At 34.5% G+C, this 57671-nt stretch carries 52 protein-coding genes and 1 tRNA gene (2 of these 53 cut by a window edge); 19 read left to right on the top strand and 34 right to left on the bottom strand.

Annotated features, from left to right (window positions below):
* Positions 1-1319: the final stretch of a T9SS sorting signal type C domain-containing protein gene (locus ACEN2K_RS00520; protein ID WP_441757354.1), read on the top strand. Its footprint begins 2539 nt before the window's first position; 1319 of the gene's 3858 nt are visible here — the last part of the coding sequence; its start codon lies off the left edge, out of view; it ends in the stop codon at positions 1317-1319.
* A gap of 68 nt (positions 1320-1387) precedes the next feature.
* On the opposite strand, the gene bioB is transcribed toward ACEN2K_RS00520, so the two are convergent.
* The 4 genes from bioB to ACEN2K_RS00500 form a co-directional block, all read right to left on the bottom strand.
* A complete protein-coding gene (gene bioB, locus ACEN2K_RS00515) occupies positions 1388-2473 on the bottom strand; it encodes a biotin synthase BioB (RefSeq protein ID WP_441757353.1) in 1086 nt (361 codons plus the stop codon).
* Between the two features lie 96 nt (positions 2474-2569).
* The gene (locus ACEN2K_RS00510; protein WP_441757352.1) at positions 2570-3007 is read right to left on the bottom strand and encodes a hypothetical protein; all 438 of its coding nucleotides are present in this window, start codon (positions 3005-3007) and stop codon (positions 2570-2572) included.
* A 167-nt stretch (positions 3008-3174) separates the two neighbouring features.
* The gene (locus ACEN2K_RS00505) at positions 3175-3612 is read right to left on the bottom strand and encodes a hypothetical protein (RefSeq protein WP_441757351.1); all 438 of its coding nucleotides are present in this window, start codon (positions 3610-3612) and stop codon (positions 3175-3177) included.
* A gap of 116 nt (positions 3613-3728) precedes the next feature.
* The gene (locus tag ACEN2K_RS00500; RefSeq protein ID WP_441757350.1) at positions 3729-4658 is read right to left on the bottom strand and encodes a bifunctional riboflavin kinase/FAD synthetase; all 930 of its coding nucleotides are present in this window, start codon (positions 4656-4658) and stop codon (positions 3729-3731) included.
* A 202-nt stretch (positions 4659-4860) separates the two neighbouring features.
* On the opposite strand from ACEN2K_RS00500, the gene ACEN2K_RS00495 reads away from it, so the two are divergent.
* Complete coding sequence (locus ACEN2K_RS00495) at positions 4861-7545, top strand: zinc-dependent metalloprotease (RefSeq protein ID WP_441757349.1); 2685 nt, start codon at positions 4861-4863, stop codon at positions 7543-7545.
* Positions 7546-7601: 56 nt separating this feature from the next.
* Here ACEN2K_RS00495 and pth read toward each other — a convergent pair whose 3' ends face one another.
* The 3 genes from pth to ACEN2K_RS00480 form a co-directional block, all read right to left on the bottom strand.
* The gene (gene pth / locus ACEN2K_RS00490; protein ID WP_441757348.1) at positions 7602-8276 is read right to left on the bottom strand and encodes an aminoacyl-tRNA hydrolase; all 675 of its coding nucleotides are present in this window, start codon (positions 8274-8276) and stop codon (positions 7602-7604) included.
* Between the two features lie 287 nt (positions 8277-8563).
* Entirely contained in the window at positions 8564-9178 is a 615-nt protein-coding gene (locus ACEN2K_RS00485) for a 50S ribosomal protein L25/general stress protein Ctc (protein ID WP_441757347.1), read from the bottom strand.
* Positions 9179-9220: 42 nt separating this feature from the next.
* Positions 9221-10162: a ribose-phosphate pyrophosphokinase gene (locus ACEN2K_RS00480; RefSeq protein ID WP_441757346.1), complete on the bottom strand. Its 942-nt coding sequence runs from the start codon at positions 10160-10162 to the stop codon at positions 9221-9223.
* Between the two features lie 287 nt (positions 10163-10449).
* Here ACEN2K_RS00480 and ACEN2K_RS00475 point away from each other — a divergent pair.
* The 4 genes from ACEN2K_RS00475 (at position 10450) to ACEN2K_RS00460 (ending at position 14067) form a co-directional block, all read left to right on the top strand.
* A tRNA-Leu gene (locus ACEN2K_RS00475) sits at positions 10450-10529 on the top strand.
* 234 nt (positions 10530-10763) lie between these two features.
* Positions 10764-11915 (top strand): hypothetical protein, encoded by a 1152-nt coding sequence (locus tag ACEN2K_RS00470; protein WP_441757345.1) that lies wholly within the window; start codon positions 10764-10766, stop codon positions 11913-11915.
* A 1-nt stretch (position 11916) separates the two neighbouring features.
* Positions 11917-12756: a hypothetical protein gene (locus ACEN2K_RS00465; protein ID WP_441757344.1), complete on the top strand. Its 840-nt coding sequence runs from the start codon at positions 11917-11919 to the stop codon at positions 12754-12756.
* A 6-nt stretch (positions 12757-12762) separates the two neighbouring features.
* Entirely contained in the window at positions 12763-14067 is a 1305-nt protein-coding gene (locus tag ACEN2K_RS00460) for a DNA cytosine methyltransferase (protein ID WP_441757343.1), read from the top strand.
* Positions 14068-14235: 168 nt separating this feature from the next.
* Here ACEN2K_RS00460 and ACEN2K_RS00455 read toward each other — a convergent pair whose 3' ends face one another.
* Positions 14236-15234 (bottom strand): GntR family transcriptional regulator, encoded by a 999-nt coding sequence (locus tag ACEN2K_RS00455; RefSeq protein WP_441757342.1) that lies wholly within the window; start codon positions 15232-15234, stop codon positions 14236-14238.
* 104 nt (positions 15235-15338) lie between these two features.
* Here ACEN2K_RS00455 and ACEN2K_RS00450 point away from each other — a divergent pair, with 104 nt between their 5' ends.
* The 7 genes from ACEN2K_RS00450 (at position 15339) to ACEN2K_RS00420 (ending at position 25025) form a co-directional block, all read left to right on the top strand.
* The gene (locus ACEN2K_RS00450) at positions 15339-16397 is read left to right on the top strand and encodes an aldose epimerase family protein (RefSeq protein ID WP_441757341.1); all 1059 of its coding nucleotides are present in this window, start codon (positions 15339-15341) and stop codon (positions 16395-16397) included.
* Positions 16394-17491, top strand: coding sequence for a glycoside hydrolase family 53 protein (locus ACEN2K_RS00445; RefSeq protein WP_441757340.1), 1098 nt, complete (start codon positions 16394-16396; stop codon positions 17489-17491). Before ACEN2K_RS00450 ends, ACEN2K_RS00445 begins: the two co-directional genes overlap by 4 nt.
* Positions 17492-17496: 5 nt before the next feature.
* The gene (locus ACEN2K_RS00440) at positions 17497-18546 is read left to right on the top strand and encodes a glycoside hydrolase family 53 protein (RefSeq protein ID WP_441757339.1); all 1050 of its coding nucleotides are present in this window, start codon (positions 17497-17499) and stop codon (positions 18544-18546) included.
* Between the two features lie 108 nt (positions 18547-18654).
* On the top strand, positions 18655-21081 hold the full coding sequence (locus ACEN2K_RS00435; RefSeq protein ID WP_441757338.1) for a DUF4982 domain-containing protein: 2427 nt from the start codon (positions 18655-18657) through the stop codon (positions 21079-21081).
* A gap of 55 nt (positions 21082-21136) precedes the next feature.
* Complete coding sequence (gene galK, locus ACEN2K_RS00430) at positions 21137-22303, top strand: galactokinase (protein ID WP_441757337.1); 1167 nt, start codon at positions 21137-21139, stop codon at positions 22301-22303.
* 5 nt (positions 22304-22308) lie between these two features.
* Positions 22309-23355, top strand: coding sequence for a UDP-glucose--hexose-1-phosphate uridylyltransferase (locus ACEN2K_RS00425; protein WP_441757336.1), 1047 nt, complete (start codon positions 22309-22311; stop codon positions 23353-23355).
* A 5-nt stretch (positions 23356-23360) separates the two neighbouring features.
* The gene (locus ACEN2K_RS00420) at positions 23361-25025 is read left to right on the top strand and encodes a sodium/sugar symporter (protein WP_441757335.1); all 1665 of its coding nucleotides are present in this window, start codon (positions 23361-23363) and stop codon (positions 25023-25025) included.
* A 157-nt stretch (positions 25026-25182) separates the two neighbouring features.
* Here ACEN2K_RS00420 and ACEN2K_RS00415 read toward each other — a convergent pair whose 3' ends face one another.
* Entirely contained in the window at positions 25183-26055 is an 873-nt protein-coding gene (locus ACEN2K_RS00415) for an AraC family transcriptional regulator (RefSeq protein WP_441757334.1), read from the bottom strand.
* 186 nt (positions 26056-26241) lie between these two features.
* Between ACEN2K_RS00415 and ACEN2K_RS00410 the strand changes: the two genes are divergently transcribed.
* Positions 26242-26835, top strand: coding sequence for a T9SS type A sorting domain-containing protein (locus ACEN2K_RS00410; RefSeq protein ID WP_441757333.1), 594 nt, complete (start codon positions 26242-26244; stop codon positions 26833-26835).
* A gap of 57 nt (positions 26836-26892) precedes the next feature.
* On the opposite strand, the gene ACEN2K_RS00405 is transcribed toward ACEN2K_RS00410, so the two are convergent.
* The 19 genes from ACEN2K_RS00405 to aspS all read right to left on the bottom strand — a co-directional run bounded on the left by ACEN2K_RS00405 (position 26893) and on the right by aspS (position 44721).
* On the bottom strand, positions 26893-27879 hold the full coding sequence (locus ACEN2K_RS00405) for a Gfo/Idh/MocA family protein (protein ID WP_441757332.1): 987 nt from the start codon (positions 27877-27879) through the stop codon (positions 26893-26895).
* Positions 27880-27891: 12 nt separating this feature from the next.
* The gene (locus tag ACEN2K_RS00400; RefSeq protein ID WP_441757331.1) at positions 27892-28608 is read right to left on the bottom strand and encodes a DsbA family oxidoreductase; all 717 of its coding nucleotides are present in this window, start codon (positions 28606-28608) and stop codon (positions 27892-27894) included.
* Positions 28609-28718: 110 nt separating this feature from the next.
* Positions 28719-29087, bottom strand: a complete 369-nt coding sequence (locus tag ACEN2K_RS00395; protein WP_441757330.1) for a hypothetical protein — start codon at positions 29085-29087, stop codon at positions 28719-28721.
* A gap of 212 nt (positions 29088-29299) precedes the next feature.
* Positions 29300-30670, bottom strand: coding sequence for an NADH-quinone oxidoreductase subunit N (locus tag ACEN2K_RS00390; protein ID WP_441757329.1), 1371 nt, complete (start codon positions 30668-30670; stop codon positions 29300-29302).
* A 13-nt stretch (positions 30671-30683) separates the two neighbouring features.
* A complete protein-coding gene (locus ACEN2K_RS00385; protein ID WP_441757328.1) occupies positions 30684-32126 on the bottom strand; it encodes a complex I subunit 4 family protein in 1443 nt (480 codons plus the stop codon).
* 9 nt (positions 32127-32135) lie between these two features.
* Positions 32136-34019 carry an NADH-quinone oxidoreductase subunit L gene (gene nuoL / locus ACEN2K_RS00380; RefSeq protein WP_441757327.1) on the bottom strand — a complete coding sequence of 628 codons (1884 nt, stop codon included), beginning with the start codon at positions 34017-34019 and terminating at the stop codon, positions 32136-32138.
* 6 nt (positions 34020-34025) lie between these two features.
* Positions 34026-34346, bottom strand: coding sequence for an NADH-quinone oxidoreductase subunit NuoK (gene nuoK / locus ACEN2K_RS00375; protein ID WP_441757326.1), 321 nt, complete (start codon positions 34344-34346; stop codon positions 34026-34028).
* A 1-nt stretch (position 34347) separates the two neighbouring features.
* Complete coding sequence (locus tag ACEN2K_RS00370) at positions 34348-34860, bottom strand: NADH-quinone oxidoreductase subunit J family protein (RefSeq protein WP_441757325.1); 513 nt, start codon at positions 34858-34860, stop codon at positions 34348-34350.
* Positions 34860-35405, bottom strand: a complete 546-nt coding sequence (locus tag ACEN2K_RS00365) for a NuoI/complex I 23 kDa subunit family protein (protein WP_441757324.1) — start codon at positions 35403-35405, stop codon at positions 34860-34862. Before ACEN2K_RS00365 ends, ACEN2K_RS00370 begins: the two co-directional genes overlap by 1 nt.
* 134 nt (positions 35406-35539) lie before the next feature.
* Positions 35540-36592, bottom strand: coding sequence for an NADH-quinone oxidoreductase subunit NuoH (gene nuoH / locus ACEN2K_RS00360; RefSeq protein WP_441757323.1), 1053 nt, complete (start codon positions 36590-36592; stop codon positions 35540-35542).
* A gap of 3 nt (positions 36593-36595) precedes the next feature.
* Complete coding sequence (locus ACEN2K_RS00355) at positions 36596-37645, bottom strand: 2Fe-2S iron-sulfur cluster-binding protein (RefSeq protein WP_441757322.1); 1050 nt, start codon at positions 37643-37645, stop codon at positions 36596-36598.
* Between the two features lie 91 nt (positions 37646-37736).
* Complete coding sequence (gene nuoF, locus ACEN2K_RS00350; protein WP_441757321.1) at positions 37737-39104, bottom strand: NADH-quinone oxidoreductase subunit NuoF; 1368 nt, start codon at positions 39102-39104, stop codon at positions 37737-37739.
* A 1-nt stretch (position 39105) separates the two neighbouring features.
* Positions 39106-39636 (bottom strand): NADH-quinone oxidoreductase subunit NuoE family protein, encoded by a 531-nt coding sequence (locus ACEN2K_RS00345; protein WP_441757320.1) that lies wholly within the window; start codon positions 39634-39636, stop codon positions 39106-39108.
* Positions 39637-39641: 5 nt separating this feature from the next.
* Complete coding sequence (locus ACEN2K_RS00340) at positions 39642-40880, bottom strand: NADH-quinone oxidoreductase subunit D (protein WP_441757319.1); 1239 nt, start codon at positions 40878-40880, stop codon at positions 39642-39644.
* Positions 40881-40912: 32 nt separating this feature from the next.
* Positions 40913-41434, bottom strand: a complete 522-nt coding sequence (locus ACEN2K_RS00335) for an NADH-quinone oxidoreductase subunit C (protein WP_441757318.1) — start codon at positions 41432-41434, stop codon at positions 40913-40915.
* A gap of 4 nt (positions 41435-41438) precedes the next feature.
* Complete coding sequence (locus ACEN2K_RS00330) at positions 41439-41987, bottom strand: NADH-quinone oxidoreductase subunit B (protein WP_066335808.1); 549 nt, start codon at positions 41985-41987, stop codon at positions 41439-41441.
* A gap of 72 nt (positions 41988-42059) precedes the next feature.
* Positions 42060-42425: an NADH-quinone oxidoreductase subunit A gene (locus ACEN2K_RS00325; protein ID WP_441757317.1), complete on the bottom strand. Its 366-nt coding sequence runs from the start codon at positions 42423-42425 to the stop codon at positions 42060-42062.
* A gap of 238 nt (positions 42426-42663) precedes the next feature.
* On the bottom strand, positions 42664-42858 hold the full coding sequence (locus ACEN2K_RS00320; protein WP_007137066.1) for a cold-shock protein: 195 nt from the start codon (positions 42856-42858) through the stop codon (positions 42664-42666).
* Positions 42859-42966: 108 nt separating this feature from the next.
* Positions 42967-44721, bottom strand: coding sequence for an aspartate--tRNA ligase (gene aspS / locus ACEN2K_RS00315; protein ID WP_441757316.1), 1755 nt, complete (start codon positions 44719-44721; stop codon positions 42967-42969).
* Positions 44722-44921: 200 nt separating this feature from the next.
* On the opposite strand from aspS, the gene ACEN2K_RS00310 reads away from it, so the two are divergent.
* The gene (locus ACEN2K_RS00310) at positions 44922-45269 is read left to right on the top strand and encodes a toxin-antitoxin system YwqK family antitoxin (protein WP_441757315.1); all 348 of its coding nucleotides are present in this window, start codon (positions 44922-44924) and stop codon (positions 45267-45269) included.
* A 215-nt stretch (positions 45270-45484) separates the two neighbouring features.
* Here the strand turns inward: ACEN2K_RS00310 and ACEN2K_RS00305 are convergent, their stop codons facing one another.
* From ACEN2K_RS00305 to ACEN2K_RS00285, 5 genes are all read right to left on the bottom strand, one after another.
* Positions 45485-48661 carry an efflux RND transporter permease subunit gene (locus ACEN2K_RS00305; protein ID WP_441757314.1) on the bottom strand — a complete coding sequence of 1059 codons (3177 nt, stop codon included), beginning with the start codon at positions 48659-48661 and terminating at the stop codon, positions 45485-45487.
* A 63-nt stretch (positions 48662-48724) separates the two neighbouring features.
* Entirely contained in the window at positions 48725-49789 is a 1065-nt protein-coding gene (locus tag ACEN2K_RS00300) for an efflux RND transporter periplasmic adaptor subunit (RefSeq protein ID WP_441757313.1), read from the bottom strand.
* 1 nt (position 49790) lies between these two features.
* Positions 49791-51134: a TolC family protein gene (locus tag ACEN2K_RS00295; RefSeq protein ID WP_441757312.1), complete on the bottom strand. Its 1344-nt coding sequence runs from the start codon at positions 51132-51134 to the stop codon at positions 49791-49793.
* Positions 51134-51730, bottom strand: a complete 597-nt coding sequence (locus ACEN2K_RS00290; RefSeq protein ID WP_441757311.1) for a TetR/AcrR family transcriptional regulator — start codon at positions 51728-51730, stop codon at positions 51134-51136. The genes ACEN2K_RS00295 and ACEN2K_RS00290 overlap by 1 nt, the downstream gene beginning before the upstream one ends.
* Before the next feature lie 200 nt (positions 51731-51930).
* Positions 51931-52473 carry a YceI family protein gene (locus tag ACEN2K_RS00285; protein WP_441757310.1) on the bottom strand — a complete coding sequence of 181 codons (543 nt, stop codon included), beginning with the start codon at positions 52471-52473 and terminating at the stop codon, positions 51931-51933.
* A 159-nt stretch (positions 52474-52632) separates the two neighbouring features.
* Between ACEN2K_RS00285 and ACEN2K_RS00280 the strand changes: the two genes are divergently transcribed.
* Both ACEN2K_RS00280 and ACEN2K_RS00275 read left to right on the top strand, forming a co-directional pair.
* Entirely contained in the window at positions 52633-53607 is a 975-nt protein-coding gene (locus ACEN2K_RS00280; RefSeq protein WP_441757309.1) for a polyprenyl synthetase family protein, read from the top strand.
* A gap of 87 nt (positions 53608-53694) precedes the next feature.
* Positions 53695-54048, top strand: a complete 354-nt coding sequence (locus ACEN2K_RS00275; protein ID WP_441757308.1) for a hypothetical protein — start codon at positions 53695-53697, stop codon at positions 54046-54048.
* 6 nt (positions 54049-54054) lie between these two features.
* Here ACEN2K_RS00275 and ACEN2K_RS00270 read toward each other — a convergent pair whose 3' ends face one another.
* Complete coding sequence (locus ACEN2K_RS00270) at positions 54055-54600, bottom strand: hypothetical protein (RefSeq protein ID WP_441757307.1); 546 nt, start codon at positions 54598-54600, stop codon at positions 54055-54057.
* Between the two features lie 117 nt (positions 54601-54717).
* Here ACEN2K_RS00270 and ACEN2K_RS00265 point away from each other — a divergent pair, with 117 nt between their 5' ends.
* Both ACEN2K_RS00265 and odhB read left to right on the top strand, forming a co-directional pair.
* Positions 54718-57492, top strand: a complete 2775-nt coding sequence (locus ACEN2K_RS00265) for a 2-oxoglutarate dehydrogenase E1 component (RefSeq protein WP_441757306.1) — start codon at positions 54718-54720, stop codon at positions 57490-57492.
* 82 nt (positions 57493-57574) lie between these two features.
* Positions 57575-57671, top strand: partial view of a 2-oxoglutarate dehydrogenase complex dihydrolipoyllysine-residue succinyltransferase gene (gene odhB / locus ACEN2K_RS00260; RefSeq protein WP_441757932.1) — the 5' portion only. It continues 1130 nt past the right edge of the window; 97 of the gene's 1227 nt are visible here — the first part of the coding sequence; its start codon is at positions 57575-57577; the stop codon falls past the right edge of the window.

The raw sequence follows: 57671 nt of genomic DNA, 5'->3' as shown, positions 1-57671 counted from the left end.
TATTGAAGTACGACTATACTTATTGGTCTTCTCCAGTTAGTAATCAGACGTTGTATAATACCTCGCCCGAAACTAGCTCGGATAAATTCTATTCGTTCAATCCAACATCCAATGCATGGCAGGGAGAAGCTCCAACAAAAACAATGGATTTAGCAAAAGGCTATATAATCCGTGGACCGCAAAGTTTTTCAAATGAAAGCAGGGCTACCTATGAGGCTAGCTTTAAAGGAGTGCCTAACAATGGAGAAAAAACTATAGGTTTGGGGCCTGCTTCAAGTTTTAACTTGATTGGAAATCCCTATCCTTCAGCAATCAATGCCGATGTTTTTTTAAAAGAAAATGCTAGCGTATTAAGAGGTACGGTTTATTTATGGTCACACAGTACTCCAATTACTAATAATATTTATACTTCAGATGATTATGCAGTTTACAACTTATTAGGAGGGGTAGGGACTAGTACTTCCAAGAATGCAACTATTATTTCCCGTCCTACTGGTAAAATTGCCTCAGGACAGTCCTTTTTTGTTCAAGCCGGATCAGCTACAGGAATGGTAAAATTTAGTGATAAAATGCGTGTCGTGGGTCAAAACAATAATTTTTTTAAATCAAATAGTACTAAAAAAACCAAAGAAGAAGTTGCTATTGATAAGCATAGACTGTGGTTGAATATGTATAACTCTAACGGCGCATTCAAACAAATGCTAGTGGGCTATATGGAAGGAGCGACGGATGGTTATGATACTTTTTTAGATGGAACAACTTTTAATGCAAATAAATATTTGGATTTTTACAGTATTTGCGAAGGTAAGAATTTAGTGATACAAGCCAAAGCCCTACCTTTTAACGATCGAGACGAAGTGGTTTTAGGTTATAAAGCCACCATGGAGGGCAGTTATTCTATTGAAATAGATGAGGTTGATGGAATTTTGACTAATCAAGAAGTTTATATATTCGATAAATTAAGCAATAAGGAACATAATTTAAAACAGTCGTCCTACAACTTTTCTACAGAGAAAGGTATCTTTAATGATCGATTTGTATTGCGTTATACAAATAAAACGTTACAAACAGCAACATACACACAACCTCAGCAAGCTGTTGCTGTATATGCTAAAAACAAACAGTTAAAAGTAAACTCTTCCCTAGATAACATTGAAAAGATTATTGTTTATGATCTTTCGGGTAAAATGCTTTATCAAAAAAATAAACTTAACAGCCCTCGTTTTACTATTGCTAATTTACAAGCTGCACATCAAGTGATAATAGTGAATGTATTTTTGGAAAAAGGTCAAATGCTAAGCCAAAAAGTAATTTATTAAATTTGTTTCAGGTTATAAAAAAAACCATCTTAAAATTATAAGATGGTTTTAATAAAAAATAGAATAGTTTACTTTCCTTTTGTAGACGCTTCAAGATTACGGTCTATTGTATGTCCTGGCCTAGACCATTTTGGTTTTTCACCTAAAGTAGTGAACTGTGAATCTTGTGCTTCTACAGTTGCAGGTTGTGATACTTTAGTAAATGGTTTTTGTGGATTTAATCCTAGCATCTCAAACATCTTCATGTCTTCGTTTACATCAGGATTAGGAGTTGTAAGTAATTTGTCTCCAGCAAAAATGGAATTCGCTCCAGCGAAGAAACACATTGCTTGACCTTCTCTACTCATGTTCATTCTTCCTGCAGATAAACGAACTTGTGTTTCAGGCATAATGATTCTAGTTGTTGCCACCATACGAATCATTTCCCAGATTTCCACCGGTTTTTCTTCTTCCATTGGTGTACCTTCTACAGCAACTAATGCATTAATAGGCACCGACTCTGGTTGAGGATTCAAAGTAGAAAGTGCGACAAGCATTCCTGCTCTATCTTCAATGCTTTCGCCCATTCCTATAATTCCACCGCTACATACGGTAACGTTAGTTTTACGGACGTTTTCAATAGTTTGCAAACGATCTTCAAATCCACGTGTTGAAATGACTTCTTTATAATATTCTTCTGATGTATCTAAATTGTGATTATAAGCATATAAACCAGCCTCGGCCAAACGTTGGGCTTGGTTTTCGGTAATCATCCCAAGGGTGCAACAAACCTCCATGTCTAGTTTGTTAATTGTACGAACCATTTCAAGTACCTGATCAAACTCAGGACCATCTTTAACGTTTCTCCACGCAGCTCCCATACATACTCTAGAGGATCCTCCAGATTTAGCACGTAATGCCTGAGCTTTCACTTGGCTAACAGTCATTAAATCATTTCCTTCTACAGAGGTATGGTATCTCGCAGCTTGTGGGCAATAGCCACAGTCTTCAGGACAGCCACCTGTTTTTATAGATAATAAAGTCGAGACTTGAACTACGTTTGGATCGTGGTGTTCTCTATGTGTTGAAGCTGCTTCAAAAAGCAAGTCCATCATAGGCTTATTATATATGGCAATAATTTCTTCTTTTGTCCAATTATGTTTTGTAATGCTCATTGATGCGGTTTTTTAAAGCACCAAAAGTAATCAAATTGTAATAAAGAATCAATGTAATAACTTTGAAAAAGCAACAGCTCAGTGTAAAATATAGTGTTAATCAGATGTTAGTCGGTTGTTCCAATAAAACAAAAGCAGCATGGTAATTATAACTACAGAAGATATTCCTTCGATAAGTAAAGAAATGGAGTATCTCATTAAAGTAGGGTCACCTCCTAAAGAAAATGTTTTTGGTAAGGAGTGTACATAATTGTCACCCCCATTTAGATAAGCAAATACGATAATACCGACGATAGATAATAGTACTCCTATCACTCCGGTTATAAGTGCAGAACCTGCATCTGTGGCTAAATTTTTCCTTCCTTCGGATAGATTCATTTTGATGGTTCTATTAATGCCGTAAAAAACAAACAACACACTTAAGAAGCGTAAGTAATATAAATCTGAAAACCCTAAAAGACCCATTAATAGATAGTAAATGCTGATACCAATAAATATTAAGATTCCGTTTATTAATTCTTTTGGAAATTTCATAGCGGTTTTTTTTAGGATTAGAAATAAAGTTTCAGTCTGTGTATTATTTGATTGATAAGTGGCTATAATTAGTAATTGATCTTTTGAACCTTATGTAGGCTAAATTCTAATAGTGCATGTTTTTAAGACATGCATTTTAAGATTGAAGGCAAAGAGGTGCTTTTTAATTAATCAGTAGGATATTGATTTTTCCAATAGAGCAGTAAAGAGAAAGTAACAATAACAGCAGATACGATACCTTCAAAAAGCAGTGATATGCTATAAGTAACAACTGTGGGTTGTCCGCCAAATAAAAATGACTCGGATAATGATTGAACGTATGGATCACCCCCTTTAGCGTAGCTATAAACAATTAGTCCAATTATACTTAGAAATACACCAATAAGGCAAGTAGTTAATGCAGAAACTGCATTGGAAGAAAAGATAGTTTTGCCCTGAGTGTAATTTGATTTTAAAGTTCTATTAGCCCCATAAAAAATAAATAGAATGTTTAACATCCTTAGATAATACAAATCGGCAAGATGTAAAGCCTCCATTAACAAAAAGTAGATGCCAATTCCAGTAACAATAATAAGACCGTTATATAATTCTTTTGGTAATTTCATGTGTTAATTTTTTAAAGTTAACTAATTACTTCCTTGAAATACAGGCTAGTACCTATCAAATTTACGTAAAATATGGGAATATTCTTGAAATGATTTAAGGTTTTTTTTACTAAATATTAAAGTTTTTTACAGTAGGTTAGCGCTACTGTTCTGTCTGCTTCTAATTGTTTAACTAATAGTTCGAGCGATTCAAATTTTTGTTCTGGTCGAATGTAGTGTAATAAAGAGACGGTGATGGTTTGGCCGTATAAATCGGCATTAAAGTCTAAAAAATGAACTTCTAATGATAGGCTATCAGCTGCTACAGTTGGGTTAAAACCGATATTCATTATGCCATAAACTACTTTGTTTGCGATGCTGCTTTTGACGATATAGGCACCATTTTTTGGTATTAGCTTATAGTCTTCTTTAATTTTTAAGTTTGCCGTTGGAAAACCAATAGTTCTTCCCAGCTGTTTTCCTTTGATGACCGTACCTGTTAACGGGTAATCATAGTCCAAGTATTTATTAGCTAGAGCCATATCACCATCAGATAAAGCAGATCTGATTTTAGTCGAGCTTACTGAGATAGCATCGATTTCTTGTGCAGAGATTTGTTCTACCTCAAAACCATAACGTTTTCCAAAATCAATCAGATCATTGATATCGGCAGTTCTATTTCTTCCAAACCTATGGTCGTAGCCAATAATTATTTTATGAATACGAAATTGATCTACAAGAACTGAGCTCACAAATTCTTCGGCGGTTAATCTTGAAAATGTCTCATCAAAGGGATGAATAACTAGGTTTTCAATTCCTATTTTTTCCAATAAATCTACTTTCTCAGAAATTGTGTTAAGAAGTTTAATTTCAGACTTTTCTTGTAAAACCATTCTAGGATGTGGAAAAAAGGTGAGAACTAAACTTTCGTACGTGTGATTTTGAGTGCCCTGTGTTACCTTTTCTAATATCTTTTTGTGACCAATATGAACACCATCAAAGGTACCTAACGTGAGAATAGTTTTTTTTGTAGAGCTAAAGTCTTTTATAGAATGAAAAATCTTCAATGGGATTGTTTTATGGTTATGCAAATTTATACTATCTATTTTAAATGCAACAATAACAAGAATTGATTTTATTGTTTTTTTAGTTGGAACTAGTTTTGGAAAGAGTCGATTTTCTAAAAAAATGAGTTTTTATTGAATTGTTAGCACTTGGGTGTTTATTTATCTTTAAATGTTTTAATTTTGTTTCATTATATTCTTACAGATGAAAAAGTACATAGTATTCTTATTTATAGTTAATTGGTGTTTGATGATGAACGCACAAAATCAGTCGCCTTGGAGAATTATGAAGGGTACTAATGTGTCAATTACGGGTAGAAATTTGAGCGCTACCGTTGCTGACAAAAACATCATCCTGCAGTTAGATCAAGCTATTATAGAAAAAAAATTAGAAACAATTACAAATAATAGCAATAAGTCAGCTACGGTGGAAATTACAATTCCCAACAGTCAAGGAGTTCTAGAGAAATTTTTAATCTGGGAGTCCTCTAACTTTGAACCTGAATTACAGGCAAGATTCCCTGAAATTAGAGCGTATGCCGGAGTTGGGATTACAGATAAAAAGGCTTCTTTAAATTTTAGTATGTCACCAAAAGGTATACAAACAATGGTTTTAAGAGCAAATAGTGGTTCGGAATTCATAGAATCTTATCCCGAGAATAAATCGTATTACACCATTCTTACGTCCAAAAACAGAGATAAGGCTATGCTTCCACTTAGTTGTAAGACAGAGGATGTCCTTGTCAATAAACAATTACTTAGTAAGACTAGTAAAACTGCGGCTAACGATCGTTCTTTTAGAACATTGCGACTGGCTTTATCTTGTACAGGGGAATATGCTGCTTATTTTGGAGGTACGGTTCCTGAGGCTTTAGTAGCTATGAATGCTACTATGTCAAGAGTAAATGGTGTGTTTAATAAAGACCTTGCGGTGAAGCTTAGTTTAATTGCTAATAATGACGTTTTAATTTATACGGATGCTACAACAGATCCTTATTCTGAGGCGTCTATAGGTGTTGGCGGAGCATGGAGCCAAGAATTGCAGCAAAATTTAACTAAAGTAATTACCAACTCTGGCTATGATATTGGTCATTTGTTTGGTGCTACTGGTGAAGGAGGGAATGCTGGCTGCATAGGCTGCATTTGTGTGCCTCCAACTGCTGACCTACCAGATGGGAAAGGAAGTGCGTATACTTCCCCTGGGGACGGAAGGCCAGAAGGGGATACCTTTGATATTGACTTTGTTGCTCATGAAATGGGACATCAACTGGGTGCAAATCATACTTTCTCTTATGAGTTAGAAGGCACAGGAGTCAATGTTGAACCGGGTAGTGGGTCAACCATCATGGGATATGCTGGTATTACTAATGATTATGATGTACAGGCGAATTCTGATGATTATTTTTCCTATGCTAGTATTCAACAGATTCAAAAAAACTTAGCCATAAAGACTTGTCCGGCAATTACCACTTTAACTAATAGCCCTCCAATAGTTAATGCAGGCTTAGATTATGTAATCCCTAAAGGAACTGCGTTTGTATTAAAAGGAGCGGGTTCTGATGTTAATGGGGATAATCTTACCTATACTTGGGAGCAAAATGATAGTGCCACAACTACTAGTGGTGATAATAGCATCGCTGTTTCTACAAAGCCAGATGGGCCGCTTTTTAGATCATTAGCTCCAATGGCCAGTCCAGTAAGGTATATGCCATCCTTTAATAATGTGCTTTCAAATAAGTTAACTAGTAAATGGGAGTCAGTAGCTACAGTTGCAAGAAGTTTGCATTTTGTACTTACAGCTCGTGATAATGCTGCGCAGGGTACCGCACAAACAAATTCAGACGAAACCATTATTACTGTAAGCGGAACAGCAGGTCCATTTGCAGTTACTTCCCAAAATACGGACAACATTAGTTGGTTTTCAGGACAGAGTAAAACAATCACTTGGGCTGTAAACAATAGCAATAGCCTAGCAGGTTCGGCTAATGTTAATATTAAATTATCTACTGATGATGGATTAACTTTTCCAACTATTTTAGCAGCGAACACACCTAATGATGGCAGCGAAACAATCACTGTTCCCAATGTGTCAGCAAAAAATTGTAGGATTTTAATTGAGCCAGTGGGAAATATATTTTATGCTGTGAATAGTAAAGCATTTGCTATTGGGTACACTGTAAGCTCATCTTGCGCAACGTATACTTTTTCTGCACCTATTTCTATCCCTGACGGCGTTTTATCGTACACAACTAGATCGATTGCTATACCAGAAACAACTTCGGTAGTGTCGAAAGTGAGTCTAAATGTCGATTTTAGACACGCCTATATGTCAGATGTTCAAATCGAACTGATGAGTCCTCAAAATACAGTTGTGAGATTATTTGATAGAAGTTGTACAAGTACAAATACTAATTTAATTTTAAATTATGATGATAATGGAGGTGCGCTTTCCTGCTCGTCTACTGCACTTCAGTTAGTTAATCCTATGGAATCTTTAAGTCGTTTTAATGGTGAAAACCCTCAAGGGAATTGGGTTTTTAGAGTTCGAGACGTTGATGCTACAAAATCAGGAACGGTTAATTCAGCATCAATTACTGTATGTACTCAAACATTTACATTGAGTACTGATGATTTTAAAATAGATGATTTTGTACTGTATCCAAATCCTAATAAAGGAGATTTCTCCATTGAATTTACAAGCGGTGCTGATAACGAAATCAAAGTAATGGTCCATGATCTACTAGGGAGAAAGTTATTTGAAAAAGAGTATGCACGACAGCTTAACTTTAATGAAAACATAAGTTTAAATAAAAGCTTACAGGCAGGGATCTACCTCTTAACAGTTATTGATGGGAATAGAAAAGAAGTTAAGAAATTAGTTATTCAGTAGCTATTGTAGTTATTATATTAAAAAAAGGGAAGTTCTAGATGCGAACTTCCCTTTTTTTATTTTCCATTGTAGCTTGTCATGGTGTTTTCTAAACCAGCGGTTCCAAATGATTTTATAACCTCTGATGCTATTTCTAGACGTTCAGGAAGTGCTGCTTTTTCCTCCTCATCCCATTCTCCAAGTACATAATCTATTTGTTTTCCTTTTTTGAATTCATCACTAATTCCAAAACGGAAACGTGTATATTGATTGGTGTTTAAGACAAGGTTGATGTTTTTGAGTCCGTTGTGTCCTCCATCGCTACCTTTTGGTTTAATGCGTATGGTTCCAAAAGAAAGATTTAAATCATCTGTAATTACAAATATGTTTTCTAGAGGAATATTTTCTTTGTCCATCCAGTATTTAACGGCTTTACCGCTAAGATTCATGTAGGTATTGGGTTTTAAAAGTAAAAAGGTTCTTCCTTTAAATTTGTATTGAGCCAGTGCGCCTAATTTTACGGTTTCAAAAGATAGACTTTCTTTTTTGGCTAGATGATCGAGTATTTTAAAACCGATGTTGTGTCTTGTGTTTACATACTCAGCACCAATGTTGCCAAGTCCTACAATTAAAAACTTATTACTCATGCTTTTTATATCGTTTTTGTGGTGTTCGTTGACCTCTGGTTTTGAATGATCTGTATTTTCTTCTGTTTTTGGTGATGTAAACAGGTTGTGTATCCATTTTATCATCTTGCAAAAGTAAACTTAATTAGAATATTTGTCAATTAGATATTTAGATAATTTGATAGGGTAAGTTGAAAGGATTTTCTAAGGATAGATAAAAGTGGTAAAATAGCCCCGATAGTAATGGAAATCCTTTTTGTTCGCCTTTTTTTGGCGGGTAAAAAGATTGAAATGAATAGCGGGTGAAATGTATATGAAAGTTGGTAGTTGTGCTTCTAAAAACAAAAAAAGTGAAGAACAAAAAAAAGCACCAGTTTTGAAACTGATGCTTTTGATATTTGTAGAGAAAAATATTATTTTTTCTTTCCTTTTGCAGGTCCTGCTTTTGCAGCTTTTGCAGCTTCTTGAGCCGCTTTCATAGCCGCACGAGAGATCTTCACTTGACAGATAACAGTGTTGTCTGGGTGCATGATTTTGAAATCTGGTGTAGGAACTTGAGTAACGTATAATTTGTTACCCATGTTTAATGGAGTAATGTCAGCTTCAACAAAATCAGGAAGATTTTTAGGTAAAGCTTTAACTTTAAGTTTACGGTTGTTTAAACGTAAATCTCCACCTGCCATAACTCCTTTAGAGTTACCAACGATCTTAACAGGTACTTCAATAGTGATTTCTTTCTCGTCAAAGATTTGAAAGAAGTCAAGGTGAAGGATTCTGTCAGATACTGGGTGAACTTGGATGTCTTGCATAATAGCGTTAAAAGACTTACCGTTACCCAATTCAATCACAACTGTGTGAGCGTTTGGAGTGTAAACCAAGTTTTTGAATGCTTTTTCTTCTGCTGAAAAATGTACTGGTTGATCTCCTCCGTATAACACGCAAGGAACCGCTCCAGCATTACGTAAGGCTTTAGTCGCAACTTTTCCCACGCTTTCTCTTTCTGATCCTTTAATTGTAATCGATTTCATTGTAAAAATTATATAGTTATTAAATATTCTACTTGTTTGTGGTTACATTATAAACTTTCCACTAATGGAATTGTTATGGTGAACCATGTGCATAACTTCGGCAAAAAGTGGGGCACAACTCAACACTCTTATTTTTTCAGATTCTTTCTTCAACGGAATAGAATCAGTAACAATTAATTCTAGTAATTTAGAATTTTCTATTTTTTCGTAGGCATCTCCTGAAAGAATGGCGTGTGTACAAATCGCTCTAACGCTTAATGCTCCTTTGTCCATCATTAAATCAGCGGCTTTCGCCAAAGTTCCTCCGGTATCAATCATGTCATCAACTAAGATCACATTTTTACCTCTTACCTCACCAATTAATTCCATGGTGTCGATAATGTTTGCTTCTTTTCTTTGCTTGTAGCAAATTACAACATCTGATTCTAAAAATTTAGAATAGGCATAAGCTCTTTTAGAACCTCCCATGTCAGGTGATGCAATAGTTAGATTGTCTAATCCTAAACTTTTTACATATGGTAAAAAGATAGTAGAAGCGAAAAGATGATCTACTGGCTTTTCAAAAAATCCTTGAATTTGATCTGCATGCAAATCCATGGTCATTACTCTTGTTGCTCCAGCAGTTTCTAACAATTTTGCAGTTAGTTTTGCTCCTATCGGCACTCTTGGCTTGTCTTTTCTATCTTGTCTAGCCCAACCAAAGTAAGGTATTACTGCAGTAATATGTCTTGCAGAGGCACGTTTTGCAGCATCAATCATTAGTAACAATTCCATCAGATTATCTGAATTTGGGAATGTAGAACAAACAATAAACACACGTAATCCTCTAATAGACTCCTCGTAAGAAGGTTGAAACTCTCCGTCACTATACTTTGACATAGTAACTTTACCTAATGGAATTCCGTATTCTGCGGAAATCTTTTCGGCAAGATAGACACTTTGTGAACAAGCAAAAATTTTAGCTTCTGGTTCTAGGTGTGACATTTAATTTGTTGTTTTATTCCGCTACGCTCCATACAATTTAGCTTTATAATTTGTGTTAGCTAAATCATTGTATGCGCCTCGGGTGTAGTTAGTTAGTGTGTCTCGTTTTAACGAGGTGCAAATTTATGAAATTTATTCAACTCTGAAAGGAAAAAATTAAGTATTTTTAGTAGAATTTTTAATATTATTTTTTACATTTGCACCGTGTTAAAGGAATCGATGGTTGATTTATAACAATCTCCTCTTTTATTGCGTTGAAATAGCTGTTGTTATTTCATGTCTGCTAAGCCCGGATGGCGGAATTGGTAGACGCGCTGGTCTCAAACACCTGTGGGAAACCGTGCCGGTTCGACTCCGGCTCCGGGTACATAAAAGCCTCTTAATCGATTGATTAAGAGGCTTTTGCATTTTAAAGGGTGGCTGTGTTTTTTTTTTTTTTTTTTCTCATTAATTTTATATTTCAGTTAATAACTTTTGGGCTATATATTGTGCAATATTTAATTGATTATAGCTTTTGGAATTTCTCTATATTTTATTAGGACTTAAGAAATTTTCAATTTGTATATACTATATTTGTCTTTTAATGATTAAGTTTTTAAAAATGGCTAACATTGCAGGTTTAGGGAGAAAGCGCCCATTATTAAATATTCCATATTCAAATTTAAAACTAGACCCTTTAAACCCTAGGCTTCCAGAGGATGTTCAAGGGAAAAAGGAGGAAGAAATTTGTTATGCATTATATAGATTTTTTGATACAGAGGAATTAGCTTATTCTATGTCAGAAAATGGCTATTTTGATGAAGAGCCATTAGTAGCGATTCCTGAGAATTTGCCAAGTGATTTTGAAAATTTTACTTATGAAGAGTATATTACAAGTCAAGCATATTTAAGTTTTATTAATGACCCCGCAACAAAATTCATTGTTGTAGAAGGTAATAGAAGGCTATCTACTATTAAATTATTACTTGATTCAGAATTCAGAAGTAATTTGAAAATTCGTAATTTTCCAGAAATCACGAAGGAAGTTGAAGATGATATATCTGTTTTACCTGTAATTATTTATCCAAATAGAAAAGAAGTTTTACCTTATCTAGGTGTAAGACATATTTCTGGAATAAAAAAATGGGAACCATATGCAAAAGCTAGATATGTTGCAAAAATGGTTGAACAAGGTTTTTCAATAGATGATATCCAAAAACAAGTTGGAGACAGAAGTAATTCGGCGAGAAAAATATATTTATGTTATCAATTAATTGAAGCTGCTAAATATGAATTTGATTTAAATACTGAGAAAGCAGAAAACCTTTTTTCTTATTTATTGCTTGCTTCTGGACAGGGCTCTATTAAGGAATACTTAGGTATTGAGAAAAGAATACAAGATGTTAATTTAGAGAAACCAGTACCAGCGAATAAACTAGAAAATTTAAAAAATTTATTTTCATGGCTATTTGGCGAGGGTAGAGAAATTATGCCTGTAATTAAAGAGTCAAGAGATATTACTTCTAAACTTTCTCCAGTTTTAAGAATCCCTGAAGCAACAGAATATTTAAAAATCACAAGAGATCTTAGCGAAGCATATGAAAGAAGCGATGGAGAGGATGAACTTTTAAAAAGAAATTTTGTGAAAGCAAATAGACTATTATCCCAATCATTAGGTTACATCAATGATAAAAATTCAGAAGAGATAAAGACTGAGGTTAATAAACTACAGGAAATTTTATCAAGCATACTATCAATTACAAAATATTCTTAATATGCCTACAATGTTAATTGATAATCCAAATTCAAAAACTTTTGTTGCTGATTGGGTAGAATTTTATGTCTGTGCTACAAAAAATAATTTATCAAAAGCTGAACTCTCAACTTATATTGAAGACTCATCTGGTTCAGAGCCTGATGCTACATTTATTGATGATATTTGGCAAGAATTAGAATTGAGATTAATGTTATATGGAGGAGAAAACCCGCCATATGAGGTAAATGCAAGAGAAATAATTTCATTGATAGATTGGAAAATTAGCCCTGAATATCTTGTTTGTGTTATTTTATCTATTGATGGAAATTCAATTGATTCTGTAAGTACAGGAAAATTATTTGAAAGACTTTCTTGTAAAGCTGTAAAAAAATATTTCAATGGGGAGGCTGTTATTTATGGATTTCCGCAGAAACAGACTCTTAAAGATATTTCTACTCTAATGAATGAAACTTTTGGTTTCAATCCGTCTTCAAATTTTAAAGACAGAGGTGTTGATATAATATGTTGGAAACCTTTTGGAGATAAAAGAAAGAGTCAAATATCTGCTATTATACAATGTGCTGCAGGATATAATTGGAAGGGAAAATTATTAGGAATTCCTATTGATGCATGGAGGCAATATATGTTATGGAGTGGGTCTTTACCAATCAAAGGATTTACAACTCCAACGATAATTAATGACGATATTTTTCATGATGTCGTGACTGATTCTGGATTAATGTTTGATAGACCTAGACTGTATAGAAATTTTCAACATCAAAATAATGATGATGTCAATTTGCAAAATGATTTAATAAACTGGTGCACTTCAAAAGTTTCGAGTTTAATAGCAAGCTAGTAAGTTATGAGATTTATAGATTTATTTGCAGGAATTGGAGGATTTCATCAGGCTTTAACAAGGTTGGGGCATGAATGTGTTTTTGCGAGCGAAAAAAAGGAGCATCTTGCAAAACTTTATGAGGTTAATTATGGTATTGTACCAAATAGAAATATTCGTGATATAAAACCAATTGAAATTCCTGACCATGATATTCTGTGTGCAGGATTCCCTTGTCAGCCTTTTTCTAAAGCAGGTAATCAGCAAGGTTTAGAAGACGAAAATAATGGAAGTTTTTTTGATATCTTAGTAGACATTCTTAGACATAAAACGCCTAAATATTTTATCCTGGAGAATGTAAGAAATATAGAGTCTCATGACGACTTTAAAACATGGAATTATATTTCAGAAAAATTAGGTGAACTTGGATACCATATTGATAAGAAAGTTTTGTCTCCACATCAATTCAATATTCCACAACATAGAGAAAGGCTTTTTATAATAGGTTCTTTGGATACACTCGAAAATTTTAATTGGCCTGAAAAAATTAAATTAACAAATACTATAAGACATTTTTTAGTAAATGGTAATGCAAAATTTGTTGAGCCTGAAAAGCAAAACGTTATAAATATCTGGCAAGAATTTGTTGACAAGTTGCCTGCTGATATTAAAATGCCAAGTTTTCCAATTTGGTCAATGGAATTTGGAGCAACATACCCTACACATATACCTATTAGTGAATTAAGTAATGAAGAACTTGAAAATTATAAAGGTAGTTTCGGAGTTCTTTTAAGAGGGCTTTCATATGAAGATAAAATCAAAAACTTACCAGGTTATGCTGTAAAAAATAAAGGCAGAAAAGTGTATCCAAATTGGAAAATAAGATGGATAAATGATAATCGAAAACTATATAACGATAATAAAAGAGTACTTCATCCTGTTGTAAAAAAAATAAAAAATTTACCAACTAAAAGTTGGCAAAAATTTGAATGGAATTGTGGTGATTCACCAAGAAATATTAAAGAGTACATAATCCAGTTCAGGGCTTCTGGAGTCAGAATAAAAAAAACAGATTTCTTTCCATCTTTAGTTACAGTGAGCACACAAATTCCAATTATTGGATGGGAAAATAGATATTTAACTCCAGAAGAAGGAGCTAAAATTCAATCATTTGAAAATATAACTTTCCCAGAAAACCTAGGGTCGTGCTTTGGAGCCCTAGGTAATGCAGTGAATGTAAAATTAGTTAGTCTCATTGCGTCAAATCTTTTACCTCATGAAAATCAACAATTAGCTCCAGATGATGAAACTGTAATGAGAAATGTAATATAGATTAAAGAGATTAAATAATAATAATATATAACACATCTGATTTTTAAATTAGAAAATTAATAACTCTAAGGCGGGTCAACTTCTTCAAATCTTCGATAAAAGATTCAACAACTCAACTGTAAAGGGTACAAAAACCGCTTCGAAAGAAGCGGTTTTTTTGGTTTTATACTATAAAGAACTTCGCAGTATCAAAGCACATTTGTTCTCAATTTGTTTACGCTCTCCTTTAGATATCATCTGAGCTAATATTTTTCCCATTGCTTCAAAATTGGTCGAAATTGTTGTGATTCCGTTCTCGACTACTTTTTTTAATGGCGTATCATTGTAGGAAATTATTCCGTAATCTACTCCTAATTGTAAGTTTTGACGTTTGGATGTTTCAATTACACTCACTAAATCGCGGTCGCTGGGGATGACATAGACTTCGCCAGCTTTAATCGTTCTATTGGAAAACTCTGTTATAACTTCATATTCAATGGAATTGTCAGTACAAAAGTTGATAAAGCCTTCTTTCATGCCTATTGGTTCTCTAAAGCCTGGGAAAATAATAATCATTTTTTTGTATTTGTTTAGTCTTGACTTACCTTTTACGAGTGCATCATAGATGTCCATCACAAAATGCTGATAGACGGCAGGGTAGCTTTTTAGTTCTGGGTTTGTTTGGTCTAAGATGTACACTTCATTTACTGGTAGGGTTTTTATAATCGACGCTGCTTCTACTAAATTTGTGGGCATAATGATGTATTTTGTATAATTACCATTACTATCATCAATAAGTTTTTTGAATACCTGAATATTAAAATGATGAAAAAAGATATCTACTTGAACTCCTTTTCCAATATTTTTTAGAAATGAATTATAAATGTCTTCTTTAAAAATATTTAATTCGTCAAACAGTAAAAATACCTTTTGCTTTATAGTGGTTTCAGTGCTTTTAACGTAGTAGCCTTTGCCTGGAATCGCAAAAATTATCCCCCTTTTCTTCAATTCATCGTAGGCCTGTAATACCGTATCTCTAGATAAGGATTGTGTCATACACACCTTATTTACTGACGGTAATTTTTCTCCTTTTTTTAAATTTTCCTCTTCTATAGCTTTTTCAACAGCGTGAATAATCTGCTTGTATTTAGGTATTCCTAGGTTATCCTGAATCGAAATTATTTTCATAATACGTGCTTAAATTTTGTGCAATATACAAAAACTGGTAGGTACTGGTATGTGATTAGCTTAAAAGATTCTTATTTTTGAAATTCATTTTTCATAAAAAAACAATGAAAATAAAACACATATCACATTTAGATAGTAATTCTACAGAGAAATTGTTTGGATTTATGCCAGACGAAGAGCAAATTTATTCTTATGAATTAATGAATAAGAAAGGGATGCGACTTAGCGTAATTAATTATGGAGCAACTTTAACTTCCTTAAAAGTTCCCTTAAAAAATGGAGAAGTGGTTGATGTAGTGTTAGGTTTTGATGATTTAGACTCATACATTAACTCTTTCCGTCTAGAAAGTGCTCCGTATTTAGGCGCAACGGTTGGCAGGTATGCCGGTCGTATCAATGCTGGTTCCTTTATCCTAAATGATAAAAAGATCGAGTTGTTTAAAAATAATAATGGAAACTCACTTCATGGTGGTAGCAAAGGATTTAGTCAAGTTGTTTGGAAAGTGCAAAAAGTGAGTAGCGGGAAAAATCCTTCCATTACCTTATCCTACCTAAGTCCAAATAAGGAAGAAAACTATCCTGGGGATTTAAATGTGGAATTAAAATACACTTTGTCAGAAGATAATGAGTTGATTGTTGAATATGTAGCGACTACTTCTGAAGATACAGTGGTTAATTTGACACATCACAGTTATTTTAATCTGGATGGTCATCAGTCAACTGTGACTAATCAAGAGATGATTGTGAATTCAGTCAAAACATTACATACTACTACTGATAATGTTCCAACTGGTTGGTTTTTAAATGTGGCTAATTGTCCCTTTGATTTTAGCAAACCAAGAAATTGCCCTGTTAAAATTGACAATACTTATGTTCTCGATAAAAAGGAGGAGTTTGCAGCGTCATTATTCAATAAAAAGAATAATCTCAGGATGTCCGTGTATACTAATCAACCTGCGGTTCATATTTATGTAGGAGGTAATTGCTTTAATACCATTAAAGGTAAAGAAAATGCTAATTACCATGCTACTAGTGGAATTTGTTTTGAAACACAAAATTTTCCTGATGCTCCTAATCATGAGCATTTTCCGAGCGCAGTTTTAAAGAAAGGTGAAATCTATCACCATAAAACTATTTATAAATTTCAATCGTTTAAAAAATGAAAAAGCAAATAACTATCTTAAGTCTTGTTACTTTGTTGACAGCTTTATTTTCTTGTTCCTCTAATGATAATAGTTCTGATCCTGCAGTGGACCCGCCTATTGTTGTAGCAGACAATTTTATTAGAGCTGCGGATGTTTCTTATTTACCAGAAATTGAAACTGCTGCTGTTGTTTTTTACAACGATGCCAAACCAGAAAGTATGCTTACGACATTGAAAAATGCGGGTTGCAATACAATAAGAATTCGTTTGTGGAAAAATCCTTCAAGCGGACATTCAGGATTAGCAGAAGTTAAAGCACTAGCGCAAAGAGTAAAACAAGCTGGAATGAAAGTTTGGCTTACGGTTCATTACTCAGATACTTGGGCAGACCCTGGGGTTCAGACTACTCCAGAAGAATGGAAAAGTTTGGCATTTTCAGATCTAAAAACGGCAGTTTCTAATTATACAGCGACAGTTTTAACCGAAATCAATCCGGATATTATACAAATTGGAAACGAAATTAATAGTGGGCTACTATGGCCGCAAGGGCATTTAATAAATAATGAAGCCCAATGTCTGGCTTTATTATCTGCTGCAAGTGCTACTATCCGCTCTAAAGCCCCTGCTACTAAAATCATGATTCATTATGCAGGAGTTAAAGCAGCTGATACCGACTGGTTTTTCAATAAAATGAAATCGGTTGATTATGATTATATTGGACTGTCTTATTATCCTGTTTGGCATGGAAAGGATATGCAGCTGGTTAAAAGTACTATAGATGCTCTTGGAAGCAAATTTAGTAAGAAAGTTGTCATTGCCGAGACTGCTTATCCATTTACACTGGGTTACAATGACTGGACAAATAATATTGTAGGCTTAGATTCTCAGTTGGTTCCTAATTATCCCGCAACGCCTGATGGTCAAAAAAGTTATATGATGGCGATAAAAGAACTTGTCAAAACGTCTCAATCGGGAATTGGTTTTGCTTATTGGGGCGGAGAATGGGTGTCTTTCAAAGGAAATGAGTCTAAAGAAGGCTCTACTTTTGAAAACCAAGCATTATATGACTTTAATAATAAATCGTTACCTGTTATCCAGGTATTCAATAAGTAAGAGATATGAAAAACATCAACGTGAAATTCAAAATAATGGCAATGTCAGTGATGGCATTGACTCTATTTTCTTGTGCCAATACTCAAAAAACAACATCAATTTCAAAACCAGGTAGTTTTGCAAAAGGAGCTGATGTGGGCTGGTTGCCACAAATGGAAGCAACAGGATATAAATTTTATGATACTGACGGGACAGAAAAAGACTGTCTTCAGCTTTTGAAAGACAGAGGGATGAACACCATAAGATTGCGTGTATTTGTAAACCCGAGCGATGATAGAGCAAGTGGACATTGCAGTAAGGAAGAAACTGTTGCTATGGCTTTGCGAGCTCAAAAAATGGGAATGAGAGTAATGATAGATTTTCATTATAGCGATTCATGGGCAGATCCTGCCAAACAATTTAAACCGGCAGCTTGGGCAAATCATTCTTTTCCTGAATTGCTAAATGATGTATATGCACATACTTTTGACGTAATCAATGCGCTTAAAGTGGCAGGAGTAAATCCAGAATGGGTTCAAGTAGGAAACGAAATCCCAGGCGGAATGATGTGGCCAGAAGGAAGCACTAAGAACTGGCCTCAGCTGGCACAGTTACTAAATAAAGGATACGAAGGAGTAAAGGCAGTGAATAAAAATATTAAAGTGATTGTTCATGTGGATGAAGGGAACAACAATGAGAAATTCAGAACTTTTTTTGATAATGCCACTGCTAATAATGTGAAGTATGACGTTATTGGTTTATCTTATTATCCTTTTTGGATTAAAAAAGATTATACAGAGACCATTGCCGACTTAGAATACAATTTAAAAGACATGGCTTCTCGATATAACAAAGAGGTAATGATAGTAGAGGTGGGTGGAATTGATGAACATGTAGAGAACACTTATCAACTCCTGGTTGCTACAATAAAAGCAGTAAAAGATGTACCTAATAATAAAGGATTAGGAGTACTATACTGGGAACCACAAGGAGCAAAAAGCTGGAGTGGTTATTCGTTAAGCGCTTGGGGAGCTGACGGTAAACCGACTGCAGCCCTTGATGCATTTAAAGAGTAATGCTGGACAACACAATTAGTGCAAAACGCCTCAAAGCGTTGCGCGTACACTAATTGATTTCAATACTATAGCGATTCATAGATGTTAAATAATTATATAGCTTTATACATGAAAAAATTAATAACCATTCTTGTCCTGTTTCTAACTTTTGTACAAGTGACTTTGTCTCAATCACGACAGATTAAAGTGTTAGACAGCAACTGGAAATTTCAAAAAGGCAATTTTGAAGATGCGTTTAAAGTAAATTTTAACGATTCAAAATGGGAAAGCGTAAGCGTTCCACATGACTGGGCAATTTACGGACCATTTGATAAAAATGTAGATAAGCAGAGTGTTGCAATAGTTCAAAATGGAGAAAATGTAGCTACCGAAAAAACAGGTAGAACAGGGGCTCTGCCTCATGTTGGAACAGCTTGGTATCGAAACAAATTCATGTTGCCTAAAGATTCAAAAGGGAAAAAAATAATTTTAATTTTTGAAGGGGCAATGAGCGAGCCTCAAGTGTATCTAAATGGTAAAAAAGTGGGTGAATGGGCGTATGGTTATAGTTACTTTTATTTTGACGTTTCCCAATTTATACAAGAAGGCGAGAACACTTTGTCAGTAAAACTATCGAATAAAGAATTTGCTTCTCGCTGGTATCCTGGTGCCGGTTTGTATCGAAAAGTGAGTGTTATTATCAAAAATAAGGAAAGCATTGACCAATGGGGACAATTTGTAACCACACCTATTATCAGTGAAGAAAGCGCTAAAGTTAACATTAAGACAAAAACTTCTGGTGAAAATACGCGTTTAGTGACCACTATATTTGATGCCGAAGGACATCAATTAAATTCAGAGGAAGCAACTATACAATTCGGAAATCAGTTTGATCAAAATATAAAAGTAGAAAAACCAAAATTGTGGAGTCCAGAAACGCCTTATTTGTACAAAGCGATTTCTAGACTGTATGTAGGAAACGAACTGAAAGATGAAATTTCAACTCCTTTTGGAATTCGAGAAATAAAATACGAAGCAAATAAAGGTTTTAGTCTTAATGGAAAGATAACTAAATTTAAAGGAGTTTGTCTTCATCATGACCTTGGTCCGCTAGGGACTGCCGTTAATAAGTCGGCATTGCGCAGACAAATGAAGATATTAAAAGACATGGGTTGTAATGCGATACGCAGTTCACACAACATGCCTTCTTTTGAGCAATTGGAATTGGCTGATGAAATGGGATTTCTTTTTTTGGCAGAGAGTTTTGACGAATGGGCAAAACCAAAAGTGGAGAATGGCTACCATCGTTTTTTTGAGGATTATGCTGAAAGAGACATTGTGAATTTAGTACAGGCAACAAGAAATCACCCTTCAATTGTGATGTGGAGTTCTGGAAATGAAGTGCCTGATCAATGGGGAGAAGCCGGTGTAAAACGAGCAAAATGGTTGCAAGACATATTTCATAGAGAAGACCCAACGCGTCCTGTAACGGTGGGTATGGATCAAGTAAAAGCGACTATGGAATCTGGTTTTGGAGCGGTGCTAGATGTTCCAGGATTGAATTATCGTGTGCATTTGTATGAGGAAGCTTTTTCAAAATTTCCGCAAGGGTTTATTTTAGGTTCAGAAACAGCTTCTACAGTAAGCTCAAGAGGGATTTACAAATTCCCCGTGGTTCAAGAAAAAATGAAGCAGTATCCTGACTTTCAGTCTTCATCGTATGATTTAGAAGCCTGCAGCTGGTCTAATGTTCCTGATGAAGATTTTGTTTTACAAGACGATAAACCTTGGGTAATTGGCGAGTTTGTATGGACCGGTTTTGATTATTTAGGCGAACCTACGCCTTATGATGAAAGTTGGCCGTCTCGAAGTTCTTATTTTGGAATTAACGACTTAGCGGGTTTACCTAAGGATCGCTATTATTTATACAAAAGCCGTTGGAATACAAAGGAATCAACGCTTCATATCTTACCGCATTGGAACTGGGAAGGTCGTGAAGGAGAGGTTACTCCCGTTTTTGTATATACGAACTACAACAGCGCTGAACTTTTTATAAATGGCAAAAGCATGGGTGTTCAGAAAAAAAACAATAGTTCCCCACAAAACCGCTACCGTTTAATGTGGATGGATGTGAAATATGAACCAGGTACGGTAAAAGTGGTGGCTTTTGATGATAATGGAAAAGCGGTTGCCGAAGAAGAAGTACATACTGCTGGCAAACCATACCAAATAGTTTTAGATGCTGACAGAAAAACAATCACTGCTAATGGCGATGATATTTCTTTTGTCACTGTATCTGTAGTGGATAAAAATGGTATTCCTTGCCCTACGGCCACGAACCAGTTAAAATTTAAGGTTTCGGGAGCGGGTACTTACAGGGCAGCTTGCAATGGAGATGCCACTTCACTTGAAATGTTTCATAAAAACACCATGAAACTTTTTAGCGGAAAGTTAGTAGTGCTTGTGAAATCTACAACTACTGCGGGTGATGTAAAACTGGAAGTAAATGGTGCTGGCCTTAAGAGTGGTAAGCTGAATTTAGTATCTACAAAATAAAAATCAAGCTTCGAAAGTGAGTACTTTGAAAATTTAAAAAAACAACTTCAAGATAATGAACGATTTATTAATAAAAAAAACAACCGCTTCTTTTCAAGAACTTTTTGGATCAACTCCCAGCAAGATAGTTCTTTCTCCAGGAAGAATAAACATCATAGGAGAACATATAGATTACAACGATGGTTATGTATTGCCAGCGGCAATTGATAAAATCATTTGCTTTGCTTTCGAAAAAAATAATACGAATACTTCTAAAATAGTGGCATTAGATCTCGATGAAAAATTTGAAATTGATGTTACAGCTGAGGTTCAATTGACAGATACTGTTTGGACCAATTACATCAGAGGGGTAATTCGCCAATTAAAAAGCAATGGTTTTACTTTAGAAGGGGTGAACTGTGTTTTTAGCAGTAACATTCCCGTAGGTTCAGGCTTGTCTTCGTCAGCAGCTTTAGAATGTGGTTTCTTATTTGGAATGAACGAATTGTTTAATTTGAATATTAAGCCTGTTGATATTGCTTTGATGGGACAAAAAGCAGAACATTGGGTCGGAATCAATTGCGGCATCATGGATCAGTTTTCAAGTGTTATGGGAAAAGAAGACAAAGTGATTAAAATAGACTGCAAAACATTAGAATATGAATATCACGAGGCTAACTTCAACGATTATGCTTTAATTTTATTTGATTCGAATGTGAAACATTCTTTAATGACCTCGGCTTATAATGAGAGAAGGCAACAATGTGAAGAAGGCATCGCTATTGTAAAAAGTCACTTTCCTGAGATAAGCAGTTTTAGAGATTGTGAAGAGAAACACGTTTTAGAACTGAAAGATAAAATGACTGAAGACGTTTTTAAGCGTTGTTATTTTGTGGTAAAAGAAATAAAACGCGTAAGTTTAGCTTGTGAAGCATTAGATGCAGGAGAAATAGAAAAAGTAGGGCAATTAATGTTTGAAACTCACGAAGGACTTTCTAAAGAGTACGAAGTGAGTTGTGACGAACTGGACTTTTTAGTTGATAGTGTTAAAAACAATCCAGCCGTAGTAGGTGCTCGTGTTATGGGCGGCGGTTTTGGAGGATGCACAATCAATTTAATTAAAAAAGGTACCGAAACAGCTATTAAAAGTAATCTTTCAAAAGCTTATTTTGAAAAATTTGGAATAGAATTAAAAATTTATGATGTTAAAATAGGAAACGGAACATCACTTCATACTCTATAATTACAATGAAAAATTTTGATATTAACGAAGATCCACACAGACGTTACAATCCTTTGATAAACGAATGGGTTTTAGTCTCTCCACACCGATCAAAACGTCCTTGGCAGGGACAAAAAGAAGCAGTAACAGCTACTTTTTTACCTGAATATGATCCAACTTGTTATTTGTGTCCAGGGAATGTGCGCGCTAATGGAGAGGTAAACCCTTCTTATGAAAACGCATTTGTCTTTGAAAATGATTTTGCTGCTTTAAAGCAGGAAGAAATTGTTTTTGAAACGACTAATGACGATTCTTTTTTCAAAGCACAGCCAGAAAGAGGAATTTCTCGAGTGGTTTGTTTCTCCCCAAAGCACAACTTAACGTTACCCGAAATGCCAGTGGAGTCAATTGAAAATATTATTCACACTTGGCAAAAAGAATACACCAATTTAGGAAATGTTGACTACATCAATCACGTTCAAATTTTTGAGAATAAAGGAAGTGTCATGGGTTGCAGTAATCCACATCCACACGGACAAATATGGGCGCAGTCTTCTTTACCTACTGAGGTGGAGAAAACACAAAATAACCTCAAAGCTTATCTTGACAAAAACGGAAGCAACCTTTTACAAGATTATTTACAGCAAGAGTTAAAACGTAACGAACGTATTGTAATTGAAAATGACCATTTCGTTGCCTTAGTACCTTTTTGGGCAATTTGGCCTTATGAAACGATGATTATCAGTAAACGTCATTTGACTAAAATAACTGATTTTACCGAAGATGAGGTAAGTGCTTTTGCTATTATTTTAAAACAACTGACGACAAAATACGATAACCTTTTTGAAACCTCATTTCCTTATTCATCAGGAATTCATCAAGCACCTACTGATGGAGAGGAACATCAAGAATGGCAATTTCACATGCATTTTTATCCACCATTGTTACGTTCTGCAACTGTAAAAAAATTCATGGTAGGCTACGAAATGATGGGAGAATCGCAAAGAGATATCACCGCAGAGAAAAGCGCAGCAGTTTTAAAAAATTTATCAGATAAACATTATAAACAATAAATAGTATGGTAACTAAATTTGGATTTATAGACTATGTAGTCTTTGCTGCCTACGCAGTTCTTATCTTAGGTGTGGGATTATGGGTTTCTCGTGAAAAAGACGGTCATCAAAAAAATGCTGAGGATTACTTTCTTGCCAGTAAATCATTGCCTTGGTGGGCTATTGGTTCTTCCTTGATTGCAGCTAATATATCGGCTGAACAATTCATCGGAATGTCTGGTTCTGGATTTGCTTTAGGATTAGCCATCGCATCTTATGAATGGATGGCTGCTTTTACATTAATCATTGTTGGGAAATATTTCTTACCCATTTTTATTGAAAAAGGGATTTATACTATTCCTGAGTTTGTAGAGAAGCGATTTTCAACTAATCTTAAAACGATTTTGGCTGTTTTTTGGATTGCTCTCTATGTTTTTGTGAACTTAACTACCGTATTATATTTAGGAGGTTTAGCTATCGAAACAATCTTAGGAGTAGATATGATGTATGCCATTATAGGATTAGCGCTTTTTGCGGCCGCTTATTCTTTATATGGAGGACTTTCTGCAGTGGCTTGGACTGATGTCATTCAAGTTATTTTCTTAGTTTTAGGAGGGTTAGTTACTACCTATTTAGCGTTAAACACAGTTTCAGATGGAGCAGGAGTGTGGGAAGGAATTAAGACGGTTTATAATGCTGCACCTGATCGTTTTGTCATGATTCTTGACAAATCGAATCCAGAATATATGAACTTGCCAGGTATAGGGGTTTTGGTTGGGGGTCTTTGGGTAGCTAATATCTACTACTGGGGATTCAATCAATATATAATTCAAAGAACTTTAGCTGCTAAATCGTTAGGAGAAGCACAAAAAGGAATCTTATTAGCCGCTTTTTTAAAGATGCTTATTCCTTTTATTGTTGTAATTCCTGGAATTGCTGCCTACGTTATGGTTAATGATCCAGCTATTATGGCAAGACTGGGTGTTTCTGCTATGGAAAATTTGCCAGGTTTGGGAACTGCTGATAGAGCATATCCTTGGTTGTTACATTTCTTACCTGCTGGTTTGAAAGGATTAGCTTTTGCTGCTTTAGCTGCAGCTATCGTATCTTCTTTAGCGTCAATGCTGAACTCGACTTCGACAATCTTTACAATGGATATTTACAAACAATATATTAATACCAATGCTAGTGATAAAACTACAGTAAATGTAGGGCGTATTTCGGGTGCTGTGGCCTTGCTTATTGCTGTAATTATGGCACCTCTTTTGGGAGGAATTGATCAAGCCTTTCAGTTTATTCAAGAATACACTGGAGTGGTGAGTCCTGGTATTTTAGCGGTATTTATTTTAGGGTTGTTTTGGAAAAAAACAACAAACAAAGCGGCTATTTGGGGAGCATTAGTTTCTATTCCTATCGCAATGTTTTTCAAAGTAGGACCAAAATCTTGGGCTGCAGGAACTGGTGTGGAATCTTTCTTTCCTACTTTGCCATGGATGGATCAAATGGGATACACCGCAATTTTGACCATGTTATTAATTATTGCTATTAGCTTGCTTCAAAACAAAGGGAATAATGATGCAAAAGGAATTCCATTGACCAAGGCCCTGTTTAAAACAAGTCCGCTATTTAATATTTGCTCTTTTGCAATCATGATTATTTTAGTGGTTGTTTATGCGGTATTCTGGAAATAACGAATATCTTTTAAAAGCTAAAAAAGTGCAATTGAAATATTTCAATTGCACTTTTTTTATGCTAAAATTAATGATATTTAATGCTTTGCAAAAAATATTTTTAAGAACTTAATCCAACTACCATCGGTACAAGATAGAGCGCTGGCTTTGCAATTGGTTATTTTAAATAAGAACGCAATTCCTGCCTGTACTGCGAGGCACTCTTTCCTGTGAATTCCTTAAAAGATTTATTAAAATGGCTGAAATTGTTAAATCCGCTTTCATAACATATTTCTGTTATGCTAATTGGTTTTTCTGCTAGTAATTTACAAGCATGAACTAAGCGATAGTCATTGACAAATTTAGTAAAGGTTTTATGAGTCAGCTTTTTGAAGTAGCGACAAAAAGACGGGATGGTCATGCTTATTAGCTTTGCAATTTCTTCTAGAGTAATAGTTTCCTGAAAATGATCTTTCACATAATTAAATACATTGTTGATTCGTTCATTATCCTGCATTTGCATTTCTATTGAAAATCCTTCGGCATTTAGAATTTTATAGTCCGTACTTAATTCTAACTCATTTAGCACCTGCAATAAAGTGAGCAGTCTTTCAAAAGGCTGTTGTTTTTCCATCACTTCAATTTTACTTCCTATTCTTTTCTTAGCCTCACCCTCAAAAGCTATTCCCGTTTTAGCTCTGTTAAACAAAGACTGTATGGTATTCATTTCTGGATTGTTCAAAAAAGCGGTTCCAAGAAATTCTGGTTTCATTTGAATAACGGTTTCATTTTTATTACCCGTTTGTTCATTTGTAAATCCGCAGTGGGGAAGGTTACTGCCTATGAGTATTAAGTCACCATCCGTATAATAAGAAATATGGCTGCCCACTTGTCGCTTACCTGCACCTCCATTCACATAAACCAGTTCAATTTCGGGATGATAATGCCATAGATGTGCTTTGTTATTCGCTTTTTCAATATACTTTGAATAACTAAAGGAACATCCGTACGAAGGCTCGATGATTTGTAGTGTGGGCGCATTTGTTTTCATAACTAGATAGTATACTGCATTAATGCAAAATTACCCAAATTAGATACAATATTGTCTTTTTTAACCTATAACGTTATCGCAAAAGGTAATTTAGCATATAAAATGGAAAATGTAGCATTGCTGTGCGTCAACCTCTTGCGATAACTTTGTACTTGTAAAAGGATTATAAACCTAAATACTACGATTATGAAAAAGATTTTAAAAATTAGTTTGATGTTGGCTGTGTTTTTTACCGCCATACAAATGCATGCTGGAGATGTAGATTTTTCATTAAAAGTGAAGAGTGCTGCTGGAAAAACGATCAGTTTTACCTTAAATGAGGTTAAGAATGTTAATCTATCAATTTATGATGTTAACGATATTTTAGTTAATAAGGAGACCATTACAGCTAATGGAAATGTTTTAAGAACATACAATTTAGACGCTTTGCCTAACGGTACTTACTTTTTAGAAGCAGAAACGGCTTTTAAAATTTCACGATATAAAATAGTTGTTGATAAGAATACAGCCATTTTAGCTAAAGAAGTGGTGTCAGAGTTTTATAAGCCAGTCTTAGTTAATAAAAACGGAATGGTAACCCTTAATATATTAAACCTTAATGAAGTTCCTGTTAATGTAAAAATAGTAAACTCTGAAGGGGCTGAAGTTTTTGAAGGGAATTTGCCGGCTAACATAACTGTTGCAAAAATATATGACCTTACTAAAAGTAAAGTGGATACCTATACTTTTGTAATCAATTACAATAATAAAACTTTTGTAGAGACTGTTACTTCGAAATAATAATTAACTACATGTTTTAATGAAAACAGCTCAAGAGATTGAGCTGTTTTTTTATTGCTATAGTTTTGTTATTTGATCCATAACCCAACTTGTATGTGTTGCCGTTTGGCCATTTGATGGATGTTTTTTGTTTTCCAAGAGTTGTTCTTTCATTGCTTGCACGTGATAAAGTTGTACGTTTTCAGGATGAGCAATAGATAATTCTATTATTCCATCTGCGTTCATAAGAATAATGGGTTCTTCATCAAATACAGAAAACTCAATTTTCCCACCACTGCCATAAATGCTCACCTTATCTTCTCTAACAAAGCAGCCAAAATTCCAACTAGCACTAGCTGTAATATTATTTTCATGAACCCAGCAAGCTGTAGTAGCATCGTTTGCTGTGTATAAACCTTGCTGGTTAAGACTACTTCCAGAAACTTGCTTTATGTCTCCTAAAAAGTAAATAAATAGGTCTAAACCATGACTTGCTAGATCATCGAAATATCCTGCAGCTGCAATCTTTGCATCAGTACGCCAATTGTAATTACCTGAGAGATCTAAAGCTGATGTAGGTTTGCTTAGATGCCAGCTCAGATGTCTAATTTCGCCTATACTATTTGATTCTATCCATTCTTTTATTTGTTGAAAACGAGGAAGTGTCCTTCGGTAGTAAGCGACAAATAATGGTGTTTTTGATAAAGTAAAAGCCTCAAGTATAGCAGCGCTGTCTTCGTAATTTGGTGCTAAAGGTTTTTCTATACAGCATATTTTGCCGGCTTGTGCTACTTTGATGCCATATAATTTATGTGTATCAGGTGGAGTAGCGATATAAACAGCATCAACTTCGGGATCATTAATTAATTGGTCAGCATCAATATAGTGCTTACTTATACCATGTCTTAACGCATAATCTGCGGCTTTTTCAGCATCTCTTCGCATAACAGCAACGATTTCAAAACCTGCTGTTTTTTGATAGGCGGGCCCACTTTTTTTTTCGGTAACATCGCCACAACCTATTATGCCCCATCTTATGGTCTTCTCTTTTCTAGTACCGGCCATTTAATTCTTTATTTAATTACAACCATCAATATCACAACTGTTGTCAGTTGACGAATTTAAGATAGTAATTTTTGAATTATAATCCCCTTCTTCCCAAACTTTTTCAAGCGTTTTTACAAAAGTTTCTACATGTTGTGCTCCAGAAATTGCATATTTGTTATCAAAAACAAAGAAGGGAACTCCTTGTACTCCTATCTGCTGTGCTGTCTCGATGTCTTTTTTGACATCAGCTGCATAAAGATCTGATTGTAGTACGTTTTCAATCTCAGTCTCAGCTAAGCCAACTTCTTTCGCTAAATCAGTAAGAGTTTGACTGTCGTTTACATTCTTTCCATCTGTTAAATACGCTTTAAACAATAGTTCTTCCAGCTCATTAGCTTTATGATATTTTTTTGCTAAGTGTAGTAAGCGATGCGCATTAAAAGAATTAGCCATAACCGCTTTTTCAAAATGGAAATCTAATCCTGAATTCTTAGCGTTCTGTGTCATACTATCCATCATTTCTTGTGCCCATTGCTCATCTTTACCGTATTTTTCAGCTAAGTGCACGGCCATGTTGTCGTCTTTTGATGCTACGAAACTGGCATCTAACTGGAAACTTTTCCATTCTATTTCGACACTATTTCTATGTGGGAATTCAGCTAAAGCATTTTCAATTCTTCTTTTTCCTATATAACAATATGGACACATAATATCTGACCAAATTTGTACTTTTAATTTATCTTCCATCTTCTTTTATTATTATTTGTATATACAAATGTAATCAAATGCTTTTGTAAGGTAAAATCTTTAAGTATTTATTGGCAATTTTGGATACAGCAAAGAGTGTTCATTCCTGATTAATTTGTACTAAAATAATCTGTAATGAATATATGCTGTTCCTGAGCAGTCATTCTATCCGTACTTTTTATTTCAATTTTTACTTTTAAAAATCGTTCATCTTCGCTTAAAACATCAAACAGTTCCATCTTAGCACTAGATGGGCCATAAAGAATAATTTTGCTATAGTCTTTAAGTTCATTTGCAATTTTGTTATAGTATGCAAGTAACAGCTGATTTCTGATCTTCATCATGGCTTCAAGTGTGTTAGCACTATTGATTGTTCCAATAGAATCAGATTCGACAGTTTTTATTTCAAATGGATTAGCTGTGAATTCCATTAAATAAGCGATAGAGTGGTCCATCCATACTCCTAATTTTTTTGACATTCTCATGATGTTTTTTTAATAATGCTAGATAAAGTTCGCGCTATTTTGAACGTGAGATTGATTAATCGGGTGATTGTAATTTTTGTGCAGTCGAATGGTAGAAATGTGTCGACAAACGGATTTGGGTATAGAAACCTTCTATTGTAAATAGGGTCAAAAAAAAACCATCAAAAGTAACTTTGATGGTTTTTCAATTTTATGTCATCTTGTTATTATGCTAACAAGTCCAGAACAAACGAAGGAAAAAGTCCTAATGCGATGTTCATAACAATTGCTATTACAGCTACTGCATATATTACAACAGGAGTTCCAGTTCTAAGCTCATTTGACTCTTTATTGTACATCGCTAGAATCAATTTAAAGTAGTATCCAACGCTTATAATCGAGTTGATAACAGCAACGATTACAAGGGCAATATAACCAGCTTGTATCGTTTGATTGAACAAGAATAGTTTAGCAAAGAATCCTGCAAATATTGGTATACCGGCCATTGATAATAAAGATGCCGTAAGTATTGCAGCAAGTAGTGGATTTGTTTTTCCTAAACCATGAAAATTAGTAATGTCTTCATTCTCATTGTTTTTACAAACGTATAAAATAACGCTAAAGGCGGCAATACCAGCTAACGCATACGCTGAGGTATAATACAATAAAGTTCCGGCTGCATTAGTAGTGCTTAGTAATGTCATTAACATGAAACCAGCATGAGAAACTCCAGAGAAAGCTAACATACGTTTTACATTCACCTGGCGCAGTGCCATGATATTTCCTACCGTCATAGAAGCCATAGAAATAATCACAATAACTAGTTTAAAGCTTTCTGATACATCAGCATTCATTATAGTAACTAATTTGTATAGTGTAGCAATGGCAACTACTTTCGCCAAGGTACTCATTAACGCAGTTGTCAATGCAGGTGAACCTTCATAAACATCAGGGGCCCAAAAATGAAATGGTACTGCTGCTATTTTGAAAAGCATTCCTATGAAAATTAAAACAATACCTATTGGGAACCAAACTGGTAATTCAGCAGAGCGTGATAACTCGCTAATTTCAACTACATCAAAGCTTCCCATAGCACCATAAATTAAACAGATGCCAAATAAGATAATTCCAGAAGCAAAAGATCCCATTAAGAAATATTTCAGTCCTGCTTCATTACTCTTGATACTTGATCGATCGCTAGAAGCCAAAATATATAAGGCTATTGACAACACTTCAATACCAAGGAAAAACATGGCTAAGTTTCCAAAAGAAACCATGGCTACCGCTCCCGCTAATAAAAATATTTTTATGGCAATAAAATCAGAAAGCTTCCCTTGTTGATGCTCATAAAATTTATGACCTAAGGTTATTAAGAAAATAGTCAGTATGATAAATAAAGCAGAGAATGCTGTAGAAAATTTACTAACAACAATCATGTGATTATAATACGCCTCGGGAGCACTGAACTCCGAGATGTTTAAACCAAGTATGGCTAGTAAACCAATTATACTAATTGGAATAATCGCTTTTCTTAGTTCGATAATTTCAAATAAAAGGCATAAAACACCTAATCCTATTATAGCTATTAATGTATTCATTTTTTTTATTTGACTAGTTAATTCTATTAATATGAGTTAAAATATTTTCCAAACTTGGTGTAATTAAGTCGGTAATCGGTTTTGGATACATCCCGAAGAAGAACAAAACAGCAATAATACTTACTAAAGTAATGCCTTCTTTTAGAGTTACCTCTGCGAAGATTTTTGTATTGGTTTCTCCTAGCATAACCTGTTGGTACATTTTCAACATATAGTAAGCACCTAAAATAATTGTAGTACCTCCTAATAGGGCAAACCAAACATTTATCTGCGCCAAGCTGTATAATACTGTAAATTCTCCAACAAAGTTAAAGGTAGTAGGTAAGGCAACAGATGCTAAAACTAGTATTAAGAACATAGAAGCAAACTTGGGTGATTGCGTTCGTATGCCTCCCATTTCAGCAATAGCTCTTGTTTGGTATCTTCTAAATATAATTTCAGAGATAAAAAAGAGACCCACGACAACTAAACCGTGTGCAATCATTTGTAAAACAGCTCCTCTAAAACCATCAATGGTTAAAGTATACGTTCCAGCGGCAATTAATCCAACATGTGCTAGTGAAGAATAGGCTAATAATTTTTTCAAGTCTTTTTGTCTCAAAGCAACTATTGAACCATATATTACCCCTGCAATACCTAAACCGATAAAGATATACATGTATTCTTTGGCAGCAAGGGGAGCAATAGGCAATTGCCAACGGATGATACTGTATAATCCCATTTTTAGCATAATTCCTGAAAGAAGCATCGTTCCTACTGCAGGTGCTTTTTGGTATACGATTGCTTGCCAAGTGTGGAAAGGAATTATTGGAATTTTAATAGCATATGCTAAGAAAAAGGCTAAGAATATCCACAATTGTTCAGTTGCAGAGAGGTCTAACTTGTATAAATCTTCTAGTAAGAAGCTTCCTGCTTGTTGGTACAAATAAACAAAGGCAATCAGCATAAATAAAGATCCAGCTAGGGTGTAAATAAAGAATTTTACAACCGCTTTTTTACGCTCTTCTGCATCTCCATTCCCCCAGATTAATGCAATAAAATAAATTGGAATTAATGCTAATTCCCAAAAGATATAATACAATAGTCCATCAGCAGCTAAGAAGGTTCCCACCATTGCAAATGCCATAAATAAGATAAGGGAATAAAATGCTTTTGCATTTTTATATTCGTTATCCAATGATGAAAATATAATAATAGGAGTTAGCCCTGTAGTTAGTAATAGCATAGCTAAGGACAAACCATCGGCTTGCAAAGCAAAGGATACATTAGGCTGATTAATCCATTGGTTGATAAAACTAATGTTTTCACCCAGGTTAAAGTGACTTAGCAACACAAGGGAACATCCTAATGAGGCGAGACCAAAGAACAACGCTACTTTTGAAGCTAGTTTGTCACCTACTAAATAAGTTGCAAATGCGCCAACTAAAAGTATAATTAATATAAGAGATACATTCATGGTATAATATTATTGAGCTAAAAATAAATAGGTTACTATGGCACAAAGTCCTAAAACAAAAGCGAAAAGATAAAAACCGATACTTCCGCTTTGTAATTTTTTTCCTTGATAACCTATTTCATTGGTTACTTTTCCTAATCCAAAAACTAATGAAGACAATGTCGTTTCTACGTGGTCTCTAAAGAATTTTGATAATGAATTAATTGAATTTACAAATACAACATTATACACTTCATCTACATAATACTTGTTGTAAAGAACCTTTGAAAATCCTGTAATAGCAGCGTCTTCTGCTGGAACTTGATTCTGTTTGATGTATTTGGCATAAGCAACTCCTATTCCTACAAAACCTGCAATAACAGCAATAGCCATTAAAGTATATTCTGTAGTTCCAAAGTGGTGCGCTTCATGTGATGCTTTTGTAAATAATGGAGCTAGGTAACCATTTAACCAGCTATTTGTAGGTAAACTAATTAATCCCCCTACGGTCGCTAATAATGCTAAAACGATTAATGGAAAAGTAATTAATGAAGGACTTTCATGTAAATGACTTTTTTGTTCAGCTGTACCTCTAAAATCTTTAAAGAATGTCAGGTATAACAAACGGAACATATAAAAAGCAGTCAGTAGCGATGCAAGTGACGCTATAAACCACAATACTTTGTTGTGTTCAAATGCTACCATTAAAATTTCGTCTTTCGAGAAAAATCCTGAAAAAGGTGGTATACCTGATATCGCTAATGATGAAAGTAAGAAAGTGATGAAAGTGATTCCCATAACTTTTTTCAATCCACCCATTTTGCGCATGTCTTGTTCGCCGTGTAGCGCATGTATCACTGAACCTGATCCTAAGAACAAACAAGCTTTAAAGAATGCGTGTGTGATTACATGAAATACGGCTACTTCATAAGCACCTAAACCTAATGCAAGAAACATTAATCCTAACTGGGAAACAGTAGAGTAGGCCAGTACTTTTTTGATATCTGTTTGTACTAATGCAATTGTTGCTGCTACAAGTGAAGTAACTGCTCCAACGATTGCAATAATATTTTGTACTTCTGGAGCTAAATCAAAGACATAATTTAATCTAGTGATCATAAAGATACCTGCAGTTACCATTGTCGCTGCGTGTATCAATGCTGATACAGGCGTTGGTCCGGCCATTGCATCTGGCAACCAAGTATACAAAGGAATTTGTGCTGATTTACCACATGCTCCAATGAATAAAGCAAATGCAGCTATAGATATCCAGTACAAATCTAAGTTGGTTGCACCAGTAATTGCCGTCTTTAGAGTAGCATAATCAAGCGTAGAGAATAAAGATCCAATGATGAAGATACCAATCAATAAGCCTAAATCACCAATACGGTTCATGATAAATGCTTTTTTAGCAGCATCATTAAAATCTTGGTTTTTATGCCAAAATCCAATAAGTAGATATGAGCAAAGTCCTACACCTTCCCAACCGATAAATAAAACTAATAAGTTGCTACCTATTACTAATGTTATCATGAAAAAGATAAACAAGTTCAAGTAAGCAAAAAACTTGTGCATATTCTCATCATCGTGCATGTAGCTGATAGAGTACATATGTATCAAGGAACCAATTCCAGTTACAAATAGTAACCATAATACTGACAATTGATCTAATAAGAAACCAAAGTCAACTTTGAAATTACTAATTTGAATCCAATCAAATAAGCGAATGCTAATTGGTTCTTGTGTTTGATTGATTTGCATGAAAAAAATAACAGAAAGGGCAAAAGATAATGCAACAGTTACTGTTCCAATAACTCCTGAAGCTGTTCTTCCGATACTTTTTCCGAAGAAGATATTAAATAAAAACCCTATAAAAGGAGCTAATAATAAGAGTAAAGCTAAATTTGTATTCATTATAGTTTATCCTTTTAAGTTTTTTAAATTATTAATGTCAATTGAGCCTAAATTTCTAAATATCGAAACTAGAATGGCTAAACCTACAGCCACTTCTGCGGCAGCTACAGCCATAGAGAAAAATACAAATACTTGCCCCTGTGCATCTTGATGATAAGTTGAAAAAGCTACAAAAAGTAAGTTTACTGCATTCAACATAATTTCGATCGACATAAATACGATGATGGCATTTCGTCTGTATAAAACTCCAAAAACGCCAATACAGAAAAGTATTGTTGAGAGAAAAATATAATTTTCAATACCTATTTCATTTAAAATATTGTTCATGTTATTTCTGTGTTTTTTCTTTTTTAGACAATAGTACAGTACCAATCATCGCTACTAATAATAGTATCGAAGCAAATTCAAAAGGAACCATGTATTCATTCAATAATACTTTTCCTAAAACTTTAATGGATTGGTAGTCTTCTCCTGTGCTAATGTATTCTCCAATAATAGGTTTTGAATTAATGAAGACCATTATTAAAACAATACATATTAAACAAAAAGAGACAATAGCTCCTAAACGGGTAATTCTAGGTTTGTGAACTTCATTTTCTTTATTCAAGTTCATCAACATGATGGTGAATAAAAACAAAATCATAATAGCTCCAGAATATACAATGATGTGTACAATTGCTAGAAATTGAGAGTTCAATAATAAATAATGACCTGCAATTGAGAAAAAACAAATTACAAGATATAAGGCACTGTGAATTGGGTTTCGGCTAAAGATGGCCAAGAAGGCAGTTGCCAATGTGATGGCAGCTAAAACACAAAATATAATAAGTATCGTTGACATTAATTAGCGTTTTTAAGTTGTGCATTTTCCATTGCGATATCTAAAGGCATAACCAATCTATCTTTTCCAAAAATAAAATCTTCTCTATCATAGCTAGAAGGAACTAATACCTTTGAAGTAGTCAAGTAAATTGCGTCTTTAGGGCAAGCCTCTTCACACAATCCGCAAAAAATGCAACGCAACATATTGATTTCATATATAGAAGCATATTTCTCTTCTCTGTACAGATGTTTCTCATCAGGTTTGCGTTCTTCTGCTTTCATAGTGATAGCCTCAGCAGGACATGATAAAGCACATAATCCACAAGCAGTACAGTTTTCTCTACCTAGCTCATCACGTTTCAATTGATGTTGCCCACGATAAACAGGACTCATTTCACGAACTTGTTCTGGGTATTGAATCGTTACTTTTCTTGTAAATAAATGTTTAATCGTAATCATCAAACCCTTGATAATTGCAATAAGATACATTCGCTCCCAAAAAGTCATCTCTTTATTAGAGACTAATTTTTTTCTTCCCGATAAGGATATGGTTTCTATTGACATTTTTTTATTTTTATTTGAAGCTTATTCCTGCTATTCGTTTCAATCTTTTATCCTGAACTTGTTTCAGGATCCTGAAACAAGTTCAGGATAAAAGGATTTCCACTGCTATCAGGGCTACATATTTTCTTTGCTAATTAAAATCCTAAATAAACTGCTATTTCAGCTCTCAAAATTACAATTCCAGTAATGATAATATTAATGATCGATAAAGGAATTAAAATTCTCCAACCTAAATGCATCAATTGATCGTATCTGAATCTTGGAATAGTCCATCTTACCCACATATAAAAGAAGATAAACCCGATTATTTTTCCAAATAAAACAGCTATTCCAATTACGTTAGCAAGATTCACTCCCCAGTTTTCAACAGCCCAAGCCATTCCAGGATAGTTATACCCACCAAAGAATAAAACAGCTAAAATGGTTGATGAAATAAACATATTTGCATATTCAGCAAATAAGTAGAATCCCATTTTCATCGAAGAATACTCTGTATGGTATCCACCAATAAGTTCAGTTTCACATTCTGCTAAATCAAATGGTGTTCTGTTAGTTTCTGCAAATGCACAAATCAAGAATATCAAAAACGAAAGCGGTTGGTAAAAGACATTCCATTGCATTCCTGATTGCTGAGCTGAAATCTCTCTCAAACTCAATGTTCCTGTCATCATCAATAAAGCGATTATTGATAGTCCCATAGCAACTTCATAGGAAACCATTTGTGAGGCTGCACGAATCGCTCCTATTAAAGAGAACTTATTGTTTGAAGCCCAACCACCAATCATGATTCCGTAAACTCCTACTGATATCACACCAAAAACATATAATAAAGCAACATCAATATCTGTAGCTTGTAATATAATATCTCTTCCAAATAGGTGAAAACGATCTCCCCAAGGAATCACAGCGCTTGTCATCAAAGCAGTACTCATAGCTACAGCTGGTCCTACAAAAAACAAGAATCGGTTAGGTGTGTCTGGTTCAAATTCTTCTTTAGAGAATAATTTTAAACCATCAGCAAGTGGCTGTAAGATTCCACCTTTACCTGCTCTATTAGGACCTATACGGTCTTGTAACCAAGCGGCAACTTTACGTTCTGCAAGCGTAGAGTACATCGCCATTAACATCGTAATTGCAAAAACAACTAAGATGATGATACTTTTTTCTATTATAATTGTACTATCCATTTTCTAAAGATTACCTTTTTTAAAAATTTCTTCCTGCTCTTTATCCAATGGGATAGCTGGCATACTTATTTTTTTACGGTCTTGATCTCTACCTTTTAGAATTCCTTCTTCGGTCGCGATATGAACAGTTTCTAATTTCTGTGTGTAGTTGTTTTGATTGATAACCGAATCTTTATCAAATTCTCTTGGTCCTTCAATAACCCAGTCAGCTGGATCTTTATGGTCAAAACGACATTCGTTACAAATGAATTCTTCTACTTCATGGTACACATCTTTACGACCTGTAACTCTTTGTATTTCGTCACCAAACATCCATACAGTTGTTTTACCACAACATCCAGGAGTAGTACATTCTCTGTGTGCATTGTATGGTTTGTTGAACCAAACTCTCGATTTGAAGCGGAATGTTTTATCAGTTAATGCTCCTACTGGACATACATCTATCATGTTTCCAGAGAATTCATTATCTATAGCTTTAGAGATGCAAGTAGAGATATTAGAGTGATCTCCTCTATCCATAACTCCGTGTACACGCTCATCAGTCAATTGATCTGCTACCATTACACAACGGTAACAAAGAATACAACGATTCATGTGCAATTGAATATTCGGACCAATATCTTCTGGTTCAAATGTTCTTTTCTCTTCAATGAAACGAGTTTTAGATTTCCCGTGTTCAAAACTTAAGTCTTGCAAATCACATTCTCCCGCTTGGTCACAAACCGGACAATCTAATGGGTGATTGATCAATAAAAATTCAGTTACAGATTGTCTAGCTTCTCTTACTCTTTCAGAAGATTTACTATTCACTTCCATTCCGTCCATACAACCTGTTACACAAGAAGCCATTAATTTTGGCATTGGTCTTGGATCTGCTTCACTACCTTTAGCTACTTCAACAAGACAACAACGACATTTACCCCCACTACCTTTTAATTTAGAGTAATAACACATTGCTGGGGGAACAGATTCACCACCAATCATACGTGCTGCTTGCAGGATAGTTGTTCCTGGTTCTACTTCTATGCTTTGACCGTCTATCGTTACTTTCATTTCTTACTTTTGTTTTTTTAGTTTAAAGTTTAAAGTTGCAGTCCCGATAACTATCGGTATTGAAACTAAAAACTAAAAACTTGAAACTATTTTATACTATTACTTTAGAAACTAGATGCTTTACTTTTTCAAAAGGTTCTGCAACGAAATGGTTTCTGTTTTTAATTTTTTCTGGGAAACGAACATGGTATTCAAACTCATCTCTAAAATGACGAATAGCTGCTGCTACCGGCCATGAAGCGGCATCTCCAAGTGGGCAAATCGTGTTTCCTTCTATTTTACTTTGAATACTCCATAGTAAATCAATATCTTCTTCACGTCCTTGTCCATTCTCAATACGCCACAATACTTTTTCTAACCATCCTGTTCCTTCACGACAAGGAGAACATTGTCCACAACTTTCGTGGTGGTAAAAACGTGCAAAGTTCCAGGTATTACGTACAATACAAGCAGTATCATCGTAAACGATAAAACCTCCTGAACCTAACATAGATCCTGTTGCAAATCCGCCATCACTTAAAGACTCATAGGTCATTAAACGATCTTCACCGTTTGCTGTTTTGTAAATCAAATCAGCCGGTAAAATCGGTACAGAGGAACCTCCAGGTACTAATGCTTTTAAAGGTCGGTCAGAACTCATTCCGCCAAGATATTCGTCAGAATTCATGAATTCATAAACTGATAATCCCAATTCGATTTCGTAAACACCAGGATTTTTAACATGTCCTGAAGCCGAAATTAATTTGGTTCCAGTGGATCTTCCAATTCCTATTTGTGCATAATCATCACCAGAATTATTTACAATCCATGGCACTGAAGCGATTGTTTCTACATTATTTACTACAGTAGGATTTGCCCATAATCCAGAAACTGCTGGAAATGGTGGTTTGATACGAGGATTTCCTCTTTTACCTTCTAAAGATTCAATTAATGCAGTCTCTTCACCACAGATGTAAGCACCGGCACCACAGTGAACATAAAGTTCTAAGTCGTAACCTGTACCTAATATATTTTTCCCTAACCAACCTGCAGCTTTCGCTTCGGCAATGGCTCTTTCTAATATTTTATAAACCCACATATATTCTCCGCGAATGTAGATATACGATAGGTTAGCACCCAATGCAAAACTCGAAGTAATCATTCCTTCAATCAGTAAATGAGGAATAAATTCCATCAAATAACGGTCTTTAAAAGTCCCTGGTTCAGATTCATCTGCATTACAAACTAAATGTCTTGGTTTACCTGATTTTTTATCAATAAAACTCCATTTCATTCCAGCAGGGAATCCAGCTCCACCACGACCACGAAGTCCTGATTTTTTAACTTCTTCAACAACTTCATCAGGAGTCATTGCTTTCATTGCTTTCTCTACTGAGGCATAACCACCTTCTTTGCGGTATACTTCGTAGGTCTTGATTCCGGGTACGTTTATTTTATCTAATAATATTTTTTTTGACATCTTATTTATCGTGTAATATTATTTTATTTTCTCTACAATCAGTAATTAACTGATCAATCTTGTCTTCTGTAAGATGCTCTTTGTAAAAATCACCTAGCTGCATCATGGGTGCATACCCACAAGCTCCTAAACATTCTACTCCGCGAACTTCAAATAGTCCATCAGCAGTTGTTTCACCTACTTTTACGCCTAATTTTTCACAAGTGTAGTCCATTAAATCTTCCGTGCCTTTTAGACAACATGGAGAAGTTTGACAAAACTCAAACATGTATTTCCCTATAGGTCTTTGGTTGTACATTGTATAAAAAGAAACTACTTCATATACCTCTATAGGTTGAATATGAAGAATTTCAGCCACCTTATCCATTAGTTCATAGCTTAACCAATTTTCATGGGCATCTTGAACTTCATGTAATACAGGTAATAGTGCTGATTTTCTTTTGTCTTCTGGATAATGACTGATTAATTCATTGATGCGAGTCATCAATGCTTCAGTCATATTTATTTCTTGTTTGTAATGTGTACGTTCCATAATATTTATGCGTCTAATTCTCCAGCAATTACATTTAAGCTTGATAAAATTACTATGGCATCAGATAATAATGCTCCTTTTATCATTTCTGGATATGCTTGGTAATAAATAAAGCAAGGTCTTCTAAAATGTAGTCTGTACGGTGTACGACTTCCATCAGTTACTAAGTAGAAACCTATTTCTCCATTTCCTCCTTCAACAGGATGGTAAATTTCTGCCACTGGAACAGGAACTTCTCCCATTACAATTTTAAAATGATAGATTAATGATTCCATATTAGTATAGACATCCTCTTTTGGAGGTAAGTAGTAATCTGGAACATCGGCATGATATTCATTACCAGCAGGCATTTTGTCTAATGCTTGACGAATGATACTTAAACTTTCCCAAACTTCAGCGTTACGAACGCAAAAACGATCGTAAGTATCACCTGATTTTCCAACAGGAACGATAAAGTCAAAATCCTCATAAGAGCTATATGGCTGTGCAACACGCACATCATAATCTACACCAGCTGCACGTAAGTTAGGTCCAGTGAAACCGTATGAAACCGCTTTTTCGGCAGAAATTGCTCCTACATTTACTGTTCTGTCAATAAAAATTCTATTTCTTTCAAATAAGTTTTCAAATTCTTTCCAGGCTGCAGGAAATTCTTCTAAAAACACATCTAATTTTCTAAAAGCTTCTGCTGACCAGTCTCTTTCGAAACCACCAATTCTACCCATATTTGTAGTCAAACGAGCACCACAAATTTCTTCGTAGATTTCATATACTTTTTCTCTAAATTGGAATACATATAAGAAACCAGTATAAGCACCTGTATCTACACCTAAAATAGAGTTACAAATTATATGATCAGTAATTCGAGCTAGCTCCATTACAATAACTCTTAAATATTGAGCACGTTTTGGTACTTCGATATTTAGTAATTTCTCTAATGTCATCCACCATCCCATATTGTTAATAGGTGAGGAGCAGTAGTTCATACGGTCTGTAAGAGGAGTAATCTGGTAGAATGGACGATTTTCAGCGATTTTTTCAAAAGCACGATGAATGTAACCAATGGTTGGCTCAGCTTCTAAAATTCGTTCCCCATCCATTAGTAAGATATTTTGAAAAATACCATGTGTAGCTGGGTGAGTAGGACCTAAATTTAGGATAGAAAGCTCGCTTCCATCTTCATTTAGCTTCTCTTTCATTATTTTAGCATATCGATGCTCTGGTGGTAATAATAGTTCTGACATTTATAGAATGTGAAAAATTATATATTCTGTTTTTAGCAATTGTCTATTGTTCTTCCGAAGAAACGGTCGTCCTTGTCAGTACGTCCACCATCTTCTAAAGGGAATTCTTTACGCATTGGAAAAGAAATCATTTCATCCATATTCAAAATACGTTTTAACTGTGGATGACCAATGAAGTCTACACCGTAAAAATCATAAGTTTCTCTTTCCATCCAGTTTGAACTTAAGAAAATTTTGGATACCGTCTTGATCTCTGGCTTATCACCATTAATGAAGGCTTTTATTTTTATGCGTTTGTTTTCATACCAATTGTGTAAATGATATACAATTGCAAATTGCTTGTCTACCTCGTTATCAGGATAATGTACCCCACATAAGTCAGTTAAGAAATGAAAACGCAATGCTGGGTCGTTTTTTAAAAATAAAATCACCGCAGTGTTTTTATCTGCTTCAATTTCAAGAGAGAAAATGTCTCTGTCTTGATGGAAGTTAAAAACAGCATCTCCAAATGTTTCGACCAATTTATCTTGAATGTCTATATTTTCTAAAGCCATTTCGTTATTTGATATTATAAGAAGCCAATAATTCTTGGTACTCTGGTGAACTTCTTCTTCTTACTGATTCGGTTTTTACTAATTCTTGTAATTTCATAACACCGTCAACAATTTGTTCTGGTCTTGGAGGGCATCCAGGAACATAAACATCTACTGGGATGACTTTGTCAATTCCTTGTAGTACAGAGTATGTGTCGAATATTCCTCCTGAAGAAGCGCAAGCTCCTACTGCAATAACCCAACGAGGTTCAGACATTTGTTCGTAAACTTGACGTAAAATAGGAGCCATTTTTTTAGAAATTGTTCCCATTACCATTAACATATCTGCCTGACGAGGAGAAAAACTCACACGTTCAGAACCAAATCGAGCTAGGTCATAATGAGAAGCCATAGTGGCCATAAATTCAATTCCACAGCAAGAAGTAGCAAATGGCAAAGGCCATAAGGAATTTGCTCTTGCTAATCCCACTACATCATTTAGCTTTGTCGCGAAGAAACCTTCTCCAACAACGCCTTCCGGTGGGGCAACCATATTTATATTAGAATCACTCATTTTTTATTGTTTTGAATTATAAATTTTGAATTATAAATTATCTAGAATTTAAATTCAATCTTTAAGTAGTTTTTATTCCCACTCTAAAGCTTTCTTCTTGATGATATAGAAAAAACCAACTAAAAGCAAAAGCATGAATATGACCATTTTAACCATTCCTTCTATTCCTAACTCCTTAAAGTTGATAGCCCAAGGGTAAAGAAAGATAACCTCAACATCAAAAAGAACAAATAAGATAGCGACAAGGAAATATTTTACTGAAAAAGGAATACGTGCATTACCTACAGATTCTATTCCACATTCGAAGTTTTTATCTTTAATTTCTGATTTCCTTTTCGGACCTAATTTCCCAGATACTAAGATGGTTCCTATAACAAATCCTACAGCTAATAAACACTGCATCAAAATTGGGATGTAACTTAATTGATCAGATTGCATAATTATTATTTTTTCGTACTAAAATAAGCAACAAAGATAGGTTTCAAGGATTTAAAACACAAGTCTAAAGTTTAATTTCGTTGCTGCGTATTTCCGTTTCCGTGTTAATTTTTAATGATTATAAATAAGCAGTTTCGATTTTCTTTTTATGTCCGAAAATTTTAACATAAACCAAAAAAAAACGTCTCGAAATTAATCGAAACGTTTTTAAACATTCTTAGGCAAAAATATATTTTGCTTAGATAACTGCTACTTTCGCAGCAACTTTTCCTTTTCTTCCTTCTTCTTCTTCATAGCTAACTCTGTCACCTTCGCGTAATTCTTCCGCGTTGATTCCTGAAGCGTGAACAAAAATGTCTTTTCCTGTTTCCTCGTCTGTAATGAATCCGTAACCTTTTGATTCATTGAAAAATTTAACTGTACCTGTACGCATTGTAATAGTAATAATAATTTATAATAAGGCAAATGTAATATTTAATATCATACGATTGCTATTATTGTGTATTTTTTTATAAAAATAATTGATTTTCAGCGTTTTCGCTTAGTTTTTCAAATTCAAATCAATGTGAAGTTCTTTTAATTGCGCGGCATCGATAGCAGATGGTGCATCAATCATAACGTCTCTACCTGAGTTGTTTTTTGGGAAAGCAATAAAATCTCTAATTGTTTCCTGACCTCCTAAAATGGCAACTAATCGATCCAGTCCAAAAGCAAGTCCTCCATGCGGTGGTGCTCCAAATTGGAATGCATCCATAAGAAATCCAAATTGAGCTTTGGCTTCTTCCTCTGTAAACCCTAAATATTTAAACATTAATTTTTGAGTTTCTTTGTCGTGAATACGAATAGAACCTCCTCCAATTTCGTTACCGTTCAAAACCATATCGTAGGCATTAGCTCTTACTTTAGCAGGATCTGTATCTAACAGATGCATGTCTTCTGGTTTAGGAGAGGTAAAAGGATGGTGCATAGCATGATAACGCCCACTTTCTTCGTCAAATTCTAATAATGGGAAATCTACAACCCAAAGCGGTGCAAACTCAGCAGGGTTTCTTAATCCCAAACGAGTGGCTAATTCCATACGTAAAGCGCTTAACTGTGCTCTTGTTTTATCAGCGGGGCCTGAAAGTACAAAAATCATGTCTCCTGCTTTTGCGCCAGTGGCTTGTGCCCAATTGCCTAAATCATCTTGATCGAAAAACTTATCTACTGATGATTTGAATGTTCCGTCTTCATTGCATTTAGCATATACCATTCCTGATGCGCCAACTTGGGGACGTTTTACCCATTCGATTAAAGCGTCAATTTCTTTACGAGTATAGTTTCCACCATTAGGAACAGCAATTCCTACTACTAGTTCAGCAGCATTGAAAACGGGAAAATCTTTGTGTTTTGCAACATCGTTTAGTTCTCCAAACTCCATTCCAAAACGGATGTCTGGTTTGTCATTTCCGTAGGTTTTCATCGCATGCTCATAAGTCATACGTGGGAATTTGTCTACTTCAACTCCTTTTATTTCTTTTAGCAAATGACGGGTAAGACCTTCAAAAATGTTTAAAATATCTTCTTGCTCAACAAAAGCCATTTCGCAGTCAATCTGAGTGAATTCTGGTTGTCTGTCAGCACGTAAATCTTCGTCACGGAAGCATTTTACAATTTGGAAATATTTGTCCATTCCACCCACCATCAATAATTGCTTGAAGGTTTGTGGAGATTGTGGTAATGCATAGAATTGTCCTTCGTTCATTCGAGAAGGAACCACAAAATCTCTAGCTCCCTCAGGAGTAGATTTGATTAAGTAAGGCGTTTCTACTTCGCAAAAATCTAAGTCAGATAGATATTTACGAACTTCCATCGCTACTTTATGACGAAAAAGTAGACTGTTTTTTACAGGATTACGTCTTATGTCAAGGTAACGGTATTTCATTCGGATGTCTTCACCACCATCTGTTTCATCTTCGATAGTGAAAGGAGGCGTTAAAGCTGCATTTAAAACAGTTAACTCCGTCACTAAAATTTCGATCTCACCTGTAGCAATGTTTTTATTTTTTGCTTCACGTTCAATAACAGTTCCTTTAACCTGAATTACAAATTCACGTCCAAGATTTTTTGCTAATTCAAATACGCTTTTCTCAGTACGTGCTTCATCAAAAATTAATTGCGTAATACCGTAACGGTCTCTCAAATCGACCCAATTCATAAAACCTTTATCACGCGATTTTTGAACCCAACCAGCAAGTGTAACTTCAGTATTGATATGTGAGGCGTTTAATTCGCCACAATTATGACTTCTATACATTATCCAAATTTTAGACTGCAAATTTAGGACTATTTGTGAACAATGGATTGTCAAATTGGTTTTTTTACGAATTAAATCCGCTTGTTTTTATATTTTCCAATGTTAAGTTTTTGTCTAATGTTATTAAATTGTTACCAAATAGTTTTTTAAATGTAAATAGATAGTTATATTTGTTATAGAAACATTTAAAACTCAACACAATGAAAAAGTATATAATGATTGCCGCAGTGTTAATTTCAGGGATGGTCTTCGCTCAAAATAACAAACCTAAATTAGAAGCTGTAGGTAATATGGTAAAAGTGACTTACCACCATGAGAACGGACAAATACAACAGCAAGGATTTTATAAGAACGGAAAGTTACAAGGAGAGTGGGTATCCTACGACGCTAATGGTAATAAAGTTGCTGTTGCGCAATATGACAAAGGTCAAAAAACGGGAAAATGGTTTTTTTGGAACGATGCTGTTTTGAATGAAGTTGATTACTCAAATAACCAAATAGCTTCTGTTAAAAACTGGAAAAAGGATGCTTTAGTTAACGTTGAATAAAACGTGGATTAATAAATAAAAAAAAGGCTTTCGCACCATGCGAAAGCCTTTTTTTATTTAAAGATGCTTGTACTTGTATCAATCAACTGCCTAAAAATCCTTTTATAGCTGTGATAAGATATTGATGACTATTTGTCCCTACAAACAGTTCCTATATGCAACAAAAAAAGCCTGTCCAATGCAATTGGGCAGGCTTTAGTTTTTCAATAAAGAATTTAGATTGTGTGTTTAGGATTAAATCCGTCTTCACTCAATTCTTTGTGCTCGTATGATGCAACCATTTCGGCTTCATAATCTGTTTTTTCTCCTTTAGTAAACTTTTTGATCAGTTTCTCCATGATTTCGTAAATAACAGGAACGATAATCAAGGTCAGGAATAAAGAACTAATTAATCCTCCAATAATTACCCAAGCTAATCCATTTTTCCATTCGGCTCCAGCTCCAGAAGCTAATGCAATAGGGAACATACCAAAAACCATCGCAATTGTAGTCATCAAAATAGGACGTAAACGAGCATGATTTGCTTGTATTAATGCTGTTCTGATCGTCTCACCAGCAGCTCTTCGTTGATTCGTGTAATCAACAAGCATAATGGCATTTTTACAGACCAGACCAATCAACATGATTATCCCTAATATCGTAAATATATTTAAAGTGTTATTTGTCAATGCAAGTGCTAATAAGGCTCCAATAAATGATAGTGGAATCGAGAACAGTACCACAAACGGGTGTACAAAACTGTCATATAAACCTACCATTACTAAATAAACAAGCACAATAGCTGCTAATAAAGCAATTCCTAAAGTACCAAAACCTTCACTTTGATTCTCTTGGTCTCCACCCCAGATATAATTTACACCTACAGGTTTTTCTAGTTTGTCTAACTTCTCTTTCCATTGTGTAACAATAGTACCAGATGCGACTCCCACATTTTGTCCCTGTACAGTTACCGATGCTGTTTTGTCTCGACGCTCTAATTGGCTAGGTCCTGAACCTTCAGTGATTGCAGCAAATTGAGATAATTTAATTTGTTGTCCTGCATTGTTAATGAAAATTAAATTACTAACATCGTTAACACTTTTTCTATCAAATGCATTGTATTTGATATTGATGTCGTACTCATATTCACCAGCTCTAAATTTCCCATCAGTATTACCACTATAAGCAGTTTGCATTGTCATACCTACTGTTTGAAGTGATAAGCCTAAGGCAGCCATTTTATCACGATCAACCTGAACATTGATTTCTGGATTTCCGTCTTCAACAGTCAGTTTAATCTCAGTAGTACCAGGAATAGTCCGCAATTGTGCTTCGGCTTGTTTGGCAAATTTCATAGCACTTTCTACCGACGGTCCAGTTACAATCAGTCCAAGTGTTGCATTTTCGGCAGTTCCTAAAATACCTACTGGGACCGTTTTAACTTTTGCACCAATCAAAACTTTTTCAAGTTTACGTTTGATTTTAGCGGCATATACTGATGCTGCATCAGTACGATCTTTTTGTTCGATCATTTTTACATCAATCTCCGCTTTATATGCCGTGGCTTGTGATCCACCCATACCTTCACTAGTTTGTCCTACTGTAGTAATTTGACTGTGTACATATTCTTGTGCACTTAAAAAAGCTTCTGCTTTCTGTGTCATAAAATTCGTTTGCTCTAAAGAAGCATCTTTTGGCATTTCGATTTGCACTAAAAACTCTCCACTATCTGATGCTGCGAAGAATTCTCCTCCGATAAATCCACCTCCAAGCAAACCAATAGTGGAACCAAAGAATAAAACTAGGACAATACCAATAGTCTTGAAATAATGGTCTAAACACCAGGTTAACAATCCAGATACCCAATTAGTAAAACGAGTTAAGTAACTTTCGAATCCAAGAATAACTCTTCCGAATAAGTTTTTACCTTCAATATGTTCTAATTTTCCAAATCGAGAAGACAACCATGGAATAATGGTAAACGAAGCCAAAAGTGAAAATAATGTCGAAATGATTACAGTTACACAAAATTGCGTAATAATATTAGACACCAATCCGGAACTCATTGCAATAGGTAAAAATACGACAACAATCACTAAGGTAATCGAAGTTACAGTTCCACCAATTTCTGCGGTTCCTTCATAAGCAGCACGTACTCTGTTTTTCCCCATCTCCATATGCCTGTAAATATTTTCCAATACTACAATGGCATCATCGACCAGAATACCCACTACGAGCGATAGTCCTAATAAACTCATTAAGTTCAACGTGTATCCTAAAAGATAAATTCCAATAAATGTTGCTATTAAAGAAGCAGGAATCGACACCATTACTATTAATGAGTTACGAATACTGTGCAAGAAGAATAACATTACTAGTGCAACTAAAACTACTGCTATCAATAAATCATGTAATACAGAGTCAGCTGCTTCTAATGTATATACGGTACTGTCTTTTGCAATTTCTAATTTTAAATCAGTAGACTTATAATCAGTTTCAAGCGCATTAATGCTTTTAATTAATTCCTCACTTACTGCAACAGCATTAGCATCTGATTGTTTAATTACTTGTAAAATGATTGCGCTTTTTTGATCGACACGCGAAATTTTCTCTGACACCTTTTGTGCATCTTGTACATCAGCAATATCTTTTAAACGAATTTCGATGCCGTCTTTAGAAGATATTACTAGGTTTCTTAACTCATCAATGCTTTTATATTTACCCGCTAGACGGATTAATATTTTTTGATCACGTGTTTGAATGTTCCCTGTAGGAAAATCCAAGTTAGAGGTTAATATAGTTTGTTGAACTGCTGGAATAGAAAGGTTGTACCCTTGCATTTTTGATGCATCCAAGTTTACTTGAATTTCACGTTCTTGCCCTCCAATGATATTTACTTGAGCAACACCTTCTACACGTGATAATACGGGTGTTACTTTTTTGTCAATTAAATCGTAAAATGCAGCCTCATCCATTTTCCCATTAGCACCAATAGTCATAATTGGTAAATCACTAAGTGAGAACTTTGTTAGCGAAGGTGCTTCGGCATCATCTGGTAAGTCACTTATTAATGCATTAATTTTACGTTGTGCATCATTCATCGAAATGTCAATTTTCGCATTTGATGTTAAGGTGATTGATACAATAGACAAACTTTCGTACGACTTGGAATCTATCTTTTTAATATTCTCCAACGAAGCAATTCCGTCTTCAATTTTCTTTGTTACTGTGTTTTCTATTTCACTTGGAGAAGCTCCAGGGTAAATGGTAGAAATGGTAATTACATTTTGTTCAAATTTAGGAATCAACTCATAGCCTAGCTGGCTATAACTGAATAGTCCACCAAGTGTTAGTATTGTAAATAATACAATGACTAACGACGGACGTTTTATGGATATTTCTGCTAATTTCATATGTTTTTATTTGGTTTAACCCTAATGGTTATAAAGAATTTAGTATGCCACGTATAGTGAGAATTATTTGATAATTTCCACTGGGCTACCGTCTTGTAAATTGATTTGTCCTGTTGTAATTACTGATTCACCATCGGCCAAACCATCAACAATTTCTACTTGATCTCCTAAAATTCTTCCTGCAACAACTTTTTTCAATTTAGCAGTTCCATTCTCTACCACAAATACTTGATTGCTACTTACACTTCCTATGAAAGCATTTCTAGGAACTACTTTTAATTCTTGCATAGAGTTAGAACCAAACTTAGCCGTACCATACATTCCTGCTTTTAGGTTATTGCTGGTGTTGTTTGCTATTTCAATTTCAACAGTGAAATTTAAGCTTTCATCAGCTTTAGCAGCAATAAAAGTAATTTTACCAGAGAATGTTTTGTCAGGAAAAACACTAGCAGTTACGGTAACTGGGTTGCCTATTTTTAAACTTGCTACTTGAGTTTCATTAGCAGTCACTTTAAGTTTAAGTTTTGAAACATTAACAATATCAAACATGGCACTTGCTGGCATTCCTGTTAGCATAGATCCTGGCTCAATATATCTTTTATTGATAAAACCTTTTATAGGTGCTTTTACTCGAGTGTCTCCTACGTTGATATTTGCTTGTTGTAAGTTGGCTCCTGCATTTGTCAATGCTAATTTGGCTTGGTCCAATTGTTGTTTTGTAACACCACCTGTTTTAAAAGCATTTTCATATCTAGCATAGTCAGCTTTTGCATTATCATAAGAGGCTTTGGCTGTTTGTGCATTCACATTGACAACATCACTACGTACAATAACGAGGGTTTGACCAACGTTTACATAATCACCTTCTTTTACTAAAACACTAATTACTTTTCCAGATTTCTCTGCAGAAAAAGTTAATTCTTGAATAGGCTCAAAATTTCCATTAGCAACGAAGTCTAAAGAAACTTCTTCTGTTTTAACTTGGGTTGTCTTAACAGAAACAGCTGCATTTTTTTCAGCAACAATATCCGTTTTAGCTTTATTTTCTTTTTTGTTATTTGTTAAAACATAACCTATTAATGCTAGAGCAGCTATAATTACTATTGCTATTGTAATATTCTTTTTCATATTAGTTATTTATAAGTGTTTTTAGTTCTCCTTTTGATTTGATTAATTGAATTTCGGCTAATTTGTAATCTAATACTGCCGCAGTATAATTGTTTTGAGCTTCAGTATATGCATTTTCAGCATCTAATAAGTCAGTCAAAGAAGTTAATCCTTGGATGTAATTATTTTTAGTATTGCTTAGTACCTCTTGTGCAAGTTGTGCATTGCTTTTTTGATTATTAATAGTAATGACACTGTTGTCTATCTGCGTTTTAGCATTGGCGAAAGCCAAATCAAGAGACAACTTAGTGTCAATCAGATCTTCTTGAATAGAGCGCAACTCAACATCAGCTTTTCTAACTTTTGAACGAGTGTCAAAACCAGAGAAAATAGGTACTCTTAGATTTAATCCTATAGAAGAGAAATCAGACCAGTAAACGCCATCAGATGGTTTAGCTCCCCAAGGCATTTTAGGTCCTTGTCCAATATAATTGTATCCAGCAGATAATGAAAGTGTAGGATAATATCCTGCGATCACTGATTTCTTTTGAAATTCTAAAAGTTGCTCTTGTTTTTTCATTAACAAGTATTCTGTTCTTGTTTCCGTGTTTGGCGTTTCAGCAAAAACTGCTGGAGTTACTTCAAATTCAGCTTGCGGAATAACAATTTTAGTTTCAATAGGCATACCCATATAGAACTTCAGTGCATTTTCTTGAAGTTGAACCGCGTTTAATACTTGTTGGCGTTGTGTATTGATATTTGATATTTTTACTAAAATCCTATCTAAATCTATTTTTTTTGCCAGACCATTATCATATTGTCCTTTAATAATATTTTTAACCTTCGTAGTGTTGTTGAACGTGCTGTCTAGAACGGTAAGGTTTTGTCTTTGTACATATACCGCATAATAATTATTAGCGACTCTTTCAATTACCTGCTCTTCAGTTAACTGTTCGTTGATCTGGTAGAATTCTCTAGTTGTTTTTGCGGCTTTTAAACCAGTAAATACTGATTGATCAAATAAATTTTGAGTTAAGGAAATTCCAGCTGTTGAGCTCCATTTTTGACCAAAATTAGCCTGAATAGTAGTCCCAGGTTCTCCGCCAAATGAGCCACCATCAATATAAGTGGTTTGTAAAATAGGATTGTAAGTCAAACTTCCATTAGCTGTAATTTGAGGTAGGGCTCTAGAACGAACTTCTTGTATTTGATATTCGCTATTTTCTACTTTAAGTTTTGCTTTTTTAGCATCAGATTTATTTGCTAATGCGTAATTAATCGCCTCTTTCAGCGTTAACGATGTTACTTCTTGTGAATGAGCAGTAATACCCAGAGTCAAGAATGTTATTAGAATAAGTTTCTTCATTATATTGTAAGGTTTAGTAAGTGTTTTTCTAGTTCAATAATTCCTTCTTGAGTCGCCATGGCTCTTGTATGATATTCTAATATTTCAAGCTCTAATTGTTGTCCTTCTTTTTCAGAGCTGGTACTTCCTTTAATGCTAAAAATAAGATTGTAATAAAATTTAGTGTAGTTTTCTGTGTTGATGTTTTTACGGTACAATCCTTGTTTTATTCCTTGTTCAATATTTTTCTTAAAAACGGAATTACATTCATTAATTTCTCTATCAATTACTTTTTCGTAAATCTCCGGATAATGTTTTTTTAATTGATAAACAGGCGAGGTGTCTGAGGATTTAAACATCTCTTTAAACATTTTTCTAATTTCAAAATTCTCTTCGATTGCATTATAATTTTTTGAAATAATTTGATCTATAATTTCATGAACCTCCCTGTGAATCGTATTAGTGCTTTCTTCAATTAGTAATTCTTTATTACAGAAATATTTATAAATTGTTTTTTTTGAAATACACATTTCCCCTGCAATATCATCCATGGTAATGCTCTTAAAACCAAGTTTTAAAAACATTTCACTAGCTTTTGATATAATTTTCTCTTTCATGTTTCTTAATTTTACAAATAAAAATTCCTAACCGGAAGTTTCTTTGATGAGCTGTTTAGTTAATTCTTTGTAAGAATAAAAAGCCGTCATTTTTAGTATTATTGTTATAATTTGGCAAATGTATAGTAGAAACTTTTAACACTAGTTTAGTTTCCATATAATTTAAAGTGATTTAATGTTTACTTAATATTCCAATATAATTATAAGGCAAATTCTAAATTAGCAATCAATTTAATATCTTGCCCTAATGCGATGCCAGAAGTTTGATTGTAAGCATTAGTAGTGAGGTCAAAATCCTTACGGTTAATTTGTCCCGTTACTTCAAATAGTGCTTTTTGCTTTCCTTCATAGGTAGTAATTCCTATTAATTCCGCATCAAGTTCGATCACTTTAGTGATATTCTTGATGGTTAAATTTCCTTTTAAGAAATTAATGTTTTTACTAATTTTTTGAAAGGATGTTGATTTAAAAGTTATTGAGGGAAAGCGCTCTATATCTAAATAGTCATTCAGGATTAATGTAGTGTCAACTTGGTCTAATCGCGTTTCTGTATTTTTAACATCTAGCTGAAATTCAATTGATGCATCTTCTAATTCCTCCTCATGTATCGCTATATGTCCTTTAAATTTGTTGACAGAACCGGCTATGTAAGCAATTATGGAATGTCTTGCTTTAATTAAAACATCAGATTGATTGGAATCAATGGTCCATTTTATGGTGGGATTAGGTAGAGTTGCATTCATAGTAATTGAATCTAATAATGTTAAATTTCGACTGCAAATGTATGACGGAAACTTTGAATACTAAAATAGTTTCCATGGTATTTTATTTTTTTAACATTTCATTAAGATAACGAGTTTGTAATCATCAGTGAATGCTGTAAATTAGCCGAAAAATTAATTATGCATGCCATTGATCAATATCAGGAATTTTTTATTTCATACCTGCAAACACAATCAATTACTAAAGAACCTAAAAATCTTTACGAACCGATAGCTTATATTTTAAATCTGGGAGGTAAAAGAATGCGTCCTGTTTTAACTTTGATGAGTGCTGCAATATTTAATGTGGATTATAAAAAAGCTTTACCTGCAGCAATGGCGGTAGAAGTTTTTCATAATTTTTCATTAGTTCATGATGATATTATGGATGAGGCGCCATTGCGTCGTGGTCATACTACTGTGCATGAAAAATGGGATACTAATACTGGAATTCTTTCTGGTGATGCTATGCTAATTTTAGCCTACCAATATTTTGAACAATATGAACCAGTAGTGTTCATGCAGCTGGCTAAGTTGTTTAGTAAAACGGCACTTGAGGTTTGTGAAGGGCAACAATGGGATGTTGATTTTGAGACTCGTGATGATGTAACGATCGCTGAATATCTCAAAATGATTGAATATAAAACTGCTGTATTAGTAGCTGCTGCTATGAAAATGGGCGCTATAGTTGCTGAAACTTCGGTAGAAAATGCTAATCTCATTTATGAATTTGGTTTGAACTTAGGTTTGGCTTTTCAATTACAGGATGATTATCTTGATGCTTTTGGTGATCCAGAAACTTTTGGAAAACAAGTGGGAGGGGATATAATCGAAAATAAAAAAACCTATTTGTATTTAAAAGCCCTCGCTTTTTCTTCTAATGATGTTGCGGTTGAGCTCAAGCAAATGTTTGCCATTCATCCCGAAGAGAATTCAGCTAAAATAACTAGAGTAAAAGAGATTTTTAATTCATCTGGCGCTTCAAAGGCCACTCAAGATGCTATTCAGGAGTATACTTTTAAAGCTTTTGATACCTTAAGTAAGATGAATGTTGCAGATGATAAAAAAGAAATTTTAAGAACATTTGGTGAAAACTTAATGGGTCGAAAAGTATAGAACAAATGACTGTTTAGTAGGTGAAAAATGGAATTCAGTAATGGAATTAATCTTTTACAGTAAGGAATGCAGTCAAAAAAATAATATATGTTTATAGCGCCTATAAATACAGATCTATTACTTTCTGAAGCAGAAAGCGAGTCATTATACCTTAGCTTGATTGAACAAATTAATAAAGATTTTAATTTGGCTAATGAAGGTATTGATTTCCCTAGAAGTATTTCTCCTGAAGAATTGAAGATTCAGCTACATGAAAAGATTTACCGCTTGATACAGTATAAATTTGCTGAATATTTAAATCTGCTTTATATTATAGATGTTTCAGAAAGTGAAATAAAAAAACTTGATGGGTCTGATCTTGTTATGCTGGCAGAACAAGTTTCTTTTTTAATTTTAAAAAGGGAATGGCAAAAAGTGTGGTTTAGAAATAAGTATAAGTAATTTTTATTAAAAATAGACTCTTAGAAAAGGCATCAAAGCATCGCTATATACTCTTTTATCGTCATCATGCAGTACGTTGTAACGCACACCTATCGTAACATTATTAGTTCGATAACCAGCACCAATGAATAAACCCGTATTCCAAAAACTTTGTGAATCACTATTCGAACCGTCTAAATTGACGTTTACTCTTAGTTCTTCTAGCTCTGCCGAAAGTTGGATTGCTCTAATGGGATTAAACAAAGCAATGATGCTTCCACCATATAAATGAGAGTCATAATAATTTTTTTGGCTTACATAACTGTATTGGGCGCCAAGACCCAAAGCAACATATTCATTGAAATTGTAAATGGCACTTGGAGCGATGGATATATCTGTGTAGCCAGAACCAAATCCTAGTCCAATACCACCTCCAAATTGTACTTTTTGCCAGAAATCACTTTTAGATTTGTAGTTAAGAGGCTGTTGTTGTGCGACTATATTACAATAAGAAAATAGAATTAGTGCAACTAAAACAGATTTTAAAGTGCTTTTAAAGTGCTTTTCTCTCATAAGTATTTTGTTTTTTAACATTTTAACACATAAAAGTATTTAAAAGTAAATGTAAATTTAGTGGATTATTGTACTTTTGCCAAACTATTTTAACAAAAAGTATATTCACTAAATATTATGGATAGGTTTTCATTTTTAAACGCAGCACATACAGAATTTTTTGCACAATTATACGATCAGTACTTAGAGAATCCAGATAGCGTAGAGCCAAGCTGGAGAAGTTTCTTTCAGGGGTTTGACTTTGGAATGGAAACTTATAACGGAGAAAATCCGGTTCAACAAATAGTCAATGAGGTTTCAGGAACAGTTGACTACTCTCAAATTTCTGAAAAACTTCAAAAAGAGTTTAACGTATTAAAACTGGTTGAAGGATACCGTTCTCGCGGACATTTGTTTACTAAAACAAATCCTGTAAGAGACAGAAGGATTTTTGAGCCAAATCTTGATATTACTAATTTTGGACTTTCATCAGCAGATTTAAATACTGTTTTTGATGCGGCCAAAATTATTGGGATTGCACCTTGTACTTTAACAGACATTATAAAACATCTGGATACTATTTACTGCCAGCACATTGGTGTGGAGTATATGTATATCAGAAAACCAGAAATCGTAAAATGGATTCAAGATAAAATTGGGGTTAATGATAACCAACCTAATTTTTCGGCAGAGGAAAAGAAAGCGATTTTAAACAAATTAAATCAAGCAGTTTCTTTTGAGAATTTCTTGCATACTAAATATGTAGGTCAAAAACGTTTCTCATTAGAAGGTGGTGAATCTATTATTCCCGCATTAGATATATTAATTGAAAAAGCTGCTGAGAAAGGAGTGGAGCAATTTGTAATGGGAATGGCACACCGTGGTCGTTTAAATATTTTAGCGAATATCTTTGGTAAATCAACTCAAGATATCTTTGGAGAGTTTGATGGTAAAGATTACGATAAAGAATATTTTGATGGAGATGTTAAGTACCACCTTGGTTTAACAGCTGATAAAATAACAAGTATGGGTAAAAAAATCAATATTAATCTTGCGCCTAACCCTTCTCACTTGGAAACAGTGGGAGCAGTTATCGAGGGGATTACTAGAGCAAAACAAGATAAATATTTCCCAAATGACTTCTCTAAAGTGTTGCCTATCGCTGTACACGGTGATGCTGCAATTGCAGGACAAGGTATTCTTTATGAAATTATCCAAATGGCACAGTTAGATGGCTATAAAACGGGAGGTACTATTCATATTGTAATTAACAATCAAGTTGGTTTTACAACCAATTACCTTGATGCACGTTCTTCTACTTATTGTACGGATGTGGCTAAAGTAACTCTATCGCCTGTATTGCATGTGAATGCAGATGATGCTGAGGCTGTTGTTCATGCCATGCAATTTGCATTGGATTTCAGAATGCAGTTTGGTCGTGACGTATTTATTGATTTATTAGGATATAGAAAATACGGACATAATGAAGGTGATGAGCCGCGTTTTACGCAGCCTGTTTTATATAAAATAATTGCAAAACATAAAAATCCTAGAGACCTTTATGCTGAGAAGTTATTATCAGATGGCGTTATTGACGCTACCTATGTAAACGGTCTTGAGAAAGAATACAAATCTAACATGGAGGTTAATTTAGAAGCTTCTCGTAAAAAAGATTTGACTATTATTACGCCATTCATGAAAAACGAATGGTTAGGTTTTGAACAGGTTACTGATAAGCAAATGTTACAAAAAGTAGATACTTCTTTCTCTAAAGAAGGACTGACTCAAGTAGCAAATGCAGTTTGTAATTTACCATCAGACAAAAAATTTATTAATAAAATCCAAAAACTAATCAACGATCGAAAAACAATGTTTTTTGATACTAATAAATTAGATTGGGGAATGGCTGAGCATTTGGCTTACGGATCTTTATTACAAGAAGGATATGATGTTCGTATTTCAGGACAAGATGTAGAGCGTGGAACTTTCTCTCACCGTCATGCGGTTGTGAAAGTTGAAGACTCTGAAGAAGAAGTTGTTCTAATCAATAACTTAGAAGGTAAAAAAGGAAACTTTAATATCTATAATTCACTATTGTCTGAGTATGGAGTACTTGGATTTGATTATGGTTATGCATTGGCAAACCCTAATACATTAACTATCTGGGAGGCACAGTTTGGAGATTTCTCCAATGGAGCTCAAATTATGATTGACCAGTATATCTCTTGTGGAGAAGATAAATGGAACAATCAAAACGGAATCGTACTGTTGTTACCTCACGGATATGAAGGGCAAGGAGCTGAGCACTCTTCGGCTAGAATGGAACGTTATTTACAACTGTGTGCAAGACAAAATATGTTTGTTGCTGATTGTACTACTCCAGCGAACTTCTTTCACTTGTTAAGAAGACAAATGAAGACCAACTTCCGCAAGCCACTTATCGTGTTTACACCTAAGAGTTTGTTACGTGATCCAAGGTGTGTGTCAACAATTGAAGAATTAGAAAATGGTAGTTTCCAAGAAACTATTGATGATGCGACAGTAAATAAGGCCGATGTTAGAACTTTGGTTTTCTGTACAGGTAAGTTTTACTATGATATTACTGCCGAAAGAGAAAACAACGGGCGTACAGATGTTGCTGTGGTTAGAATTGAACAATTGTTCCCTTTGCCAGTGGAACAACTAAAAGAGATCATCGCATTGTATCCTAATGCCGATGATTATGTGTGGGCACAAGAAGAACCAAAAAACATGGGAGCTTATAGCTATATGTTGATGAATTTCAACTTGGTACAATGGAGATTAGCTTCTTTAAAAGCCTATTCAGCGCCAGCATCAGGAAGTTATACAAGAGCAAAACGCCGTCACGCGGATGCAATTAAAATGGTATTTGATAAAGATTTATTTAGATAAAAAATTAGTTTAAAGTTTAAGGTTTAAAGTTGCCTACAGGCACTTTGAACTTTAAACAATGCAAACCTTAAACAAAAAAAAGATGATTTTAGAAATGAAAGTCCCATCACCAGGGGAATCTATAAAAGAAGTTGAAATAGCAACTTGGTTAGTTAAAGATGGCGATTATGTAGAAAAGG

Origin of the sequence: Flavobacterium sp. W21_SRS_FM3 (assembly GCF_052113625.1) — a bacterium.
Lineage (GTDB): Bacteria > Bacteroidota > Bacteroidia > Flavobacteriales > Flavobacteriaceae > Flavobacterium.
The sequence above is the reverse complement of the archived record's forward strand: the minus strand, read 5'-3'. Positions and strand labels throughout refer to the sequence as shown.

Bases quoted from the DNA above. Each gene is read 5' to 3' on its own strand.
- bioB (WP_441757353.1), bottom strand. From the start codon at position 2,473: ATGAGCATTACAAAACATAATTGGACAAAAGAAGAAATTATTGCCATA.
- ACEN2K_RS00510 (WP_441757352.1), bottom strand. From the start codon at position 3,007: ATGAAATTTCCAAAAGAATTAATAAACGGAATCTTAATATTTATTGGT.
- ACEN2K_RS00505 (WP_441757351.1), bottom strand. From the start codon at position 3,612: ATGAAATTACCAAAAGAATTATATAACGGTCTTATTATTGTTACTGGA.
- ACEN2K_RS00495 (WP_441757349.1), top strand. From the start codon at position 4,861: ATGAAAAAGTACATAGTATTCTTATTTATAGTTAATTGGTGTTTGATG.
- pth (WP_441757348.1), bottom strand. From the start codon at position 8,276: ATGATAAAATGGATACACAACCTGTTTACATCACCAAAAACAGAAGAA.
- ACEN2K_RS00485 (WP_441757347.1), bottom strand. From the start codon at position 9,178: ATGAAATCGATTACAATTAAAGGATCAGAAAGAGAAAGCGTGGGAAAA.
- ACEN2K_RS00480 (WP_441757346.1), bottom strand. From the start codon at position 10,162: ATGTCACACCTAGAACCAGAAGCTAAAATTTTTGCTTGTTCACAAAGT.
- ACEN2K_RS00470 (WP_441757345.1), top strand. From the start codon at position 10,764: ATGGCTAACATTGCAGGTTTAGGGAGAAAGCGCCCATTATTAAATATT.
- ACEN2K_RS00465 (WP_441757344.1), top strand. From the start codon at position 11,917: ATGCCTACAATGTTAATTGATAATCCAAATTCAAAAACTTTTGTTGCT.
- ACEN2K_RS00460 (WP_441757343.1), top strand. From the start codon at position 12,763: ATGAGATTTATAGATTTATTTGCAGGAATTGGAGGATTTCATCAGGCT.
- ACEN2K_RS00455 (WP_441757342.1), bottom strand. From the start codon at position 15,234: ATGAAAATAATTTCGATTCAGGATAACCTAGGAATACCTAAATACAAG.
- ACEN2K_RS00450 (WP_441757341.1), top strand. From the start codon at position 15,339: ATGAAAATAAAACACATATCACATTTAGATAGTAATTCTACAGAGAAA.
- ACEN2K_RS00445 (WP_441757340.1), top strand. From the start codon at position 16,394: ATGAAAAAGCAAATAACTATCTTAAGTCTTGTTACTTTGTTGACAGCT.
- ACEN2K_RS00440 (WP_441757339.1), top strand. From the start codon at position 17,497: ATGAAAAACATCAACGTGAAATTCAAAATAATGGCAATGTCAGTGATG.
- ACEN2K_RS00435 (WP_441757338.1), top strand. From the start codon at position 18,655: ATGAAAAAATTAATAACCATTCTTGTCCTGTTTCTAACTTTTGTACAA.
- galK (WP_441757337.1), top strand. From the start codon at position 21,137: ATGAACGATTTATTAATAAAAAAAACAACCGCTTCTTTTCAAGAACTT.
- ACEN2K_RS00425 (WP_441757336.1), top strand. From the start codon at position 22,309: ATGAAAAATTTTGATATTAACGAAGATCCACACAGACGTTACAATCCT.
- ACEN2K_RS00420 (WP_441757335.1), top strand. From the start codon at position 23,361: ATGGTAACTAAATTTGGATTTATAGACTATGTAGTCTTTGCTGCCTAC.
- ACEN2K_RS00415 (WP_441757334.1), bottom strand. From the start codon at position 26,055: ATGAAAACAAATGCGCCCACACTACAAATCATCGAGCCTTCGTACGGA.
- ACEN2K_RS00410 (WP_441757333.1), top strand. From the start codon at position 26,242: ATGAAAAAGATTTTAAAAATTAGTTTGATGTTGGCTGTGTTTTTTACC.
- ACEN2K_RS00405 (WP_441757332.1), bottom strand. From the start codon at position 27,879: ATGGCCGGTACTAGAAAAGAGAAGACCATAAGATGGGGCATAATAGGT.
- ACEN2K_RS00400 (WP_441757331.1), bottom strand. From the start codon at position 28,608: ATGGAAGATAAATTAAAAGTACAAATTTGGTCAGATATTATGTGTCCA.
- ACEN2K_RS00395 (WP_441757330.1), bottom strand. From the start codon at position 29,087: ATGTCAAAAAAATTAGGAGTATGGATGGACCACTCTATCGCTTATTTA.
- ACEN2K_RS00390 (WP_441757329.1), bottom strand. From the start codon at position 30,670: ATGAATACATTAATAGCTATAATAGGATTAGGTGTTTTATGCCTTTTA.
- ACEN2K_RS00385 (WP_441757328.1), bottom strand. From the start codon at position 32,126: ATGAATGTATCTCTTATATTAATTATACTTTTAGTTGGCGCATTTGCA.
- nuoL (WP_441757327.1), bottom strand. From the start codon at position 34,019: ATGAATACAAATTTAGCTTTACTCTTATTATTAGCTCCTTTTATAGGG.
- nuoK (WP_441757326.1), bottom strand. From the start codon at position 34,346: ATGAACAATATTTTAAATGAAATAGGTATTGAAAATTATATTTTTCTC.
- ACEN2K_RS00370 (WP_441757325.1), bottom strand. From the start codon at position 34,860: ATGTCAACGATACTTATTATATTTTGTGTTTTAGCTGCCATCACATTG.
- ACEN2K_RS00365 (WP_441757324.1), bottom strand. From the start codon at position 35,405: ATGTCAATAGAAACCATATCCTTATCGGGAAGAAAAAAATTAGTCTCT.
- nuoH (WP_441757323.1), bottom strand. From the start codon at position 36,592: ATGGATAGTACAATTATAATAGAAAAAAGTATCATCATCTTAGTTGTT.
- ACEN2K_RS00355 (WP_441757322.1), bottom strand. From the start codon at position 37,645: ATGAAAGTAACGATAGACGGTCAAAGCATAGAAGTAGAACCAGGAACA.
- nuoF (WP_441757321.1), bottom strand. From the start codon at position 39,104: ATGTCAAAAAAAATATTATTAGATAAAATAAACGTACCCGGAATCAAG.
- ACEN2K_RS00345 (WP_441757320.1), bottom strand. From the start codon at position 39,636: ATGGAACGTACACATTACAAACAAGAAATAAATATGACTGAAGCATTG.
- ACEN2K_RS00340 (WP_441757319.1), bottom strand. From the start codon at position 40,880: ATGTCAGAACTATTATTACCACCAGAGCATCGATATGCTAAAATAATG.
- ACEN2K_RS00335 (WP_441757318.1), bottom strand. From the start codon at position 41,434: ATGGCTTTAGAAAATATAGACATTCAAGATAAATTGGTCGAAACATTT.
- ACEN2K_RS00330 (WP_066335808.1), bottom strand. From the start codon at position 41,987: ATGAGTGATTCTAATATAAATATGGTTGCCCCACCGGAAGGCGTTGTT.
- ACEN2K_RS00325 (WP_441757317.1), bottom strand. From the start codon at position 42,425: ATGCAATCTGATCAATTAAGTTACATCCCAATTTTGATGCAGTGTTTA.
- ACEN2K_RS00320 (WP_007137066.1), bottom strand. From the start codon at position 42,858: ATGCGTACAGGTACAGTTAAATTTTTCAATGAATCAAAAGGTTACGGA.
- aspS (WP_441757316.1), bottom strand. From the start codon at position 44,721: ATGTATAGAAGTCATAATTGTGGCGAATTAAACGCCTCACATATCAAT.
- ACEN2K_RS00310 (WP_441757315.1), top strand. From the start codon at position 44,922: ATGAAAAAGTATATAATGATTGCCGCAGTGTTAATTTCAGGGATGGTC.
- ACEN2K_RS00305 (WP_441757314.1), bottom strand. From the start codon at position 48,661: ATGAAATTAGCAGAAATATCCATAAAACGTCCGTCGTTAGTCATTGTA.
- ACEN2K_RS00300 (WP_441757313.1), bottom strand. From the start codon at position 49,789: ATGAAAAAGAATATTACAATAGCAATAGTAATTATAGCTGCTCTAGCA.
- ACEN2K_RS00295 (WP_441757312.1), bottom strand. From the start codon at position 51,134: ATGAAGAAACTTATTCTAATAACATTCTTGACTCTGGGTATTACTGCT.
- ACEN2K_RS00290 (WP_441757311.1), bottom strand. From the start codon at position 51,730: ATGAAAGAGAAAATTATATCAAAAGCTAGTGAAATGTTTTTAAAACTT.
- ACEN2K_RS00285 (WP_441757310.1), bottom strand. From the start codon at position 52,473: ATGAATGCAACTCTACCTAATCCCACCATAAAATGGACCATTGATTCC.
- ACEN2K_RS00280 (WP_441757309.1), top strand. From the start codon at position 52,633: ATGCATGCCATTGATCAATATCAGGAATTTTTTATTTCATACCTGCAA.
- ACEN2K_RS00275 (WP_441757308.1), top strand. From the start codon at position 53,695: ATGTTTATAGCGCCTATAAATACAGATCTATTACTTTCTGAAGCAGAA.
- ACEN2K_RS00270 (WP_441757307.1), bottom strand. From the start codon at position 54,600: ATGAGAGAAAAGCACTTTAAAAGCACTTTAAAATCTGTTTTAGTTGCA.
- ACEN2K_RS00265 (WP_441757306.1), top strand. From the start codon at position 54,718: ATGGATAGGTTTTCATTTTTAAACGCAGCACATACAGAATTTTTTGCA.